The organism is Pseudoalteromonas sp. T1lg22 (assembly GCF_002964645.1).
In the GTDB taxonomy this organism is placed as follows: Bacteria; Pseudomonadota; Gammaproteobacteria; order Enterobacterales; family Alteromonadaceae; genus Pseudoalteromonas.
Genome location: NZ_PQBY01000023.1, coordinates 115,343 through 173,013, shown reverse-complemented (window position 1 = coordinate 173,013; position 57,671 = coordinate 115,343). Strand labels below are relative to the sequence as shown.

The following is a 57,671-nucleotide window of genomic DNA, read 5'->3' as shown; positions in this document are numbered from 1 at the left end:
CGACATTGATCACATCAAGACGCTGCTTTTCGACATCACGCAGACGCTGTGCTTCGTCTTCGGTAAGCACACCGGCTTTGAGGCCTTGCTCGGCAATTTTATCGAGCTGCATAAAGGCCAGTTTCTTACCTGTAGCGCGACATACCTTATCGAACAGTGGCTCGACGGCAAGAATATCACGTAAGGCTTTTTCTTGATTACCTAACAGGCTGTTAGGCCCTTCGCTCAAGAAAATATGCTGTGCTAAACGCGTACGGGTTTCGTTTGGCGTTTGCAGTAGCTGGGCAATAACATGCTCTTGCTTGTCGGTTGGCTTGCGCACCGGACGGCCCCATGGGAAGAGTACAACCTTAAGCAATCCGCGAAGTGGTGCCGATGGCATATTGTTGATCAGATCCGCTAAGGCACGTTGACAACGGTACAGATACTCTTGGCAGGCCCAACGCACCAGAGGTAAGTCTTCCTTACGGCGACCTTCATCGTTATAGCGTTTTAGCGTTGCCGATACCAGGTATAGGTAGCTGAGCATATCACCAAGGCGTGCAGAAATACGTTCCTTACGCTTTAATGAGCCGCCAAACACCGCCATACAGATATCAGACATGAGTGCCAGTGAGGCACTGAAGCGCGCCGCATCGCGATAAAACTGCGCAGTTTCATCTTTAAAGGGTACCGAAGTAAAGCGGGCACCGGTGAAGGCCAGCCACTTGGTACGTACCAGGTTAGAAATGGTGTAGCCGATATGACCCATTAGCGCGTTATCAAACACATCCAGGGCTTCTTTACGGTCTTCTATGGTGGTGGCGTTAAGCTCGGTCAACACGAAAGGATGACAACGAATCGCACCCTGACCATAGATGATCATATTACGGGTCAGTATGTTGGCGCCTTCTACCGTGATAGCAATAGGCGCGCCCTGGTAACCGCGGCCCAGGTAGTTGTTCGGACCCAGACAGATACCCTTACCGCCGTGTACATCCATGGCGTGCATGGTCGACTCGCGCATTTGCTCGGTCAGGTGATATTTAAGGATGGCGGAAACCACAGACGGTTTCTCACCCAAGTCCACGGCGCCGGTCGACATAGTCACTGCAGCGTCACAGGCATAGGCGTAACCGCCCAGTTTTGCCATGGCCTCTTCAACCCCTTCCATTTTACCTATGGGTAAGCGGAATTGGCGGCGAATACGGCTGTAGGAGCCGGTTGCCAGAGCCAACGACTTAATGCCGCCAGCCGAGTTAGAAGGCAGGGTGATAGCGCGGCCTACGGATAAGCATTCAACCAGCATGCGCCAGCCTTGACCGGCCATTTTCGGACCACCGATGATGTAATCTAGGGGTACGAATACGTCTTTACCTTGAGTTGGACCGTTTTGGAACGGTACATTCAGCGGGAAGTGACGACGGCCGATTTCCACGCCTTCCATATCGGTTGGGATCAGCGCACAGGTAATGCCCAGCTCTTTTGTATCGCCAAGCAGGCCATCTGGGTCTTGCATTTTAAAGGCCAGACCAAGGACGGTAGCAACCGGTGCCAAGGTGATATAGCGCTTATTCCAGGTCAGGCGAATACCCGTTACTTCTTCGCCATTAAATTCACCCTTACACACCACACCATAATCAGGAATGGCGCTGGCATCTGAGCCGGCTTCCGGTGAGGTTAATGCAAAGCAGGGGATCTCTTCACCGCGGGCTAGTCGCGGTAGATAATGATCTTTTTGCTCTTTGGTTCCATAGTGTTGCAATAACTCGCCCGGGCCTAATGAGTTAGGCACGCCAACTATGGAAGAGAGCAGGGTCGATTTACTGGTGAGTTTTTGCAGTACACATGATTGAGCATAAGCAGAAAATTCCAGGCCACCATATTCTTTTTTGATGATCATGGCGAAGAATTTGTTGTCTTTCAGGTATTGCCATACCTCGGGCGGCAGATCGGTCAATTCATGGGTTGCTTCCCAATCGTTGAACATGCCACATACCTCTTCCACAGGGCCGTTTAGGAAGGCCTGCTCTTCGGCACTGAGTTTGGGAGCTGGATATTGGTGTAGTTTTTTCCAGTTCGGATTACCGCAGAAAAGGTCTGCTTCCCACCAGGTGGTACCTGCGTCGATGGCCGACTTTTCGGTCTCTGACATGGTGGGGGTGACTTTTTTAAAGGCCTTAAACAGCGGCTGAGTTATATATTGTTGGCGAATTGTGGTAACCGATAGAGGCACCGCAATAACCAAGAATAATAGCCAGCTGATAAAACCAAAGGCGCCGGCAAAGGTGCCGATAAGCATGGTCGCAGCGGCCAAGCCCAGGCAGGTGTTGTAACTGGCTCTGTGGTAGCTGGCATAAGACAGCACCGCAATGAGCGCGAGTAAAAATAGGAGTGTCATAATCTTATTCCTTGTTAGAGGTCTGACCACTACCGAGTAGATTAGCGTTACTCTATGGGGGTTGCAAGTCCTGTGTTTAATTATAGGGCTGTGATATGAATTTTATTAGTACCAGACTCGCTAGCGGCGAGTACTTTCTTAATACCCTTAGTATTTCTTTTTTTTATTAGGAGCTTATGTGTGCGAATTGCTTGGCATGTCGGCCAACGTCCCCACCGATATTTGTTTTAGTTTTACCGGCTTATTAGAGCGCGGCGGTAACACCGGTCCACATACGGATGGCTGGGGCATTACCTTTTATGAGGGTAAGGGGTGTCGTTCATTTAAAGACCCTTTACCTAGCGCCGAGTCGGAAATTGCCAAGCTGGTGCGCGCCTATCCCATTAAAAGCAAATCGGTGATAAGCCATATTCGTCAAGCCAATCGCGGTCGAACCTGTTTGGAGAATACCCATCCTTTTACCCGTGAGCTGTGGGGTAAGGAAATAACCTATGCCCATAATGGCCAGTTATCCAATTACAATGACCTTAAGCCGAGCTATTATCAGCCGGTAGGCAGCACAGACAGTGAGTTGGCGTTTTGTTGGCTACTTGATCAAATTCGCGAAAAGTATCCAAAGCGCCCCTCGAATATGGCCCCCGTATTTCGCTACGCGGCTAAATTAGCGCATCACTTGCGTGAGAAAGGGGTGTTTAATATGTTGTTGACCGATGGCGTCTATGTGCTGGCGTATTGCACCAATAATTTGCACTGGATCACCCGTCGTGCTCCCTTTGGCAAGGCAACCTTGATCGACACCGAATTGGTGGTGAACTTTCAAGAAGAAACCACCCCCAACGATATAGTCACAGTGATAGCTACGCGGCCGCTCACCAATGACGAATGCTGGCATAAAATGGAGCCGGGTGAGTTCGCTTTATTTAAGCTTGGGGAAAAAATTTAGAGTGTATATCGCGGCGCTAAGGTTTAGGCTTTTGGCGCCGCAGTTTTATTGTCTTATTTAAGCTTCTAGGGCACGTAATTCAAGGTCACGTTTGACAATTTCCAAAGCGCTTAGGGCCAACTGCGGATCTATATTATGTTGCTCCAGCAGCATGATCAGATCGACTGCCAGTTTGACGTCATCCGGGGCCTTATCTAGGGGCTTGCCTGAATTCTCCATGGGTTCCTCGCTTTGCTATTAAACCGCGGGCTAACTTGATCGCAGCCTGTACCTGCAGCTGCATGTGGGCGGCTTCTTCTGCAGACAAATAAACCAACATATTGACATCGGAGCGGATATACCGCGACGGCAGCTGATTTAAAACGGTGCAACTGAGATCCGCAAGGGTATCTTCATCATAGTGCTGTTGCAACTGCTGCAGCGCCATTTCTTCGACTAGGAGTCTTTCATAGTAATTATGAACATCGTCATGTAACTTCATGAATTCTATGCCCAAATCTAATTGATATTCAATTAGCATAGCGCACCCAAAAGCTCTGTCCAGAAAATACCTTTTGCCTTGCTGGGTTTATTCCTTGTAGGTATGGTAGGCGCTTAGCAACAACTGCCAATGTACATCCACCACCCGTGTCAGGTTGCGCTGATAACCACCGCCGAGGGCACAGCACAAAGGAATGCTTCTTTGTTTCGCCATGTCCATAACCAGGCTGTCGCGCTGCCTAACGGCATCAAGTGATAGTGACAGGGTGCCAAGTTCATCCTCGCTAACTACATCGGCTCCGGCGTTATACAGAATTATGTCCGGTTGATGCAGGCGTAGTACCAGATTAAGCGCCGTTTCCAGGGTGTCCAGATAAAGGGCATCGTCGCAGCCCGTCGGCAGCGGGAAATCATAATCCGAGCTTTGTTTAAGACGGGGAAAGTTTTGCTCGCCATGCAAGGAGAGGGTGATGATATCCGCATCATCGCCGAGAATACTGGCGCTGCCATCGCCCTGATGGACATCCAAATCAAGCAGTAGCACGGTATCTGCACGCCCTTGCTGTATTAGCTCACGGGCGGCAATGGCGAGATCGTTAAAGATACAGTAGCCACTGCCATTGCCGGCAAAGGCATGATGATAACCACCGGCCAGGTTTACCGCTATGCCGTGTTCCAGCGCACAATAGGCGGCGCCCAGAGAGTTGCCAACAGACTGTAAGGTGCGTGCCACCAGGGCGTCGCTGTGGGGGAAACCTATGCGTTTTTGGGCGCTGGCGGGCAGGGTACCGCCGATAAAGTCATCTATATATTCTGGTGTGTGAACCCGAGCTAGTTGCTCTTTTGTTGCGGGCTCGGCGCAGTGTAAGTGCACAGCTTTGCCAAGCTCATGATCTGCGAGCAAGCGCTCGTATAGCAGCCGATATTTATGTATGGGAAAGCGATGGTGCGCCGGTAAGGGCAGTGCCGAATACAGGGGATGATAAAATACATTCATCGCGCTTGCTGTTTTTCCGCGTATTGAATGCGCTCTTCGCAGGCACCTATGGCTTTACGACAGCGTCCCAAACGTGCGTGCAATGCCAATATTTCTTTATTTAACTGGGTTGCTTGCTCGCCCTGAGCCTTGTGTAACAGCTGCCGACGTTCGCTTATCATCAGCTCTAAGCGGCGTTCAAACTCATGGTTTTTGGCCAGCTCCTGATAGAGCTCACTGGTGGGCTGAATGAGCTGCTGCACCGCCTTTTGGTATTTTCTCGCCCGGCTACTTGGGGTATTTTCCTTTTCCCAAACCGGCGTAGCTTTTAATACTTTGACTATGGCTTCTATTTGCTCGCTTAACTGGGTCAGGGCAAAAGTGTACTGGTGGCGCGCCGCTTGCAGTTCGCTGCGTCCGAGTCGCTCAAGCTGTTGCTCTACTTCATCCACATAGTCGAGTAACTGCATACTTCTGGTATTGAATACCGAACGCTCAAAGAGGGCGTGCTGGTTCTGCATATAGCGGTTTTTGGCAAACCACTTGGCCTTATCAAATTGCTCCGCATCGTGGCGCAAACGCTGCACTTGCTGCTTTAATCGAGTCAGGGCATCGGCACGCGCCATTAGAGATAGGCCTCATAAACAAGTTTTAGCGCCAGCAGGATCACCACAGTATTAAATACCGGGCGGATCACCTTAGAGCCAAAGCGAATGGCTGAGTGGGCACCCAGCCAGGCGCCGAACATTAAAAACATCCCCATGGTAATGCCGAGGATAAAATTCACGTGACCCAGGGCGACAAAGGTGATCAGGGATATAAAGTTGCTGACAAAGTTCATCGAGCGCGCCAGGCCGCAGTTCAGCAATAAGTTCATCTTGTATAAAACGCTGTTGGTGGCTGTCCAGAAGGTGCCTGTGCCCGGGCCGGCGATGCCGTCAAAAAAGCCCAGCGCTAACCCTTGCAACCATTGTTTAACACGCAGTAAGGGGGTGAGGACGGGCAGTTTATCGCTCTGCTCAGGGCTGAGCTTGCCAAACAAAGAATAAATGGCCACCAGGATGATCACCACGGGGATCAGTTTATTTAAAAATTCGATGCTGAGACGGTCAACGATCAAGGTGCCTATGGCCGCACCAATCGCGGTGGCGAGAATTGAGCCAGCCCAAAATGCCGGGTCGAATAAGCGCTTACGGTAATAGGTGACGCTGGCGGTCAGTGAGCCGAAACTGGCAGCCAACTTGTTGGTGCCTAAGGTTAAATGAGGCGGCAGTCCAGCGGTGAGTAAAGCGGGCACAGTGAGCATGCCACCACCGCCGGCAATGGCATCGATAAAACCGGCGGCCAGTGCCACGGCGCACAGTATTGCCCAAGTAGAGGGGTCGATCGCTAATTCAAACATGATCAGTCAATTTGTCTTTTAAATGGCGGCAAGGTATCAAGCATCGCCTTACCATATCTTTTGCTGACTAAGCGCCTGTCGTAGATAGTAATGCGACCGCTATCGCGTTCTTTGCGCAGCAGTCTACCACAGCTTTGCACTAATTTCTTAGCCGCATCGGGCACGGTAATGGATAAAAACGGGTTACCGCCTTTGCTTTGCACAAACTCGGCTTGAGCTTCTTCAATGGGCGAGGTAGGTACCGCAAAAGGGATCTTGGTGATCACCAGGTTAGTGAGGTAATCGCCAGGTAAATCAAGGCCTTCGGATAGGCTTTGGGTACCAAATAAAATGCTGCCTTGGCCATCGTCAATGCGTTTTTTATGACGGCGCACCAGGGCATCTCGGGATATTTCCCCCTGCATTAATATGTCCCAGCCTTGTTTGCGCAGACGCTCGGCAACATGCTGCATTTGCCAATAAGAGGCAAACAACACTAGATTGGCGCGATCCTTTTGTAAACTCTGGGGCAAGGCCTTGACCAGATAGTCGCTAAAGGCTTTATCTGTGGGCTCACATTCGGTTTTTGGAATATGTAACAGGGCTTGCTGCGGGTAATCAAAGGGTGAAGGCACCTTGATAAACTTAACACCGGGCTCGCCACGCAGGCCGCTTTCATGGGCAAAATGTTCAAACGAACCTAGAGCCGTGAGTGTGGCCGAACAGAGCACGGCACCGGCGCATTCTCGCCATAATTTGTCTTTAAGATAAAAACCCACTTCGATAGGGCAGTCGCTGAGCAGGTAATCATGGTGATTTTTGTACTCCATGCGCTTTATCCAGCGGGCATGGGGCACGCTTTCACTGTGTTTACTGTAGCTGGACCAAAGTTTATACAGGGTTTCTAAACGGGCGATGTATTGGCCACTTTCAGCCAACAAGGGCTCGGCGATAAAGCCCTTCACATCGCCGTCGTTAACGTCGCTGCTGAGCGCTTCATGCATTTTATTTAGGATGCGCAGCGCGGTTTTTGCTGCCTCGCCTATGTCCTGTGCCTGCTGTGTAAGCTGCTCAGGTAAGCGGCCATGGGCGAAGCGATAGGTATGATCTTCATTGTATTCATAGGCGGCGCTATCGAGCATGGTCAACACGGCTTTATGGCCACGACCGATATCATCGACGGCATCGTTTAGCTTAAATTGGCTGCCGGCAGCACTGGCGCTAAAAATGGCTTGTGCCATTTTGCCGCTGAACTTGAGCAGCTTCTCCAGCCAGTCCTGGGTACCCTTGATGGTCGCTGCGGCGGAGGAGAAGTCTCGGGTAATGTGAGCGAGGTGATGAGCCTCGTCTATCACATAAATACAGTTTTCCGGCTCGGGTAAAATAACCCCGCCGCCAAGCTCTAGGTCTGCTAGTAACAAACTATGGTTGGCAACCAGTACATCCATTTGCGCAATTTTATTGCGCGCCAGATGGAAGGGGCAGGTTTGGTGTGCCTTCATCTGCCGTTGGCAGGAATGCTTATCACCGCTGATCAACCCCCAGACTCTATCCGGTATTACATCGGCCCAGGAGTCTCTGTCGCCCTGCCACTTTTTATTGCTGTAGGCTTGATGCAATTGCTTCAGGCATTTTTGCTCCATCTCACTGAGCGGCGAGCTAAGTGTGGGCATTAGCGCCATTTGCTGTTCATCGCCGTTGACGGCATTTTCCAGCTTGTGGGCACAAATATAGCGGCCTCGTCCCTTCACCAGGTCATAACTAAAGGTCAGGCCACTGTGCTCGGCAAAAAATGGCAACTCTTTAAATAGTAGTTGCTCTTGCAGCGCCACAGTTGCGGTAGAAATAACTAACTTCTTATTTGCCTTGAGGGCGATGGGCAGGGCACCCAAACAATAGGCCAGGGATTTACCCGTACCCGTGCCCGCCTCGATGACGCAGATGCGTTGCTTTTTGTCATACTCACCGGCCAAAGTTTTGGCTATTTCCGCCACCAGGTAGTTTTGGCTTGGCCTGGGTCTATAATCCTCAAGGCTGGCAGCGATCCGCTGATGAGCGGTACGTATGGTCTTTTTAAGCGGATCGGAGAGCATGATTTAACTTATGTATATATTTACAGTGCTGATATTCTAGGGGGACTAGAAGAAAGACTCAAGGATTAGTCAACGACCAGTCTGCTACTTGGCATCTTTAGCTGCTGTAATTATGGCGCTGCTTGGTTACACTGGTGCCATATCTGATGTTTGAGTGAACCCGCCTTGTCTACGCCTAACCCCGCCACCGCCGGTTTTATCCTTTCCATGCAAACGCAACAGCGTCGCCATGGTATTTATTATGTTGCCTGGCTGGCTACCGAACGTGGTCCGGTTAAGGTCATATCGACGGCGCAAAAGGCGGTGTTTTTTATCGCGCAAAAAAATAGTGCGAGCGCCGAACGTATTTTAGCATCTCTGCAGAGTCGGTATCAGCAACGTGCTCTGACGCTTAAAACATTTGCGGGTGAGCCAGTCTGTGCGCTTTATTTTTCTTCCTTGCAAGATTATTACCAGGGCCGAGAGTTACTGCGTGAGCAGGGTATCGAACTCTATGAGGATGATATCCGCCCGCAAGAACAATTTTTAATGGAGCGCTTTATTCGCGGTGGTGTTTGGGTGCAAGGCGAAGCGTCCGGCGGTGATAACCGTCTAATTCGTAACGCGCGCTTTAAAGCTAATGATGGCTTTCGTCCCAAGCTCTCCATGTTATCGCTGGACTTGGAGTGCAGTCCCGAGGGCATTTTATATAGTGTGGCCTTGGTGAGTGAGCACAGCCGCCAGGTGATTATGATAGGCCCAAGTCCAATTGCAGGCCCGGAGCAACCTTGGCTTGATTACGTAGAAGACGAAGCTGCGCTTCTATATGCGCTTATTGAGCAAATTAAAAATTTAGATCCGGACTTAATTATCGGCTGGAATGTGGCCGACTTTGATATGCAGCTTTTGTGTTTTCGTGCCCAGCAATTGGGCATTGAGCTCACCCTGGGACGCGATGGTGAAGCTATGATCTGGCGCGGCGGTCAGTTAATAAGCTAATAGTACCGGGGCGGGTGGTACTCGATGGCATTGATATGTTAAAAAATGCCACTTATCACTTTAGCAGTTACAGCCTGGATAATGTCGCCGCCGAGGTGCTCGCAGAGCGTAAATTGCTAGAGCAGGGAGATAAACTTGGCGCCATACAGCATCTTTTCCATCACGATAAACTCAAGTTAGCCGAATACAACCTCAAAGACAGTGAGTTGGTGCTGGCGATATTCAATAAGCTGGAACTGTGCGAATTTGCCGTAGCCCGTGCTCAGCTAACCGGTTTGCCTCTGGAGCGCCTTGGAGGCTCGGTGGCGGCATTTAGCAATCTATATCTTCCCCATTTGCATCGCAGTGGCTATGTCGCCCCCAACTTGGGCGATCATGGCCTGAGCTTCGACAGTCCCGGGGGCTATGTGATGGACTCCACACCAGGACTTTACGATAACGTTGCCGTGCTCGATTTTAAAAGTCTGTATCCGAGCATTATTCGCACCTTTTGTATCGACCCCATGGCGCTTATCCTGGGTTTGCAGCAGCCGCAAGACAGTGTGCCGGGGTTTAACCATGCTTATTTCTCCCGCACCGAGCACCACCTGCCGCAACTAGTATCCAATTTAGCCGAGGCGCGTCAACGCGCTAAAAACCAGGGTGATCATCATTTGCAGCAGGCGATCAAGATTATTATGAATAGTCTCTACGGCGTGCTCGGTTCAAAGGGATGTCGCTTTTATGATCCCAGGTTATCAAGCTCCATCACCTTGCGCGGTCATGAAATTATGCAAACCACCAAAATGTGGCTTGAAGACTTGGGTGTTACCGTTATTTACGGCGACACGGATTCAACTTTTGTGGCCCTGCCCAAGGACCTGGATGAAGCGCAAAGTCATCGCGTTGCATCGGACTTGGTAGCAAAAATTAACCAAAAATGGCGTGATAGATTAAAAAACAACCTAAACTTAACCAGTTATCTCGAGTTAGAGTATGAGAGTTTGTATAGGCCATTTTTTATGCCAAAAGCTCGTCATAAAGATATTGGCAGCAAAAAACGTTATGCGGGCTTGTTAGCACAAGCGGATTATCGTCTGGTGTTTAAAGGAATGGAGTCGGTGCGTAGCGATTGGACGCAGTTCGCCCGGGATTTCCAACAAGATTTATTTAATGCCTTATTTACAGGTGGTGACCTGCAACAGGTGGTTGCAGAGTATCTGGATAAGTTGCACCACTGCGATGATGTGAAACTACTTACTTATAGTAAACGCTTGGGTAAAGACCCTGATCAGTATACAAAAGCTATCCCTCCTCATGTACGGGCGGCGCGAGGCTCTGTTAAGGGGTTAAGCAAGGGCGACTGGGTTCATTATGTGATCACCTTGTCAGGGCCTAAGCTGCTGCCGACCTCGCAACCGCTGGACTTAGAACATTATTTGGAAAAGCAATTAAGACCCATTATTGATGACCTTCAGGGCCTTGGAATTACCATTAATTACGGCCACTCGGGCAAACAATTCCCGCTTCTGTAACAAAATAATTTATAACGATTACACTTGTGTAATTGAATATTTAGATTGTTGTTTTTTAAGCTTATTTTAGAAACATAAAGCAATAGTTTGTTTATTTAACGTTGTTTTTTATGCTTTTGTTGTTAATTTGCTGTTGACCAGTATTTCTCAAATTGTTTAGTATCTCTTTAGGAAGTGTATTTTGTTACATTTCGCTAAGAGTTGTTCACAACAAAAAATAATTAGTCACACCAAAATGTGACCCAGGGAGAATCCAATGTTAAACAGCAAAATTGCAAAATCAGTGCGCTTAGCGCTAGTTTTTGGCGCTGCTTCAACTGCTGGTATTTCAGCTACGGCTATGGCCGCTGAAGAAAGTGCAGAAGAAGTAGAGCGTATTGAAGTAACCGGTTCACGTATCAAGCGTACTGATATGGCTGGTGACTTACCTATTACAGTTATCGACCGTGAAGCTATCGAGCTAAGCGGTGAAGCTTCAGCAGCTGACCTACTACGTAACACTACAGTTAACAGCTTAGGTTCATTCCGTCCTCAGTCAGGTAGTTCTGCTCAGGGTGTTTCATCAGTGAGCCTTCGCGGTCTTGGTTCAGACCGTACTCTTATCCTTGTAGATGGTCGTCGTCTACCTAAATCAACACTTACTGGTTCAAGCCAGGATTTGAACTCTATCCCTGTTGCAGCGATCGAGCGTGTTGAAATCCTAACTGACGGTGCTTCAGCACTATACGGTTCAGACGCTATCGGTGGTGTAATCAACGTTATTACACGTAAAGACTTCAACGGTGCTGAAATTCAACTTGGCGGCGCGCGTATCGAGCACGATGGCGGCGACCGTGAGAATGGTTCAGTAGTATTTGGTGCAGCGTCAGACAACGCATCAGTACTAGCGGGTGCTTCTTGGAGTGGTCGTGATATCGTTTATGCACGCGACTTCCCTTGGTACTCACCAGGTGGTTCAGTTTACTCAAACAACTTCACTACTTTCACTATGAATGAAGGTGAGAAGTCATCTAACTTCGATTTCTTCTCTCCAGAATCAACCTGTGAAGGCGTTGGCAACGAAGATTTCTATCGCATCGGCGCACGTTGTGGCTTTAACTTCGCATCTGTATCTGCTGATGAAGCTTCAATCAAAAACCGTTCTGCGTTCGTTAAAGCTCGTTTTGAAATCAACGATCAATGGTCTCTATATTCAAACGTGAACATCGCTCAAACTAAATCGTTTGGTCGTTACGCTCCGTCACTTGATACTACTGCTTTCGATTCAGGTTTCCAAATCGACGCAGACAGCCCGAACAACCCAACTAACCCAGACAGCCCTCTATACGATGCGAGCCTAGGTCTAGAGCAACAGCCTGTTGACTTCTGGCACCGTTTTGCTGCTCTAGGTAACCGTGATAACCACTTCACAAGTGAACTTAAAGATATCGTAGTTGGTGCAGAAGGTTACATCGGTGACGTATCTATTGACTTCGGTGCTCGTAAAACACTTAACGAAAGTAACAACATCGGTTCTGGTTACGTTCTACGTGGTGTAGCTCGTCAGTACATCAACGATGGTACTTATGACCTTTCAGACCCATACGGTGCTGATGAAAGCGTTCGTAAAGCGATGACAGTAACTACTTCTCGTGCTGGTAAGTTCAACCAAGAAGAAGTTTACGCTAACGCTGCATTTGACGTAATGGAAACTTCAGCTGGTATGATTCAAGGCTTCGTAGGTTTTGAATACCGTACTGAAGACTACGCAGATAGTTACGATTCACTATCTGAAGCTGGCCAAGTAGGTGGTTCATCTGGTAGCTCTGCTGCTGGTAACCGTTCAGTTCGCTCTGCGTTCTTCGAAGCCTTGGTACCACTTGCTGAAACGTTTGAGCTAAACATTGCTGGTCGTTACGATGACTACTCAGACTATGGTAGCGATTTCTCACCTAAAGTGTCAGTTCGTTTTGACGGCGTTGAAGACCTAGTACTTCGTGCATCTTGGGGTGAAGGTTTCCGTGCTCCATCACTACCTGACCTTACTCAGCAGCCAGCTGAATCTGCAGACTCAGTGAGTGATGACCTACACTGTGCTGCTATCGGTGAAGCCGCAGGCTGTAGCTCGCAAATTAACGCGATTGTTATTGCAAACCCTGATCTTCAGTCAGAAAAATCAGAGTCAATCTCACTTGGTGCTGTTTACACACTAAATGATAACTTCGATTTCGAAATTGACTACTATGATATTGAAGTAACTGACCGTATTCGTGCGTTTAGTTCTCAAACAATCATCGACTCAACTCTTGCTGGTGACCCGCTACCTCCTTCATTCACAGTTAAACGTGCTCCAAATGGCGCGATTTCAGAAGTGGTACGTGGTTTCGGTAACGATGGTACGCTTGAAACTAACGGTATTGACTTCAAAGCAAGTGCTCGTTTTGACTTCGGTGAAGCTGGTGCACTACGTTCGAACCTATCTTACAGCTGGATCAATGATTACAGCACAGATGGCGGCCGTAACTTCGTAGAAGATCCAGGTGTGCCTGAGTACCGTGCTACTCTAGCAACTTCATACTCTATCGCTGATTTCGACATCGCTTGGAACATGAACGTAATCGGTTCTCAGTACGAAGAAATCGTTGACGGTGAAGGTGAAGGCCATGTTCCTACATGGGTTACTCACGATTTACAAGTTGGCTACAACGCTCCATGGAACGGTAAGTTCACTCTTGGTGCACAAAACGCCTTCGCTAAAGAGCCACCTCTTATTGGCTACGACGGTCGTGACTACAACTTCAACCTATACAATGGCTTCGGTCGTATTGTATACCTTAACTACAAGCAAACTTTCTAAGTTAGCTTAACAAGTTAATCTAAGCGGCCATTGGCCGCTTTTTTTATGGGGATATTTTATGAAGCAATGGGAAGACTTTTGGCACCAAACATCCATGGTTTCAAGTTTTGGTCTTAGTGGTCAGCAATACGGTTATCCTAAGGCAATTGAAGAGTTTTGGTGCGCCAAGGCGGCAACCTATGATGATGGTGACACCCTTCTAGATTTAGCCTGTGGGCGAGGTGCTCTCGCTTTACTTTTGGCTGACAATGCACAACAGAGCCACAAACCACTAGATATTCATGCTACCGATGCCGTGGCCATAGATATGACCAGCGTTGCTGCCGAATATGAAGCATATAAACGAATTACCTGGAATTTAGGCTGTGATATTGCCAACCTGGCGTATGCTCAAGGTTCATTTAATCGTTTGGTCAGTCAATTTGGCGTTGAATACGCAACATTGAATAAACCGCTACTTGATTCCCTAATAGGCTTATTGGCGCCTGCGGGAAGTGCTGATTTCATCATACACTCGGCAAGTTCAGCCATCTCGGCGGACTCGATACAGGGTATCAAGGCGATTGAACGGGTTTTTCATTCGGGGATTTTTTTGAAGGTTTATCAAGAGCTAACATCTTCTGGAGCGCGACAGTCGCTGGCCGAGGAGGTTCAGAACCTATTTAATAATTTAGCTAAGGACAGTCTGATGAAGTCTTGGCTAGATGACATATGTGCAAGCTTTTTACGTATTATTGATGCTCCCGCTGAGCGCACCATAGTCTTGCTCGATAGATTAGCGACCAACCTTGAGCAGACAGTTACACGATTACAGCAGCAGCTTTCAGTAGCGCATAGCGTGGAAAAGCTTGAGGCCTTGTTACAACCTTACTCCGGTGTGGTCGAATATACGATAGAAAGGGTTGTGGTCGATGGCAGTGAGTTTGGACTGCATTTACATCTGGGCAAAAAGCCTTAATATTTGAAGGCTGCTACCCTAGCGCCCGAAGTTTGATGTCCAGTAGGGTCAACTTGGGGCTAAAAATAATGATTTCTCAAAGTACTAGCATAATCGAAATGACAGGGGAGTATGTTGGCGAGGCCAATCTTGCCTTACCTCTGTCATTCGTCTTCACCAGGTATCTCAGGGTGACAATGCGAGGTTACGCCTGGTTATTACACCAGCCTCTGCGTTGAAGGGGGAAATTACCACCCGGCTCATATAAGCAGGCCTTAGTTCCACAGCTCCCCAAGTGCTGAAGCTAGCCCCGCACAGTCAGCACCGCGAAATTTCCCAACCACAACACTGCAACTCAAAGACTGATGGCAGTAGCTTGCGCTGCCAGACTATAACCTACAATAATAAATTTGTAGTTTCTGCCAACGGATGTTGGCTTTCAAAGCCATTAGGTTGATTACTATTTTCGTCAGCGTATCTAGCATATTTATGCTTAGTACAAAGCATACATGCTTTATTTTTAGCTATGGACTAACCTTAATTTGCAGCGGCGCAAAGACTTGCTAAAAAGTGGTTAAAGAGCAAGGTTAATATTGAAAACTGCCACTGCGTAGGGGGGCTATTTGCTCGTAAAAAGGGGGATTTTTGCTGTCACAGGACAATTAATAATTTAAATTTTATGTCAATTGTTAGGGTTTTTATATTAACTTTTTATTTCCAAAGTGCAGAAGGGGCTAGGCATTTTGGGCTATATAGATAAGTTGTGTGTTAATTTTATGTTTCATATGAAGAAATAAGACGAATGCAAGGAAAATTGCGATGAACATCAAGTTGACAGCACCGGAAGCTTTTAGCATTATTGGCTAGTTGGTATCACTATAAAGATACCTAGGTTGGCTCACTTTAGGTGGGCCGATAAAAATTCAAAAAGTAACATTACTTAATTGGTTGGGAACTATGTCTGTTAAAATCAGAAAGAGTCTTGTAGCTTCTGCGTTGGTTGGCGCAGCTGCACTTGCAAGCAACAATGTGATGGCAGATCCGTTGAATGACTTGCACAAAGCTGGTGCAACTATTCAAACGGCTGCTGTTAAGTCTCAAACTAAAATCGACAACATCTATGGTCAAACACAAGAGCTAATCGCTGATTACCGCTCTACTGTAGATGAAACAGAAATCATGAAGGTCTATAACGACCACGTTCAGCGTCTTGTTGATGACCAAAACTCACAAATCGAGTCTTTGGAGCGTCAGATCGCTGGTATCGACAAAACAAAACAAAACGTTGTGCCTTTGATGTATCGCATGATCGATACGCTTGAGCAATTCATCAAAGCGGACGTTCCGTTTGACACTGAAGAGCGTATGGAGCGTGTTGAGAAGCTTCGCGACATCATGACTAGCGCTTCTGTGACGACTTCTGAGAAGTTCCGTCAGGTTCTTGAAGCCTACATGGTAGAGAAAGACTACAGCACGACTATGGTTGCTAACCAAGGTAGCCTGAACATCGACGGTCGTGATATCTCTGTAGACTTCGCGCGTCTGGGTCGTATCGCTTATGTAGCACAATCTTTCGACCAGAAGAACGCTTGGGTGTGGAACAACACTACTAAGCAATGGGAAGAGTTAGGCGACGAATTCTTGAAGCCTATCAAAGAGACAATCCGTATGGCCCGTAAGCAAGCGGCTCCGGATCTTGTTAAACTACCAATCTTCGGCGCGGAGTAATAGATAATGAAGAAACTATTTAAAGGTTTTGCTGTTGCAGCAGTACTTTCTGTTTCTGCCGGTGCTGCGCTTAATGCCCACGCAAACACGCAAGTACTTGACCAAATCCTTGAGCAAGTAAAGAAAGAGCGTATCTCTGAAGGCAAGCTAAACAAGCAACGTGAGCAAGAGTTCCTAGCGGCTCGTGCTGACCAGCAAGCGCTTCTTAACACTGCAAAGCGTGAACTAGCTGCTGAAAAAGCACGTGGTGAGCGTCTGCAAAAAGAATACGCACAAAACGAAATCACTCTAGCGGAAAAAGAAACTGCACTTGAAAATGCAAAAGGTACCCTAGGTGAAATGTTCGGTGTTGTACGTCGTGCGGCACAAGAAACTATCGGTTCAATCGAAGCATCACTAGTAAGTGCTGAAAAGCCTGGACGTGCTGAGATCCTTCGTTCACTAGCGGCGGCTAAAGAGCTACCAACTACTCGTGAACTAGAAGAGCTTTGGATTGCCCTACAAACTGAAATGACCGAGTCTGCGAAAGTATCTTCTTTCGAAGCTGAAGTTTCTGAGCTTGATGGTTCAATCTCAACTAAGCAAGTAACTCGTATCGGTAACTTCAACCTGATCACAGACGAAGGTTACCTGATCTACTCAGGCGACACTCAGTCGATTCAACCACTAGGTCGTCAACCAGACGGTTACGTACTTGACACTGCTAAGTCACTTATCGGTACTTCAGCAGACGCGTACACTGGTTTCTACGTTGACCCAACTCGTGGTTCAATCTTGCGTCTAAACACGCAAAAAGCAACTCCTGAAGAGCGTTTCCACCAAGGTGGTGAAGTAGGTTACATCATCGCTATTCTACTAGTGATTGGTTTCCTAATCGCGATTGTTCGTCTAGTAGACCTAACAATCACTTCAGGTAAGATCAAGAGTCAACTTAAGAACACCAGCGCTCCTTCTGAAGGTAACCCGCTTGGTCGTATCCTTAAAGTTTACCAAGACAACAAAAACCAAGACGTTGAAAACCTTGAGCTTAAGCTTGATGAAGCGATTCTACGTGAAACGCCTCGCATCGAAATGGGTATCAACATCATCAAGATCTTGGCTGCTATCGCACCACTACTAGGTCTACTTGGTACCGTTGTTGGTATGATCAATACCTTCCAGCAGATCACTCTATTCGGTACAGGCGATCCGAAGATCATGGCTGGTTCAATCTCAATGGCTCTAGTAACTACAGCCCTAGGTCTAATCGCGGCACTTCCGCTAATCCTAGTACACGCTGTTGTTGCCGGTCGTAGTAAATCAATCATCCACATTCTTGATGAGCAAAGCGCTGGTATTATCGCTGCTCACGCGGAGAAGGAGAAAGCCTAATGCTAGTCCTGATGGAGATTTGGGAATCTATCAGGGATTTTGTTGGCACAGGCGGCCAGGTTTTATACGTGGTCGCGATAGCACTCTTCCTCATGTGGGTTTTAATGATTGAGCGCTATTGGTTCCTACTTGCTGAGTTTCCGAAAATGAAAAAAGGAATCGTAGCCAAGTGGGACGCCCGCCAAGACACTACGTCTTGGTACGCACACAGAATCCGCGATGCATGGATTTCTGAAGCGTCTGAAAAATTAGATGAGCGCATGTTGTTGATTAAGACATTGGTAGCTGTATGTCCGTTAATCGGTCTACTGGGTACAGTAACGGGGATGATCGCGGTTTTCGAAACCATGGCAACCCAAGGTACTGGTAACCCTCGACTAATGGCATCAGGTATTTCAATGGCAACAATCCCAACAATGGCTGGAATGGTTGCGGCACTATCGGGTGTATTCTTTAGTACACGTCTTGAAGCACGTGCAAAAATGGCTAAAGAAAAGCTGATCGATAGCTTGCCTCATCACTAGAGAGAGATTTGAATATGGCACGTAAACAACGTTTTCGTGAAGAAGAAGAAGCAGCGGTCGATATGACGCCGATGCTAGACATCGTATTCATCATGCTTATCTTCTTTATCGTAACTACTTCGTTCGTTAAAGAAGCTGGTATTGATGTAAATAAACCTGAAGCAGCGCAAGCGACTCAGAAGAAAAATGCAAATATCTTCATCGCTATCCGCTCTAATGGTGAAATTTGGATGGATAAGCGTCAGGTAGATGCCGAGCGTGTAGCTGCAAATATCGAACGTCTATTAGCAGAGCAACCAACCGAAATCGTAATTATCCAAGCGGATAAAGAAGCGAAGCACGGTGTTGTTGTGAAGGTAATGGACCAAATTAAAGCTGCAGGTATCGATAAGATATCCATCGCTGGAGAAAAGTAATGATTCGTTTTCTGTTTTCACTGATTGCAGGTGGGGCAGTTACTTTCGGCTTATTCTTTTTCATGGCGTATCTGATCTCCGGAGGAGACGGACGCGCCGCTAACGAGAAAGAGAAGATCGTTGTCGAAATTATGACGAATCCACCTGAATCCAAGGTTCAGGAGCGCAAACGTGTACCGCCACCGCCGCCTCCTCCGCCTAAGCAGCCGCCTAAGCCGCAGCCGCCACAGCCAGACAACAGCAACCCTGATGCTGGCGCACTAGGCTTTAATATGCCAAGTGTTAACGTGGGTGGTTCTGCCGGTGGACTAAGTGGCCCAGGTGCGTTTGGCCGAGATGGTGATGCTACACCGCTTGTGCGAATTGAACCTAAATACCCTGTGCAAGCCGCACGTGATGGTAAAGAAGGTTGGGTACAACTTTCATTCACCATTAACGAGCTAGGTGGTGTAGAAGACGTAGAGGTTATCGATGCAGAGCCTAAACGTATCTTTGACCGCGAAGCTGTGCGCGCATTGCGTAAATGGAAGTACAAGCCAAAAGTTGTTGATGGCAAGCCAATGAAGCAGCCTGGCATCACAGTACAGCTTGACTTTAAACTGAACCAAGACCAGTAAGGAGAGTGTAGAGATGAAAAATCTATCGAAAGTTACTGCACTCGCTCTGCTAATTTCCGTATCGGGCGGCGTAGTCAGCACTTCAGCGTTGGCTGCACCGAACTATGCGGAGATCGAAAAGCGCAAAAACGCTAAGACCAAGGTCATGGGTGAGCGCGTCGGTAAAAAAGTGGTTAAAGCCTTTGAGCTTTATGAAGCGGAAGATATCGACGGTGCCATTGCTGTTTTGAAAGAGCTAGACCCTTCTGATAAGTTCGATAAAGCTACGGTAGACCGTTATTTAGGTCAGCTGTACGCGCAAAAAGACAACTTTCAGTTAGCGATCAAGCACATTCGCGATGCGGTTAAGCCTGACGTGCTTAACTTCAACGACCAAGAGCAGTCAATGAAGCTGATTGGTGACTTATTGGCTAACACCAAAAAGTACAAAGAAGCGAAGCAAGCCTATATAGAGTGGATGGACTTTACCGGTCAAGAAGATGCCACTGTATACACGCGTATTGCACAGGCTAACTATGAGCTTGGTCAGTTTAAAGACGTAGTACAACCAGCTGAACGCGCCATTGAGCTAGATGCGAACAATGAGCCTAAAAAGGCTCCATTCTCGCTGCTTATGGGGGCATACTACGAGACGAAAGATTTCAAGAACGTAGTAAAAGTTGGTGAGCGTATGGTTAAAAGTTGGCCCGAAGACAAAAAGTCTTGGACTAACTTAGGTCGTTTCTATATGCAGGTAGAAGACTATGAAAAAGGTCTTAATATCATGGATATAGCTTACGACAACGGCTATTTAGAGTCAGAAGTCGACTATAAAGTATTGGCCCAGCTATACTCTTTCGTTGGTATACCTTACAAAGCCGGTTTCCATATGGAAAAAGCGGTAAATGAGGGTAAGGTTGAGCGTACTAAGCACAATGTAACGGCAATTGCCAGCTACTATCATAATGCGAAAAACGTTAAGACAGCTGCTAAGTATTACGAAGAAGCAGCAAAGTTTGATAACGATGCTGAGCTTTTCCGTAAGGCGGGTTCATTGCGTTTACAAGCTCAGCAGTTTGATTCGGCGGTAGCCTTATTAAACAAGGCGCTTGACTTAGGTTCGGAGAAAAAGGGTGCTATCTACTCTGATTTGGCCGAAGCCTACTTACAGCAAGAGAAATACAAGCTAGCGTATGCAGCGATCTCCAAAGCAGCGGAAGATCCAAGCACACGTAAGTTTGCTCGCAGCTGGAAGACCTTCATTAAGGATAAGGCGCAGCGCAACGGCGTAAGTCTTTAATCACAGCATGTGATCATAAAAAGCCCCATTTGGGGCTTTTTTTATATTTATAACAGCATTGAGCGGATTATGATCAAGCGAATTTTATCGGTAGGTTTATTGTTATTGGCAGGGTGCTCGGATGCGCCTGACTTAAATTCACAACAGGCTATTGCAGCCTTGCAGCAGCTCAATGCCAGACTCAGTGGCGAATCAAGCGATACCAGCCAGCCCTGGCCCTATACCGAGCAGTATCTAAAGCAACGTCATGATATCTACAATGCCATAGCCCGCTCACAGTTAACCCCAGCGCAAGCGCAAACCTTGGACTATTTAATCACCGAAGAACGCTTTGTCCGCCGTTATCAACCCTGGCCTATGGCGGCAAAAATAGATGTCGATGCCACTGCCTTCCAAAACCCTCAGTGGCAGCACGGCTTGGCCGGGTGGTTGACTTATGTTGAGCACACCCTGGAGCTGGCGAAAGAGAGTAAAATCTTCCTTAATGCCGTTGAAGTAGCGCATATGCAGGCGCAGTTAGGGCATTTTAAAGACAAGGGTACAGAGCGTGCGCTCAACAAGGCCATTACCAGCCTGGAGGCCTATTTAGACAAGTATACGCCTCGCAATCAACTGGGTTTGTCCCAGTTGCCCAATGGTGCCCAGTGGTATCAGGCAAAAATTAATTATTATAGCGGCCAGGTGCGCTCTCCAATCCAGTGGTTTACTCATATTCAAGGCAAGCAAAAGAGCCTAAAAGAGACGGATGTGCAGCCTTTGCCAAGCAGAGACAGCGCCCAGCTGCTCCCAGACCTTGATTGGCGGCAAAACTATGGCGACCTAAGGGGGTGGGCTAAAGAGCAGTCTCTGAGCCCGTCACAGCGCCGCATGGCGTTAATATGGATGGAAGTTGACTTAGGCGTACATGCTCATATGTGGAACGAGTACTTTGTCTATACCGCCTTGGCCAAGAAGGGTATAGATGCCGGGGTGGCAACGCGCATCTTGATGCAGGTTTTAACCCACCCAGGGCAAAGCTTTATTTATGCAGGCGTGCTTAACGAGCTTTAAGATGTGCCTCGCACTGCTCGCAGCGTTGGGTGGTCACGTCTTCTAAAAGGCGGGCCGCCTCAATGGGCTCTTCGCAATCGCTGCAAAAGCCGAATAGCCCGAGATCGAATTGACACTGGGTTGCCTCTAACCGCTCCAGTCTATCCACAAGATCTTTATAGGTGGGTCCGGATTTATCGCGAAGATGCGCTACCCAATCCCATTCTGGGTGCGCTGCCAAGGTTTGATATATCTCGTTCTCATGGCTGAGGGTGGAATAGCGCAAGCGATTTAAAAGTTCTTCACGCACTTGCGCGAGTAACACCTCTACTTTCGATTCAAAGTCGAGCGTCTCGATAGTCATGGCACAATCCACTGTTTTACTTAGGTAGCTTTTATTGTGGCCAGTAAATGGCTGTGTCGATATGACCGTGATCAACTAAAGGCGAAAAAGAGTGAGTTATACCAATTCACTTAAGTAGCTAATCATTCTAGCGGGCTAAATATCATGCTAACTGTGTTGGAATTTTTCTATGTAGAGTAACTACATAAGGAAAATTCCGCCTTGTTATCACATCATTTACCCAGCGCTATCTCTGATCACATACTTAACAGAATTGGTATTACGCTTGCTCACTATGGTGTTTTAACACCGCCAATACTTCATCTTTATCATGCAGGCGACGGATATCTTCGAACAAGGCATCGGCCTGGCTATAGGTGCGTTTTAAGTATCCTAACCATTGCTTGGTGCGATTGGCGAAGTAGCGTTTTGACATCAGCTCATCGTCATGCATAGACGAGTGCACTATATGATAGATAACATCATGCCAGCTCAAGCGGCGGTGGGGTTGCCCTAAATCTTCTGCTTTTATCCAGGCCGCCAGGTCGGGCATGGCCAAGGCTCCGCGGCCCAGCATCAGGTGTTGACACTGGCTTTGGATGCGGGCGTTATGGGCATCTTTAAGATCCCAAATCTCGCCGTTGGCCACCACTTCCATATTGGTATTTCTGGCCAACAGAGGTGCTATCTTGTCCCAGTAGGCCGGTGGGCGATAGCCGTCCCGTTTGGTACGCGCATGTATGGCGATACCATCGGCCTTGGCCTGGGCTACGGCATCGAAAATCTCACTGCTTAGGGAATCATCGTCAAAGCCAAGTCGAACCTTGGCGGTAACAATATGCTCATTATCCACCGCATCACGCACTGCCTTAACGATTTGATAGACCTGCTCAGGCTCTTTCAAAAGCACGGCACCGCCCTTGCTTTTATTAACCGTCTTGGCCGGACAACCAAAGTTCAAATCTATGCCGTGGGAGCCCAAAGCGACCGCTTTAACGGCATTTTCAGCTAAATAATATGGGTCTTGCCCAAGCAGTTGGATGCGCACTGGTGTGCCGGCGCGGGTATAGCCGCCATTGTGTAACTCTGGGCAATAACGCATAAACACGCGTCGTGGTAGGCGCTGGTTAACAACACGAACAAACTCGGTCACACACAGGTCAAAGCCACCAATGTCGGTCAGCAGCTGGCGCATTTTAAAATCTACAACGCCTTCCATGGGTGCGAGGATAAGTTTCATGTTTGACCTTATAGGAAATTTCGGCCGCGTATTCTAACCTGAACCAGGCTATTGATAAAATAGCATTATCAGTTCATATTTAAGTCTGTGATCTGATTACAAAATTAATCTAATCTTAGTGAAAGCATCCGCCATTAAGTCGGGTCTACTTATTTTGACAGCTACTAACACAGAGAGAGCAAGAGCATGAACACATTAAAGAAAAATTCAATTGCATTGACCTTAGGCGCAGTTGTTGCCGGTGGTGCTGCAATGACAGCAACCGATGCCCAGGCAAATCCATTCGAAATGCAAGAAATGGTAGCTGGTTATCAGTTAGATGCCGGTGAAGGCAAGTGCGGTGAAGGTAAGACTGAAAAAGAAGGTCGCTGCGGTGAAGCCAAGAAAGCCGAAAAAGAAGGCAAGTGTGGCGAAGGTAAATGCGGCGAAGGCAAAGCCAAAAAAGAAGGTAAGTGCGGCGAAGGCAAATGCGGTGAAGGCAAGGCCAAAAAAGAAGGCAAGTGCGGCGAAGGTAAATGCGGCGAAGGCAAGGCCAAAAAAGAAGGTAAGTGTGGCGAAGGTAAATGCGGTGAAGGCAAGGCCAAAAAAGGCGAGAAAGAAGGCAAGTGCGGTGAAGGCAAAGCCGAGAAAGAAGGTAAATGTGGCGGCCATAGCGCATAAGCACTGAGGTAAAGTCAGACCTATGCAAGCCGCTGTCACACGCGGCTTGTGTTTTTAGGAACCCCCTAGGAGTACGAGATGAAATCCCATGCCACAGACATAGGTAAGGTTGGCCTTGGGCTGCGTCGCGAGATGGTAGAGGAGATGCTCACCCATATTCCCGAGCAAATTGGTTTTATGGAAGTCGCGCCCGAGAACTGGTTGCCCTTTGGCGGCAAGCTGGGTAAGCAATTTAAAGCCTTGACCGAGCGTCACCCCTTTATTTGCCATGGCCTTTCCTTATCGATAGGCTCGCCGGACCCCCTGGATATTAGTTTTCTCAAGGCCCTGAAACGCTTCTTTGATGAGCACAATATTCGTATGTATAGCGAGCATTTAAGTTATTGCTCCGCCGGTGGCCATATGTATGATCTTATGCCCATTCCCTTTACCTGTGAGTCGGTAGACTATGTTGCGGCGCGCATTCGTCAAGTGCAGGATATTTTAGAGCGACCGCTGATAATGGAAAATGTTTCTTATTACGGTGCGCCCGGGCAAGAAATGACGGAATTGGAATTTACTAACCAAGTGTTGGCGGCGGCCGATTGTCAGCTCCTGCTGGATGTAAATAACATCTATGTGAACTCGGTAAATCACGGCTATGACGCCACAGCCTTTCTGCAAGGTTTGCCCAGTGAGCGCATCGCCTATATCCATGTGGCAGGTCACTATAATGAGGCCGAAGATTTAATTGTCGATACCCATGGTGCCGATGTCATAGATCCGGTGTGGCGTCTGCTACAGCAGGCTTATGAATGTCATGGTGTGCACCCAACCCTGCTTGAGCGTGACTTTAATATTCCGCCCTTGCCACAGTTAATAACCGAGCTCGATACCATAGCCGAGCTGCAAAAGCCTTTTTTAGTTAATCAGCAGCGAGCCTAAAGATGCAGTTTAAACAGGTGCAAAAGCAATTCAGTGACTATATTCGCGATCCACAGGCCAACCCCAAGCCTGATGATATCGAAGAGCGGCGCATGAAAATCTACCGTGAGCAGTTTTTTAATAACGTCAACGGCTTTTTAGAAAGTGGCTTCCCTGTCTTGCATAGCCTTTATAAACCGCAGCAATGGCAGCAGCTGGTGCGCGCCTTTTTTGCTCAACATCAGGCGCAATCCCCATACTTTCTTGATATCTCAAAAGAGTTTGTGGATTTTTTGGCGCAAGAATATACGCCTCAGGCCAGCGATCCCGCGTTTTTACTTGAGCTGGCTCATTATGAATGGGTCGAGCTTGCGGTGGCTACTGCTAAGGTGCAGGGCCAATATCGTGCCATCGCCGCCGTAAAGGATGAGCCCTTATATTTAAGTGAATGTGCGCAGGTGGTCTGTTATCACTATCCGGTGCAAACCATTTCGGTTGATAACCAACCGACTGCCCCAGGTCAGGTGCCAAGCTATATTTGTGTTTATCGTGATAGGGATGATGAGGTGCAATTTTTGGCCCTCAATGCCATGACCGCGCTGTTACTCGATACTCTCGATAAGCATCCCGGTATTTGCCTTAGCGCTTTGTGTTCCCTGCTCAAACAGCAGGCACCGAGCTTCAGCGAAGCCCAACTGCAAGCTGGGGCGCAGCAGATTCTGGCAGACTTAGCACAAAGAAGCATAGTGCTAACGCTGGATTGATAGCCGATATTAGATTACTATATGCGCCGTTTTTTGTCGTGTTTAAGAGGTAATTACTATGGCGCATAAAGGTGATTTTAAAGACCCTTTCAACTTCAAATATTTCGCTGCATTTCTTGCGGTATTCGTAGGCATTGGTTGTCTTAATGCAATTCTAGGTTGGGTAACCGCCATTTCAGCCTAAGAAAATATTTGCACAAGGCCCCGTTAGGGGCTTTTTTGTGCCTGAAAAGCCCCTAGCTAAACACCGACTCGGCCAGGGTGATGGAGCCGGCATCGGCATCGAGTGTAACCCGAGCGCCCACGGGTAAGATAAACTGTTGCTTCACATGACCTATCATGGCCCCGCGATAGGCCGGTATGTCCAGCGGCTTAATATAATCTGCGAAAATCTCATCCAGGCTCAGCGACCCGTAACCAGAATTAGGTTTACACAGGTTGCAATCGCCAAACACAAAGCCACTGAGCTTATCCAACGCGCCCATCAGCTTTAAGGTGCTCATCATTCTGTCGATACGATAGGGGGCTTCCTCGGTGTCTTCCAAAAATAAAATGGCGCCATCGAAGCTAGGTAAATAGGGAGAGCCTGCCAAGGCCGTGAGCACGGTTAAATTGCCGCCAATTAAGCGGCCACTGCTGCGCCCCGGATTAATGGTTTGCGTTAGATAGCGGCTGTTCACCAGCTCGTCCTCACCGCAGGGTAAATTCATATAGTGCATGCGCTGGCGCTGTTCAAACAGACGTTGGAACTGCTGCACATTAAATGGATTCCAATCGCTGCTTGCATTGGGGCCGTGAAAACTTATCAGGCCCGTTTGGGAGAGCAGGGCGTTATGCAACGCGGTAATATCTGAGTAACCCAATAAGGGTTTGGGGTTGGCAGCGATACTTGGGTAGTCGAGTAAGGGGAGAATACGGGCCGCACCTGAGCCACCGCGCAGACAAAAGAGCGCATCGACTTCGGGGTCGGCGAACTGGGCATTGATATCCGCCGCACGCTGGGCATCGGTTCCCGCCAAATGGCCACGGCGAGCAAGTACATGCTCGGCCAGCTTAACCTTATATCCCAGGGCCTCTACCAGCTGACGCGCCAGAATCAGCTCTTTGAGCTCTATGGTCGCCGCAGAAGGGCTGACAATGGCGATTGTGCCGCCTTTTTTTAACGCCTTGGGTTTGATAACGGCCTGAGCGCCCAATTTAGGTATACCAATAGCCTGTGCCCCGGTACTGGCCAGCAAGCCAGCTCCAAGGAGGGAGCAGGTTTTTAAAAAGGTACGTTTGTTCATTTATCTACCTCACAGGATGCGTACTGTAGCCAAGAGCTGCAGACTCTATGATTACCGCAGTGAAGTATATATTTCAAATTTTATAGGTTGGATGGAATAAATTAATAGAAGTGGTAAAGCCTCCACGGGTTGTGGAGGCTTTTGAAGAGCTTATTCTACTCCACGTAGTAGGGCGTTAACGCCAACTTTTTCGCGAGTCTGTTGGTCGACCTTCTTCACGATAATAGCGGCATACAGGCTGTGGCTGCCATCTTTACTTGGGATAGAGCCAGGAACCACAACGGCACCGGCAGGCACGCGACCATAGTGGATTTGACCTGTTTCTCTATCAAAGATGCGGGTGCTTTGCGAGATATACACGCCCATGGAAATTACCGCACCTTCTTCGACGATGACGCCTTCAACGATTTCCGAGCGTGCGCCGATAAAGCAGTTGTCTTCGATAATGGTTGGGTTGGCCTGCAGTGGCTCAAGCACGCCGCCGATACCCACGCCGCCAGACAGGTGCACGTTTTTACCGATTTGCGCACATGAACCTACGGTAGCCCAGGTATCAACCATGGTGCCGTCATCGACATAGGCGCCGATATTAGTGTAAGAAGGCATTAATACTACGTTCTTGCCGATATAGCTGCCTTTACGGGCGACAGCATTAGGCACTACGCGCATGCCTTCTTGCTGGAACTGCTCTGGCGTGTAATCGGCAAACTTAAGCGGTACCTTGTCGTAATACTGATTGGCACCGTCGGCAAGCACCTGGTTGTCGCGAATACGAAACGATAGCAATACTGCTTTTTTCAGCCACTGATGCACCACCCATTCGCCGGAGATCTTCTCGGCAACGCGGGCTTCACCCTTATCCAGGCGTTCAAGCACGGCGATAATGGCGTTTTTGACTTCACTTGATACGGTATTTGGGCTAATGGCATCGCGGTTGTCCCACGCCTGCTCAATGATGGTTTTTAAATCTGCCATGTTATCCTCTTTGTTTCGTTAACTAAGCCGTTGTGGCTTCGTTATCGGCGTTTAGTTTCTTCCTCAGCGCTTGATGAATTTTAACCTGTTCTTCATCCGTCAAGGCCTTGTAGTCGTTGTTAGACACGACGAAAAAGTCTTCTGCGCGCTCGCCCACCGTGGTGATGCGCGCGGCATGAATATGCAGTTGGTGACGTTGGAATACCTGGGCTATTTTGGTCAATAAGCCGGGAATATCCACCGCCTGAATTTCAATTAAGCTGCGATCCGCATGGGCATGCGGGCGTAATATCACCTTGGGCTTAATATTAAAGTCTTTAAAGCGTTGTGAGCGATTCTTTTTAATGCGGATCTTCTTCTTGGGATCGAGCATAAACAGCTCCAGAGCGCGTTTAATGCCGTTGCCTCGGCCTTTGGTTAATGGTTCGCCATTGACCTCTAAAATCACAAAACTAAAAATCACATAACCGTCTTTTGTGGTCATCACCTGGGCATGTTGGATTTGCGCTTTTTTAGAGCCGATGACACTGACCAGACGCGCAAAGAGACTGGCGCTATAGGGGCTATAAGCAAAGACCTGAGTACCGCCGTGCATGGGCTCTGGCGACACGGTAACGCTTGGTTGAGACAAGTCCTCGGCGCTTAGCAAGTGCTCACAATGCCAGGAAATTTGTTGTTCGCTAAAGGCGGTAAAATAATTCGCTTTAAAGCGACTCCACAGCAGGTCGATCTGTCCCTCATCATAACCAAGATTGATTAACCTTTGCTTAGCCTGATGTTTTTTATCGCGAATTTGGTCGCGCATATCCATTGGGTTTTCCAGTCCCAAACGCAGAGCTCGCTGGGTATGCAGATAGAGCTCGCGCAGCAGGGTGTTTTTCCAGTCGTTCCACAGGTTGTCGTTGGTGGCGCGAATATCCGCCACGGTTAAACAATAGAGGTAGTCGAGCTGGCGCTCATTTTTAACCTTGCCGGCAAATTCGTTAATCACGTCCGGATCATTAATGTCTTTACGCTGCGCCGTGACCGACATCAACAGGTGGTTTTCGACCAGCCAGGCGATCAGCTTGCCATCGGAAGTGGGCAACTGATGCAAGCGCGCAAAGGCGAGGGCGTCCACGGCACCAAGCTCTGAGTGGTCGCCACCGCGGCCCTTGGCGATATCATGGAAAATGGCCGCTAAATATAAGAGCTCGGGCTTGTCCATGCGGGTAACGATTTCACTGCAGATGGGGAAGTCGCTGACCCGGGTTTTATCACCATACTGGTAGATGTTGTTGATTAATCTATGAGTGTGCTCATCCACGGTATAGGCGTGGAATAGATCAAACTGCATCTGCCCGAAAATATTGCGCCACTGCGGCAAGTAGGCCGCCAAAATGCCGTGCTTATGCATCAGGGTAAAGGCGCGGCCCATGCCGTTAGGGTGCTTCACCAAGCGCATAAAGGCGTCGCGACAACCGGCGTAGTCTTGCAAATCGCCCAGCAAACGACGGCGCACCTGGCGCATGGTGCGTATGGTGCTGGGATAGATATGGGTGATCTCCGGGTGATCGGCGATATGCTCGAACAAGGCCAGCAATTGGTCTCGACGGAAAAACACCGAGGGGTTCTTTACCCGAATTTGATGACCGATGCGCTCAAAGTTGCGATCGATTTCGACGACCGGCAGTTGGCGCTGGTCCGGCAAAATACTTTGCTCAAAATAGGCCAGCAGCATTTGGTTGAGTTCGCGTACTCGGCTCATAATGCGAAACAAGCGCTTCATCATGCGCTCGACCGAAGCCTTACCATCACTACCAAAACCTAAAATTGCTGCGGCATGGGGCTGATGGTCGAACAGCAGGCGGTTTTCGTTACGCCCGGCAGCTAAATGCAGGGCAAAGCGAATATTCCAGAGGTTCTCCAAACACTCCAACAGCTCCTGATATTCTTCGTGGGTGAGGTAACCGTGGTTGATCAGTTCCTCAAGGGCTTCGGCCTGGAAGTGTTTTTTCGCTACCCAGATAATGGTTTGCAGGTCTCGCAGACCGCCTGGGTTTTCCTTGATATTGGGTTCCAGGTTGTAGGCCGTGCCATGACACTTGCGGTGACGCAGGTCTTGCTCTTGGCGTTTGGCGATAAAAAAGTCGTCGGAGCCCCACACCGGCGTTTGCAAAATATGCTCTTTGAGTTTTTCAAACTCGATGTGGTTACCAAAGATTAAGCGGCTTTCCAGCAAACTGGTGGCGAAGCTGACGTCCTCGCGCTTTTGCTCTATGACCTGCTCGCGGGTACGCACGCTGTGACCAATTTCGAGATTGAGATCCCATAACAGGGTGACGAATTGGCCAATTTTTTCACACAGCTCTGGGGCCGGCTCGCTGCTGACTAACAGTAAAAAGTCGATATCGGAATAGGGGTGTAACTCGCCGCGTCCATAACCGCCTACGGCGACCAAGGCCAGCTCGGTTTCATGCGCCAGATTGCAGCTGTGAAACAGCTTGATCAGCAGGCGGTCTATGTATTCGGCGCGGGCGCGGATAAGCGAGCCTACCGGTTGTTTATCAAATTGGTTGCCCAGCCATTTGTAAAAGTATTGGCTACAGGCCTTGTATTCATCCAATTTGCTCGCCTGCTCTAGCAGGTCTTTTAGTTTATTCGGTAGGGCCACTTAGTTATCCTTGCTAATTAACTATGCTCAATCACTCGCGGCAGGTCTTCGTCGCTACGCAGCGTCAAGACTTCAACACCGTTGTCGGTCACTAGCAGGGTGTGTTCCCACTGCGCCGACAGGCTACGGTCTTTGGTGATCACTGTCCATTCGTCTTTCAGCAATTTACACTGACGCTTACCGGCGTTCACCATGGGCTCAATCGTTAAGCACATGCCCGCCTTTAATGTTTCGCCTGTACCCGGGCGGCCATAGTGCATGACTTGTGGCTCTTCGTGGAATTCCTTGCCGATGCCGTGGCCACAGTACTCGCGTACAATCGAATAACTAAAGCCTTCGGCAAACTTTTGGATAGCGGCGCCGATATCCCCCAAACGCACGCCCGGTTTGACCATTTTAATGGCCAGGTAAAGGCTTTCTTGAGTCACTTCACACAGACGCTTGCCTTGAATTGTCGGTTGACCAACATGGAACATCTTTGAGGTGTCGCCGTGGTAACCGTCTTTGATCACGGTGACATCGATATTGATGATATCACCTTCTTTTAACGGTTTGTCGTTTGGAATACCGTGACAAATAACATGGTTAACCGAGGTACAAATGGACTTAGGGAAGCCGTGGTAGTTCAGCGGCGCCGGGATCGCATCCTGCTCATTAACTATGTAGTCGTGACAAATGGTGTTGAGTTCATCAGTGGTCACCCCAGGTTTTACATAAGGGCCGATCATTTCCAGCACCTCGGCGGCCAAACGGCCTGCAACGCGCATTTTTTCGATTTCTTCCGGGGTTTTGATCACTGCAGTCATTGATGCTCCAATTCGGTTTTTTAAGATGTTTGCTGCGCACAAATAGTGCACAAAAATTTGAGTCTTGGTCGCTAATATGGTATAAAGCGCGCCGTCTTTTTACAAATAAAATCACCGCCGGTAAAAATCATCTTACTGCGAGTGGCTTGTCTGTAACGAAGACATAACCATTTAATATTAACACACACACATATCGACACATACACTTGGGTGCACTTAGGAATAATTCCACGGTGTTGGTGCTATGGGATATGTGGAGGCTTAACCCTAAATTATATAGAGGAAAATACAATGGCAAACGTTTCAATGCGCGACATGCTTAAGGCGGGTGTACACTTCGGTCACCAAGCTCGTTACTGGAACCCTAAGATGAAGCCGTTCATCTTCGGTGCGCGTAACAAGGTTCATATCATCAACCTTGAGCAAACTGTACCTATGTTCAACGATGCACTTAACTTCTTACAGAATGCTGCATCTAACAAAGGTAAAGTACTTTTCGTTGGTACTAAGCGCGCTGCAAGCGAAGCAGTAAAAGAAGCGGCAGTTAAATGTGACCAGTTCTACGTAAACCACCGTTGGTTAGGTGGTATGCTTACTAACTGGAAAACTGTTCGCCAGTCAATCAAGCGTCTTAAAGATCTTGAAACTCAAAGCCAAGACGGTACGTTTGAGAAGCTAACTAAGAAAGAAGCGCTAATGCTTACTCGTGAAATGGCTAAGCTTGAAAAGAGCCTTGGCGGTATCAAGGATATGGGCGGTCTTCCTGACGCACTATTCGTTATCGATGCTGATCACGAGCACATTGCTATCAAAGAAGCGAACAACCTGGGCATTCCAGTAGTATCTATCGTTGATACTAACTCTAACCCAGATGGCGTTGACTACATCGTTCCTGGTAACGACGACGCGATCCGTGCAATCCAGCTTTACACTAACGCAGTTGCTACTGCTGTTATTGAAGGCCGTGAAAGCAACATCGCCGTTCAAGCTGAAAAAGACGATTTCGTAGCCGCTGAGTAATCGCGACTCGCTTGTCATCAAGTCTTCATCCTAAAGTGGTGAAGACTTGATATTCTTAATTCAAAGTGACGTATCGTCACTTGCTCTAAACATTGATTTGAGGAAACTCCCATGGCTGTAACTGCTGCCCTAGTTAAAGAATTACGCGAGCGCACTGGCGCTGGCATGATGGATTGTAAAAAAGCACTAACTGAAACTAACGGTGACATCGATCTAGCGATCGAGAACATGCGTAAGAGCGGTGCTGCTAAAGCTGCTAAAAAAGCGGGTAACATCGCTGCCGAAGGTACAATCCTTATCAAAGAAGGCAACGGCTTCGCTGCGCTTCTTGAAGTTAACTGTCAAACTGACTTCGTTGCTAAAGATGCAAACTTCCTTGGCTTCGCTAACCAGGTACTTGACGCTGCTGTTGAATCAAAAGCAGACATCGCCACTCTTCAAGCTCAGTTCGAAGAAACGCGTGTTGCTCTAGTTGCTAAAATCGGTGAAAACATCAACGTACGTCGCGTTGAGTACATCGATGGTGCTAAGCTAGCTTCTTACCGTCACGGCGACCGTATCGGTGTTGTTGTTGTTGGTGAAGCTGACGAAGAAACTCTTAAGCACGTTGCCATGCACGTTGCTGCGTCTAAGCCTGAGTTCGTAAACCCAGAAGACGTACCTGCAGACGTAGTTGAAAAAGAAAAAGCAGTTCAAGTAGAAATCGCAATGAACGAAGGCAAGCCAGCCGAAATCGCTGAGAAGATGGTTGTTGGCCGCATGAAGAAGTTCACTGGCGAGATCTCTCTAACTGGTCAAGCTTTCATCATGGAACCTAAGCAAACTGTTGGCGAAATGCTTAAAGAGCGTGGCGCATCAGTATCTGCTTTCGTTCGCCTAGAAGTAGGTGAAGGTATCGAGAAGAAAGAAGAAGACTTCGCTGCTGAAGTAGCTGCGCAAATCGCTGCTGCTAAAGGCGAGTAATTTCTTTAAGCTTGTATAAGCATGCTGTGGCGAACCTTTTATCAGTGCCGTGTCTCTTTACATTTAGTAGAGGAAACGGCGGCCATAAGTGAGCAAAAGCCATGATTTGCTTTTGCGTCGCCCAGCAAAATTAATTAGAATAACCGCGCTCTTATGTACCCACATAGGCGCGGTTATTTTTTATCTCAATTCGTTATTGGCCAGGAAAATATGAATACTAATCGCAAACCTATTTTTAGACGTGTTCTACTCAAACTAAGTGGTGAAGCCTTAATGGGCGAAGAGGGCTTCGGCATCGACCCTAAAGTGCTTGACCGCATGGCACAAGAAATTAAAGAGTTGGTAGAGCTCGACGTAGAAGTGGGTTTGGTTATCGGTGGCGGTAACTTCCTGCGTGGCGGTTCGTTGGCGGAAGCGGGTATGAACCGTGTTGTTGGCGACCACATGGGTATGCTGGCTACGGTTATGAATGGCCTGGCAATGCGTGATGCCTTGCACCGCGCCTTTGTAAATGCGCGCTTAATGTCTGCCATTCCTCTAAATGGCGTATGTGATGCTTACAACTGGGCTGAGGCGATCAGCTTGTTGAAGTCGGGCCGTGTAGTGATCTTCTCTGCCGGTACAGGTAACCCATTCTTTACCACAGATTCCGCGGCCTGTTTACGCGGTATCGAAATCGAAGCCGACACCGTAATTAAAGCCACTAAGGTAGACGGTGTGTTCAGTGATGATCCGGTGAAAAACCCAGAAGCCACTCTTTATCGTCATCTTGCCTATAATGAAGTAATTGAAAAAGAACTGAAAGTGATGGACTTGGCCGCCTTTACCCTGGCGCGCGACCACAATATGCCAATCAGTGTCTTTAATATGAATAAACCTGGTGCGCTTAAGCGCGTGATCATGGGTGAAGAAGAGGGAACCTTGATTTCTTCTGAAGCCTCTAGTGAGACAAAATAAGTAGGATACTAGCGTGATAAACGACATTCAAAAAAGTGCGCAAGAGCGCATGCAAAAAAGTGTAGCCGCACTTGGCAGCCAACTATCTAAAATCCGTACCGGCCGTGCTCACCCGGCATTGCTAGACGGTATCACCGTTTCTTATTACGGTGCTGATACGCCGCTAAACCAAGTTGCTAACGTAACTATCGAAGACGCGCGTACGCTGGCGATCAGCGTATTCGACCGCTCTTTAGCGCAAGCGGTTGAAAAGGCCATTATGACTTCTGATCTGGGTCTAAACCCATCGTCAGCGGGCACGGTAATCCGCGTTCCTCTTCCTCCACTAACGGAAGAACGTCGTAAAGACCTTATCAAGATCGTACGTGGTGAAGTTGAAAGCGGTCGTGTAGCGGTGCGTAACATCCGTCGTGATGCTAACGGTGATATCAAAACACTATTAAAAGATAAAGATATCTCTGAAGACGAAGCACGCCAAGGCGAAGATGCTATCCAAAAGCTAACAGACAAGTACATCAAGGAAATGGACGCACAGCTGAGCGCCAAAGAAGAAGAATTGATGGAATTCTAAATGTGCTAAATATGAGCAATTTGCTCATAAATTGCCATTAGGTTTGTAACGCCGTCTAGGGTATACTAGGCGGCGTTTTTTTGTGGATAATTTGAGTTACATGGCTTTAGACGCAGAACAAATTTCGCAGCAATTATTGCCCAAACATGTGGCAATTATCATGGATGGCAATGGTCGTTGGGCGCAAGCTCAGGGTCACCCGCGGGTGTACGGCCATAAAAAAGGGGTTGATGCGGTTAGAGAAGCAGTGAAATTTTGCTCCAAATTGGGCATAGAGTCGCTCACCTTATTTGCCTTTAGCAGTGAGAACTGGCGACGTCCGGAAGAAGAGGTCACCACGCTGATGGAACTGTTTTTAATGGTTCTTGGCCGCGAGGTGAAAAAACTGCATAAAAATAACGTTAAATTATCCATTATCGGCGACCTAGGTCGCTTTTCCACAAAGCTACAAGAGAAGATAGCTGCAGCTGAAGCGTTAACCGCCAATAACAGCGGTTTACGGCTAAATATTGCCGCAAACTATGGTGGTCGTTGGGATATCGCCCAAGCCGCTAAACAGTTGGCGCTTAAGGTATCGGCAGGTGAAATAACAGCGGATGACGTTGACGAGCACTCGCTGGCAAAGCATATTAGTCTTAATGAACAAAGTGAACTGGATTTATTGATACGTACCGGCGGTGACCTGCGCATCAGTAACTTCCTGCTTTGGCAGGCGGCATATGCTGAGCTTTATTTTACGCCTACGCTATGGCCCGACTTTAATGAGTCGGTGTTTGCAGAGGCCATTGCCTGCTATGTATCGAGAGAACGTCGGTTCGGATGTACCGGCGAACAAATAAAACAATTACTCTCACACGCTCAGCCCTAAGTTGAAGGTATAAGACTTGCTTAAACAACGAATTATCACGTCATTGGTGCTGGCGCCACTGGCCCTTGCATTAGTGTTTTTAGCCCCTCTGGATTGGTTTAGTTACTGTGCCGGCGGCATCGTATTATTAGGCGCCTACGAATGGTCGGCGTTAATGGGAATTTGTAATCGCGGCAAAAGGCTTATCTATGTGGCCTTGGTCGGTGTGCTGGTGGCTCTGATGCAATGGCATTGGCCGATCACCGCACTGTGGCAGCAAGGGCAAATGCTGCCGGATATCAATTATGTTTTCACCCTGGCGCTGGCTTGGTGGATTGTCGCCACCATTTTGGTGGTACGTTACCCTAAATTCAGTGATGCCTGGTCGCAGGGTTATTTAATGCGTGGCATTTCCGGAATATTAACCCTGGCACCTTTGTGGCTGGCGTTATGTGTGCTGCGCAGCGCCAACTATGACGAGTCGAGCCAGTTTGGTTCCTACTTGATCCTGGCGGTATTAGGTATTGTCTGGTGTGCCGACATCGGCGCCTATTTCTGTGGTAAAAACTTTGGCAAACACAAATTGATGCCCAAGGTGAGCCCAAATAAAACCATCGAAGGCTTTGTCGGCGGCCTGCTAAGCGCTGCCATCTTCGTCTTGGTATTTTGTTATTTTAAAGATATCGAGCCTGGTATGTGGGCGCCTTATGCACTGATGGCAGTGATTGTTGCTGCCTTTTCTGCGGTGGGCGATCTGCTGGAAAGCATGTTTAAGCGTCAGGCAGGCATGAAGGACAGTGGTAAGTGCTTACCCGGCCATGGCGGTATTCTTGACAGAATCGACAGCCTGACCGCAGCGGCACCTATTTTTGTGGTGTTTTACGCCTGGACCATGACTCTATGAGCAGCAAAAGCGTCACCATTTTAGGCTCTACCGGCTCTATCGGCCAAAGTACCCTGGATGTGATTGCCCGCAATCAAGAGCACTATTCGGTCTTTGCCCTGGTCGCTGGACGTAACCTTGAGCAAATGGTGAGCGACTGTGTTGTGCATAAGCCGCAATTTGCGACCCTTTCCTGCGCTGATGCAAACAAGCAGCTGGCCGAGCGCCTAAATGCGCTTGGAAGTGCCACCCAGGTCGTGGACTATGAGCAGGATATGACCATGCTCTGTCAACACAGCGACGTTGATATGGTGATGTCCGCCATAGTAGGCGCCGCCGGGCTTATTCCAACCTTATACGCCATTGAAGCGGCCAAGGTAGTGATGTTGGCAAATAAAGAATCTCTGGTCATGTCGGGGCAATTATTTATGGATAAGGTACGCCACCACGGCGCCACCTTATTGCCTATCGACAGCGAACATAACGCCATCTTTCAATGTATGCCCGAGGCCATTCAAGGCCACCATGACGCCACCTTGACGGCCCATGGGGTGACTAAAATTTTATTAACCGGCTCGGGTGGCCCGTTTCGTGAACGCGCCCTGGACACCTTTGCCGATATTTCCGTTGCCGAAGCGGTCGCACACCCAAATTGGTCCATGGGCCAGAAAATCTCAGTCGATTCTGCGACCATGATGAACAAGGGTTTGGAATTTATCGAAGCCAAGTGGCTCTTTAATGCCAGCGCCGACGATATCGAAGTGGTGATCCACCCGCAGAGTATGATCCATTCCATGGTGCAGTACAGCGATGGTTCTGTGCTCGCGCAAATGGGGCAACCGGATATGCGCACGCCCATAGCCCACGCCTTGGCTTACCCGCAGCGTATTAATGCCGGTGTGGCGCCCCTGGACTTTAGCACCATGAAAGACTTCAGCTTCCATGCCCCGGATTTTAATCGCTACCCGAACCTGCGCCTTGCCATAGAGGCTTGTAAAGCGGGGCAAAGTGCGACCACCATAATTAACGCCGCAAACGAAGAAGCTGTGGCGGCATTTTTAGCCGGGCATATTCGCTTTACCGATATTTATGCGGTCAATGCCGATACCCTGGCGGCCATGTCGACCCAATATGATGAATGTTTACAGGGAATTTTGCAGTGCGATGGCGACGCAAGACGCGTGGCACAGCAGCAAATTAAGAGTAGGGCAAACTAATGTTTGAATTTTTGTGGCACCTGGGCTCCTTTATCCTTGCCTTGGGTATCCTAGTCACAGTGCACGAATACGGCCACTTCTGGGTGGCTCGCAAGGCCGGCGTTAAGGTGCTGCGCTTTTCCATCGGCTTTGGTAAGCCACTGCTGCGTTGGTACGATAAATTAGGCACCGAATATGTGGTGGCCATGATCCCTCTTGGTGGCTATGTAAAAATGCTCGACGAGCGCGTCGATAAGGTCGCCGAGCATGAGCGTCACCTGTCATTTAATGCCAAATCCGTTTATGCCCGCATTGCCATCGTCAGTGCCGGGCCTTTGGCCAATTTCTTATTCGCTATTTTCGCCCTGAGTCTGATGTATGTCATAGGCGTGCAATCAGTGAAGCCTATTATTGGCGATGTCGGCTCACAAAGCCGTGCTCAGGTTGCGGGTTTAAAAGAAGGCGACCAGCTTATTGAGGTGGGTAGCCAGCAAACTCAGGATTGGCAGGAAGTAACTCTGGCATTAATGCAGCACCTGGGTGATGAAAGCGTTAATGTGAAAATACAAGCGCCATCGGGTATGCAAAGCATTAAGGTGCTGGATCTTGAGGGCTGGAGCCTGCAACAGCGCGACCAGTCGCCGCTGGCATCTATTGGTATAGTGCCGTTTCGTCCCGATGCAACCTTAACCTTGGCCATGGTGGCTCCGGATTCTCCGGCGCAAAGAGCCGGTTTACAAGAAGGGGATCTCTTGGTCAGTGTTGAGGACAAGCTGATTAAGTCCTGGCCGGCCTTGGTAAAACAAATCGAGCGCTCTGCGGAGCAGCCGCTGAAGTTTCATATCATTCGCGACAAAAGCGGCATGGATGTGACAGTGACCCCAGCGAATAAGCCTATGGAAGATGGTTTGAGTCGCGGTTATCTTGGCGTGGTGCCTGTGGTAGAACCTTGGCCTGAAGATGCAATTGTGACCCGCAGTTACAATCCGATTACGGCCATTGGTCTTGGGGTGACTAAAACCTGGCAAATGGTCAGCCTGAGCTTTGAAATGATTGCCAACCTGATCACAGGTCAGGTATCGATTAAAAATATCAGTGGCCCCGTAGGCATTGCGGTTGGGGCAGGAACTAGCGTAAGCTACGGTTTCGTCGCGTTTTTAAGTTTCTTAGCGCTGATCAGTGTGAGCCTAGGGGTATTTAATTTATTGCCTCTGCCGGTGCTCGACGGTGGTCATCTAATGTATTACATAATTGAACTTATTCGTAAAAAGCCAGTCTCTGAAAAGACACAAGAAATTGGTTTTCGCATTGGTGCAACCTTATTATTGGCGCTTACTGCGTTTGCTTTGTTAAACGATATTGCGCGCTTGTAACTTGAGGTTACTGCCGGCTTGGTTGTTTTATGGGTAAAAACTGAGCCGGATGCATAAAGAAACTGCTGTGTAAGCCAAACAGCAATGATAAGATGGCTGTATTAAACGCAGCCGATGGCCCAAACCAAAACAGCCGTGCGCAAAACGAACTCTAATAGTGCGTTTGGGTGAAGACACTGTAGTAAAGGACAAAGATAATAAAATGGCTATAAAAAAACATTTGGCAGTAACGAGTTTATTAGGGGCCAGTTTCGCCGCCCTGGGCCAAGAATCCTTTATCGTAGAAGATTTAAAAGTTGAAGGTCTGCAGCGAGTAGCTTTAGGCGCCGCGCTGACCCATATCCCCATTAACGTGGGTGACCAAATTGATACCTATACGGTATCGAAAACCATTAAATCCCTGTATAAATCTGGCCATTTCGATGATATCGAAGTGTACCGCGATGGCGATCAAATCATCTTTAAGGTGACCGAACGTCCTACCATCAGTGCTATTGAGTTTGATGGCAACAAGGATATTAAAGACGAGCAGCTGACCGAGAGCCTAGATCAGCAAGATATCCGTACCGGTGAGCCTTTAGATAGAACGGTTTTGGATAATGTGGAAAAGGGTTTGATCGAGTTCTTCCACAGTATCGGTAAATACAACGCCAAGATTGACGTTGAGGTCATTCGTCTGCCGCGCAACCGAGTGCGCCTTAAACTCAAGTTTGATGAAGGTGAAGCTGCCTCAATTCGCCAAATTAATATCGTTGGTAACGAGTTGTTCCCGGATGAAGAGCTGCTGGGCCTGGTGGAGTCAAAACAGGACTTACCTTGGTGGCGCTTTATGTCATCGGACCGTTACCAGAAGCAGACTATTGAGGGCGATTTAGAGAAAATTCGCAGCTACTACCTCGACCGTGGTTATCTGCGCTTTAATATCGACTCAACACAAGTTTCGGTAAGTCCTGAGCGTGAGTCCGTGTATGTGACCGCTAACCTCACCGAAGGCGAGCAGTACATGGTTAAGGGCTTTGACTTTATTGGTGACCTGCTTGGCCGAGAAGAGCTGATCCGCAGCGTGCTCCCACTTAAGGCTGGTGAGCTTTACAATGGCTCTGTGGTGACTTCGTCGGAAGAATTTATTAAGAGTTATTTGGCCCGCTTTGGTTATGCCAATGCCGTGGTACGTACTATTCCGGAAATCGACGACGAAACCAAAGAAGTACAACTGGTGTTGTCCGTTGACCCGGGCAAACGTGTTTATGTACGTCGTATCGATATCTCAGGTAACCAAAGTACCGCCGATGAGGTTGTTCGTCGTGAGATGACTCAGCTTGAAGGTGCTTGGCTGTCAAACCAAAACCTTGAGCGCTCAAAATTACAAATTCAACGTTTGCCCTATATGGAAAGCGTGGAGTTCGATGTTAAACCTGTACCCGGTGCAGATGACGAGGTTGATGTTGGCTTTACCGTGAAAGAGCAATCTGCCGGTAGCTTTACCGCTGGCTTGGCTTACGGTTCCTACTACGGCCTGCAGTTTAACATAGGTGTGAGTGAGTCCAACTTCCTTGGCTCTGGTAACCAAGTGGCCTTTAATATCAATACCTCACGTGGTTCAGAAAGCGTCAGCCTGTCTTATACCGACCCTTATTTTACGCCGGATGGCGTCTCTCAGGGTTCGAGCATCTTCTATCGTAACTATGATGCCGGCGAATTTAGCCTGATCGACTATAAATCGAAGAGCTATGGTCTGGGTACCAATATTGGTTTCCCTATTAACGCGGTTAATCGTTTGAACTTTGGTGTGCGTTGGATAGAAGAAGAACTGTCTGATTTGGCCGAATACGAGCAAACGCGCGTACTGCGTGAAACCTTCCTGGACCCGGAAAATCCGGATGCTGGTTTTGAGTTCACCAAGTATGAGCTAAGCGCCGGTTGGTCTCGTGTGACAGTTAACCGTGGTATGTTCCCAACGGCCGGTTCTCGCCAGTCGTTAAACCTGTCGGCAACCACACCGAACTCAGATCTGACTTATTTTAAGATCAACTATAACTCGCGTTATTACTGGCCGGTGAGCGATGACCATCGCTGGGTATTCTCAGCCCGTGCGGCGCTGGGATATGGTAATGGTTATGGCGAAACCAATGGCTATGAGCAGGTTCTTCCTGTGCAGGAGTTCTTCCGCATTACCGAGCAGGAATTACGCGGCTTTGACCGTAATACCATCTTGCCACGTGCGGTAATTCGTTCACCGCAAAATATCCCAGGCACAACCTTGCCTGATGGTACGCCTACCGGCAATATCGGTGGTGCCGAGGAGTTTGATACTCTGCAACTTGCCGGTCGTATCGGTGGTAATGCCAAGGCGGTGGCAGGTATTGAAATGATAGTACCAACACCGTTTTTAGACGACGAGAACAGCAGTTCCGTTCGAACCAGTTTCTTTGTCGATGCGGCTAACGTATGGGATACAGAGTTTAACGTTGACCGTTATCAAAACCTTCAGCCCGATGAGCGTGCGCGCTTGGATGATTATTCCGATCCAGGTCGCTTCAGGGTCTCAACTGGTCTTTCAATCCAGTGGATCTCGCCTATGGGGCCAATGCTAATTAGTTTTGCTTATCCGTTGCAAGAAGAAGAAGATGATGATACCAAAACTGTTAGCTTTAACATTAGTAACACTTTCTAAGGAGTTTTCTGTGAACAAACTATTTAAAAACACAGCACTAGTAGTATTAGCGGCACTAACCATGGGTACTTCGGTACAGGCTTTGGCGCATAAGGTTGGTATTGTTGATATGCAAACCATCTACTCTCAGGTGCCACAAACTGCGGCTATCGACAATACATTGAAAAGTGAATTCTCTGAGCGTCGTCAAGAACTTGAAAAGCTGCAGGGCGATATCCGTTTTGAAATGGAAAAGTTTCAGCGTGAAGCGCCAACCATGAGCGAAGACCAGAAAAAAGCGCTTGGTGACAAGATCAACAGCATGCAAAAGCAGTTTAACGAAAAAGGTCGTCCGCTAGAGCAAGAAATCAAGCAACGTCAAAACCAAGAGTTGGCCAAGCTCAGAAAACCATCATCACCGCCATTGAAGAAATTGCCAAAGACGGTGATTTCGACGAAGTGAAGGTTAAAGACGGTACTATCTACTTCAATCCTAAAGAAGTGACTGACCTGTCAGAAAAAGTGGTTGAGCGCGTAAGTAAGAAGTAATGATGGCAAAAAGCTTAGCTGACATCGCCCAACACTTAGGTGCCGAGCTTATTGGAGACGGCACCCTTGAAGTCGTTGGCATACAGACGCTTGGAAAAGCAACTGCGGCGCATATTAGTTTTTTAGCGAATAAAAAGTATCGTAGCCAGTTGGCCGATACGAAAGCCGGTGCTGTGATCCTCAGTGCCGCCGATGCCGAGCACTTCGCCGGCAATAAACTGATTTGCCAGGACCCTTATGTGGCCTATGCTAAGTTGGCGCAGTTGCTCGACAGCACGCCGGCTGCGGCTCAGGGTATTCATCCCAGTGCAGTAATTAGCCCGGATGCCAAGGTCAGCGCCAGCGCCAATATCGGCCCATTAGTGGTGATTGAAGCCGGTGCAGTGATTGGCGAGCATGCGCAAATTGGTTCCCATTGTTTTATCGGCAAAGATGCGCAAATCGGTGCCCATACCAAGCTATGGAATAACGTCACTGTTTACCATCAGGTGCAGTTGGGCGAACACTGCTTAGTGCAAGCCAATACTGTGATTGGTGCCGATGGCTTTGGTTATGCCAATGAGCGTGGCCAATGGGTGAAGATCCCTCAGGTCGGATCTGTTATAATCGGCGACCGCGTTGAGATTGGCGCCAGTACCACCATAGATCGGGGCGCTATCGACGACACTATTATCCACGATAACGTGATTATCGATAACCAGTGTCAAATTGCCCACAATGTGGAAATTTGCGAAGGCACCGCTATTGCCGGCTGTACCGTGGTGGCGGGGAGTACCAAAATAGGTCGTTATTGCCAGATAGGTGGTCTCAGTGCCATCACAGGTCATGTAGAGATCTGCGATAAGGTGGTGCTAACCGGTATGAATATGGTTACCAGTGGCATCAACGAGCCGGGTATTTACTCCTCGGGCTTGCCGCACAGCAAGAATAAAGAGTGGCGTCGTACCATAGCGCACCTGCGCAATATTGGTGACATGAATAAGCGTATAAAGGCCATTGAGGCCGAGCTTAAGTCACAAGAATAACTTTGTTTTAAGGAAAAGAAGTTGGCTAATCAGTTAAATAGCTTAGATATTCAAGAGATAATGAGTTTACTACCGCACCGTTATCCGATGCTGTTGGTGGACAAGGTGTTAGATTACACCCCGGGTGAAAGCCTGCATGCAATCAAAAATGTGACCATCAATGAGCCGATCTTTACCGGTCACTTTCCTGAGCAGCCAATTTTCCCAGGCGTGATGATCCTTGAAGCCATGGCCCAGGCGACAGGTCTATTGGGTTTTAAAACCACAGAAAATCGTGGTGAGAACGAGCTATACTTGTTTGCAGCCATCGACAATGCGCGCTTTAAGCAGCCGGTACTACCTGGCGATACCATGCACTTGCATGTGAAGTTCTTAAAAGAGCGCCGCAATATGTGGAAATTCTACGGCGAAGCACGCGTTGACGATAAAGTCGTGTGCAGCGCCGAACTAATGTGTGCAAGAAGAGAGTTTTAATCGTGATCCATCCGACCGCAATTATCGAACCCGGTGCAAAACTTGCTGATGATGTTCAAGTTGGCGCTTATAGCTATATAGGCAATGACGTTGAAATCGGTGCAGGTACTATTATTGAATCTCATGTGGTAGTAAAAGGGCCGTCTAAAATCGGCAAAAACAACCACATCTTTCAATTCGCATCGGTAGGCGAGGCGTGCCAGGATAAAAAATACAAGGATGAACCAACGCAGCTTATCATAGGTGATAACAATATTATTCGCGAATGCGCCACCATTCACCGTGGCACCATTCAGGATCAGGGTATCACCAAGATCGGCAGCAATAACCTGTTTATGGCCTATACCCATGTTGCGCATGACGCAGTGATTGGCGACAACGTTATTTTTGCCAATAACGCCAGTGTCGCGGGCCACGTGCACATAGGTGACTGGGTGATCTTAGCGGGTAACTCAGGCGTGCATCAGTTCTGTAAAGTGGGTGCTCATGCCTTTATCGGCATGTACTCGGGTGTAAACCAGGATGTGCCACCGTATGTGACTACAATCGGCATGCCTGCGCGCCCGGTTGCTATCAATACCGAAGGCTTGAAGCGTCGCGGTTTTGAATCTGACGAAATCATGGCCCTGCGCCGTGCTTATAAGACCTTGTTCCGTAAGGGATTGAAGGCCGATGAAGCACTGGCACAGCTGCAAGAGGAAGTGGCTAACTTCCCAGCCATTCAGCCTATGATCGACTTGGTTAACAGCTCTACGCGCGGCATTATTCGTTAGTATAAGAGCTGCAAACTAGCAGAGCAGAAATATATGAAAAAGCGCTAACTCGGTTGGTATACCCGGTTAGCGCTTTTTTTATGCCTGTGTAAATGTGATTGCGGCTGTTTCGCTAGTTAAGCAACTGGCTGATGGCACGATACTCCTCATACTGCTGATATAGCTCCTTGTGGCTAGCCACAGCTTTTATCTGGCCTTCGTCCATCCACAGCACCTTATCCATATGACTCAGCAGTGAAGTTTCATGAGTGCTTATGACCAGGGTTTTGTTTTGTGTCAGGGTTAAGACCGCATCAAAGACCTTGCTTTGATTATCACCGTCCAGGCCGCGGGTGGGTTCATCCAATATCAGCACTTGTGGGTCGCGCAAAAATAGTTGCGCCAGGTGCAAACGTCTGGCTTCGCCAGCGGATAGCTGGCGTCCGGTGGCCCCTACTTGGGTGTCCAGGCGCTTAGTCATTTGCTTTACCGTGGCCGCTAGTTGCGCCTGTTCGAGCGCCGACCAGATTTCATAATCAGTGGCATCCTCCTTGGCAAGAAGCAGGTTTTCTTTAAGGGTGGCGCTAAAGGTGTGGCTGAATTGATTAAGCACGCCCAACTCTTGATTAAGCCAAGCGGGGTCGAGCATCTCTACTTGAGTATCAAACGCCAAAAACGTTCCCTGTTGTGTCTGGAGCTGCGCCGTTAGCAGACCAAGCAAGGTGGACTTGCCGGCGCCGCTTCTGCCTACTATGGCCAGCTTCTCACCTCGCTTTATGTCCAGGGACAAGGATTGAAAAACAGGGGGCTGATTTGGGTAGGCAAAGCAAACTCGGTCGAGGGAAAAGGTAAGCTCGGCGTGCGCCTGTCCTTGTTGCACCTGTGTTGGCGTTTTATCCACTTCGTCTAGTTGGGCGCGAATGCGCCCGGCGCTGGCCAAGGTGAGCTCCAGTTTTAGCATGGCATCGGGCAGCATTAACACGGACTCAAAGGCACCTAATACTAAGAGCACCAGCATGGCCAGCTCAACCTGTGCCAACTGACCGCTATTGACCAGTGGGATCAAGGCCACAAGTGCCATAACTATCGTCAGCTGGCTGATAAGCTGTGACAGCCCCTGATGGGTGGCAAACCAGCGATGTGCCTTTTGTTGCTCTTTGGCCAGCGCTTGCTGCGCCTTATCCAGATCTTGCCAATACTGTTGTGCGGCGCCTGCTAAATGCAGCTCTTTTAAGCCGCGCGCGCCCTCTACCAGGCGTTCACTTAACTTGCTTTGCGCATCCTGTGTGCGTTTGCCGACTCCTTTTAGATTACGACTAAGCCAGGCGGGCAAGATGACTCCGGTAATGAGCAAGGCCGCAAGGGTCACCAGCATCAGCACAGGGCTGTAGCTGCCGAGTACCCAGGCAATTAAGGGTAAGGCCATGATAGCCAATAACAGGGGTACCAGAACGCCGATATAGAATTCATCGAGTTGCTCAACGTCTTCCTGCAACTGTGACAGGCGTTGCCCGACACTGGTAAAGCTCTGCAAGGAAGCCTGGGTGAGGGCAGCGAAAATGCTCACCCGCAGGGTTTTAAGTATTAAAAAGGTGGTGTTGTGATTGACTAGGCGCTGGGCGTAGCCGCTGGCGGTACGGACAATGGCCAGGAAGCGAATAATGCCCGCCGGGGTGAAGTAGTTCATGGTCACCCCTTGTAAACCTGCGGCGGCCATGGCCGCCAAAAACCAGGCGGAAACGGCCAGCAGGGTAATATTGGCGGCCAGGGCAAGAAAAGCCAAAAATAGACCTAACAGCGCCCAGCCAAGGTGGGGGCGAATGAGGGAAATAAGAAAGCGCCAATTAGCCATAAACCACCTCCGGCGCCTTAAGCATGCAGCTAAGCTGAGAATGAGTATTGGCGGCAAGCTCGCTATAGCTGCCTTGTTCTATCAGCTCACCCTGTTTAAGTACCAGGACCTGATTGGCTTGGCTCAAGGTATTGAGTCTATGGGCAATGATCACCACCTGAGTATGTTGGCTGATGCGCTCAAGACAGGCCTGCACCTTTTGTTCGCTAAGCTTATCGAGCGCAGCCGTGGGCTCGTCTAAAAAGATCATATCCGGTCGGCGCAATAAGGCTCTGGCCAGGGCTAAACGCTGTATCTGACCGCCGGATAGACCCTGGCCCAATTCGCCGATTTTTGTATCGTACTGATGGGGCAGAGCCATGATAAAGGCGTCCAAACCCAGCTCTTTGCAAAGCGCGCGTATAGCCTCAAGGTTGATAGACTCGCTGCCAAGGGCGATATTCTCGGCCAGGCTGCCACTGAATAAGATCGGTGTTTGTGCGACCCAGGCAATGCGCTGTTGATAGCTGGCAATATCGATATCCGTTAACGGTATGCCATTGATGCGTATGGCCGAGTTTGCTTGCGGATATAAGCCCATCAAGCAGTCCATCAGGGTGGATTTGCCGGCGCCGCTTTGGCCTACCAGGGCGAGTATGCCGTTAGCTTCGGTGCTAAAGCTGATATTTTTTAGCACCGCATTGGCGCCCTCATCGAGGCGCAGAGATAAATCCTGCACTTCTAACTTGGTGATAGATTCTAGCTTTGCCTTATTCCGCGTATTTTTTGGCAGGGGAGCTTGCTGCAGCTCTTGTGTGGTCAAAAGCGCCAGCATGGAGTCGGCGCTGGCCAGACCCTTGAGCTTGGCATGGTAATGCTGCCCCAATTGACGCAGTGGCAGATAAAACTCAGGTGCCAACAAGAGCACCACAAAACCCGTGGCAAAATCCAGGGTGCCGAAATACAAACGAAAGCCGATGATCACGGCCACCAGGGCGATGCTGATGGTGGCTAAAAATTCCAGCGCCAGGGTGGAAATAAAGGCGATACGTAATACCGACAGAGTCGATATACGAAACTGATCCGCCATCTGCTCAACGCGTTTAACCTGGCTCTGGGCGCTGTTAAATAGTTTTAATTGAGTCAGGCCGTTTAGGCGGTCAAAAAAGAACTGCCCCATATACTGTAGGCGTTGCCAATTTCGCTCATTCAGCGCTTGCGCCTTATAGCCAATGAGGATCATAAAAAATGGAATAAGCGGCGCGGTAATAAGAAAAATAAGCCCGGACTTCCAGTCGATGGGAAATACCACGGCGATAATGGCAAAGGGAATAAGCCCAGCATAGGCTACCGCCGGCAGGTATTTGGCGAAGTAATCGTGCAGAGCTTCAACACCCTGGTTGAGGGTGAGTACCCACTCCGATGCCGGGCGGTTCGCTGAGCCGTTTTCTTGCTGTTTGACCAAGGCTTTCCACAGGGCTTCACGCATCGCCAGCTTGATATTGAGTGCACTGCGCTCAGCCATGGCGCGACTGGCTCCTATCAAGAGCGCCCGCAGTAGACCCAATCCCGCCAGCAAGTACAGGGCTTGTGTCTGCTCGGCTAAGTCTTGCCCGGCAAACATCACCTTATGGCACAACTGCGCCAGCACATAGCAACTGATGATCATCAACACGCCACTGCTAAAGCCCAAAAATATGCTTAGCAGCAAAGGGCGGTTATGGGGGCGGGTAAATTCCTTTAAAAAGGCGCGCAGCTGGAGTTGCTGCGCGCGATTTGGTTGGGGGTTCATGAGCTTAGAAGTGCTCCTGCTCGTCGTCTGCAATACTGTCGGTGTGCTGTTGCATTTCATACCACATCACATTAATTACGCCGAAAGCAACGGCAAAGAGTACCCCTAATATCCAAGCGAAATACCACATAATGCCTCCTTAATAACTGCCGTGAGAGTTGTTTTCGATTTCTTCATGACTGACTCGACGCCACATCTTCACATAACACCAAGTGGTGTAACTCAGGACTATGGGCAGCAGCAGTGCCACCACGATAAACATGATGTTAAGGGTCATATGGCTGGAAACCGCATCCCAAATGGTCAGACTCATATTGGCATCATGGCTTGAAGGCATGATGAAGGGGAAGAGGCTGGCGCCAAAAGTCATAATAATGCCAACCAGCATTAAGCTGGTGAGGATAAAGCCCAGTCCCGCCTTGTTACGCCAAGAGCAAAGCAGAGCCAATACGCCAGCCACATAAGCCAGTACCGGGAAGGCCATACTCCACGGCCGCTGCTGGTAGCCATCGAGCCATAATCCGGTGCCTGTTTTCACAGTTTTGGCTAAGGGATCGGCATGACTACCGGGCTCGGCCATGGTGATAATTTGCATGCCCTCGATTTGCGTTAACCAGACTCCGGCAATGGCAAAGCCCACCAGAGCTAAGATCAATGCCAGGCGACCCAATTTAGCGGCGCGTGAGGCGACCGGATCTACGGTGCGCAGTTGCAACCAAAGACCGCCATGGGCGACCAACATGGTGACGCTAATAAGGCCACAAAGCAGGGCGAAGGGGTTGAGAAGAGCAAAGAAAGAGCCCAAATAGCTGACCCGCATAAGATTATCTATATGCAAGGGCACCCCTTGGATCAGGTTGCCAAAGGCGACACCAAAAATGAGTGCCGGAATAAAGCTGCCGGCAAAGAGTGCCCAGTCCCAACGGTTGCGCCAAGTCGGGTTATCCAGCTTGGAGCGATAGTCAAAGGCCAAGGGGCGGAAAAACAGCGCAAACAGCACCAGCATCATGGCGAAGTAAAAGCCGGAAAAAGCCGCTGCATACACCATTGGCCAGGCTGCAAATAAGGCGCCACCGGCGGTGATCAGCCAGACTTGGTTGCCGTCCCAGTGTGCGCCGACGGTGTTAATTACCACACGGCGCTCGACATCTTTTTTGGCGACAAAGGGCAGCAAGACGGCGGCGCCCATGTCCATACCATCGGTGATGGCAAAGCCGATAAGCAGGGCACCAATTAACAGCCACCAGATCAGTTTTAGGGTTTCGTAATCGAAAATCATACCTGAGTCTCCTTAAGGGCGGCCTGGCGTTCAAAATAATACTTGCCGGTGTGCAGCGAGCTGGGACCCTGTTTAATAAAGTGCAGCATCAACCACACCTCGATAATGGCGAGTATGGTGTAGAAGATAATAAAGCCGGTCAGGGAGATCAGCACATCATTAAAGGTCAGGCTGGAGGTGGCCATAAAGGTGGGCAGCACTTCGGAAATTGCCCAGGGTTGGCGACCGAACTCGGCCACAAACCAACCTGTTTCTATGGCTATCCAGGGCAGGGGAATGGCAAATAAGGCGGCCTTAAGCAGCCAGCGTTTTTTCTCAATCACCCGCTTGGCGTTGTAATAGAAAGAGGCGGCGAAGATAAACAGCATGATCATCCCACAGGCCACCATAACGCGGAAGGTCCAGAACAGCGGACCGACGGCAGGGATCGAGTCCTTCACCGCCATAGCGATTTCTTCTTCACTGGCGTTATAGACATCATCGCGATAGCGCTTAAGCAACAAGCCATAGCCGAGATCGGCCTTGTACTTGTCAAATTCGGCAATGATCTCGGGGCGGGTATCACCATTGCGCAACTTTTCCAGATAGCGATAGGCAATCATGCCGCTGCGGATCCGCACCTCGTGCTGCTGCTGTAACTCCTTGATACCAGTGACCTCTTCATCAAGGGAGCGGGTGGCGATAATGCCCATCACATAGGGGATTTTAACCGCGGCATGGGTTTCCTGTGCTTCTGAGTCGGGAATGCCGAACAGGGTAAAGGCGGCGGGGGCGGGCTCGGTTTCCCATTCCGCTTCAATGGCGGCGAGTTTAACCTTTTGCACCTCGCCAACCTCATAACCGGACTCATCGCCGAGCAAGATGACACAGAGCACCGAGGCTAAACCAAAGCTACAGGCCACCGAAAACGAGCGTTTGGCAAAGGCCACGTCGCGCCCTTTAAGCAGGTAATAGGCGCTGATCCCAAGCACAAACATGGACGCGGCGACATAACCGGCGGACACGGTATGAATAAACTTCACCTGGGCAACCGGGTTGAAGACCAGCTCGGCAAAGCTTTGCATTTCCATGCGCATGGTTTGGTAATTAAATTCTGAGCCCACTGGGTTTTGCATCCAGCCGTTGGCGATAAGGATCCACAGCGCCGAGAGGTTGGTGCCTATGGCCATGAGAAAGGTAACACCCAGGTGTTGCACCTTGGTCAGACGGTCCCAGCCGAGGAAGAACATGCCGACGAAGGTGGACTCAAGGAAGAAAGCCATCAGGCCTTCGATAGCGAGCGGCGCGCCGAAGATGTCGCCGACATAATGCGAATAGTAGGACCAGTTGGTACCGAACTCGAACTCCATGGTCAGTCCGGTGGCGACTCCAAGCGCAAAGTTAATACCGAATAACTTGCCCCAAAACTTGGTCATATCACGATATATTTCTCGCCCTGTCATCACATAGACGGATTCCATTATCACCAAAATCCATGTCATCCCTAACGTCAGTGGCACGAATAAAAAGTGATAGAAGGCCGTTATTGCAAATTGCAGACGGGATATGTCTACAAAGGATTCATCTATCATGGTTTACCCCTAATGTAAGCTGTTTGAACTTTCAGTAATAACTGAAAGTTTGCATAGTATCCGTACTTATTGGTTAACAGTCAACCACACATTAGCAGTTGCTAATTTATAAAAAAATTCATTGCGATGAAAAAACAGCCGGCTTGCGCTCTGTGCCAAGGGATGAAAAAATCGGCTATTTTTCAGCGCCGTGGATTTGTGCTCCGCTAAGGTTTTAAGCACACCCTAAACAGGGTAGACTAGGCTGTTAATAATAACAGTGGTATATGGGAAACCCCCTTTAGATGAGCGCAGCAGCTAAACCTCTACGTATCGGTATTGTTGCCGGAGAAATGTCAGGCGACATTCTCGGCGAAGGCCTGATGAAAGCGATCTTGAAATCTCACCCGGATGCAGAGTTTGTCGGCATCGGTGGCCCGCGTATGCAGGCGCTAGGCTGTGACAGCCTGTTTGATATGGAAGAGTTGTCTGTGATGGGCTTGGTTGAGGTGCTCTCGCGTTTGCCTCGCCTGCTGCGTATTCGCAAAGAACTGGTGCAGCATTTTATCGCTAACCCGCCGGATGTGTTTGTCGGTATCGATGCGCCGGATTTTAATCTGCGTGTTGAACTGCCGCTTAAAGAAGCGGGCATCACGACTGTGCATTATGTCAGCCCTTCGGTGTGGGCATGGCGACAAAAACGTATTCATAAAATCGCCAAAGCCACTAACCTGGTGTTGTCCCTGTTACCCTTTGAAAAAGCATTTTACGATGAGCATCAGGTGCCCTGCACCTTTGTCGGTCACACCCTGGCCGATGATATTGCCGTTGAACAGGATAATACCCAGGCGCGGGAGCAATTAGGTTTATCCCCTGAGGATAAGGTGCTTGCTTTGCTACCCGGCAGCCGAGGCTCCGAGGTTGGCTTGCTAACCCCTACCTATGCGCAAACCGCTGAGCGTTTGCAACAGCAAAATCCGGACTTAAAGGTGGTGGTGCCTTTGGTTAATGAAGCGCGTAAGGAGCAGTTTTTAGCACTGCAACAGGAGCATGCGCCAAAGCTTAAGGCCATCCTGCTTGACGGTCAGTCCAGCTTAGCCATGCAGGCCAGCGACGCCATTTTGCTGGCCTCCGGGACCGCCTCATTGGAAGGCATGTTGTATAAAAAGCCCATGGTGGTGGGGTACAAGCTTAAACCCATGACCTACTGGATGGTGCAAAACGTCTTTACCTTTACCATCAAGTATTTCTCGCTGCCGAATCTATTGGCCGATGAAGAATTGGTGCCCGAGTATTTGCAGCATGAATGCAATGTCGACGCCCTGTGCGAGGCGCTGGAGCCGCGCCTGTACGGTGACAACAGTGCGCTAATTGCCCGTTTTACAGAAATCCATCAGAATATTCGTTGTGATGCCAGCCGTCAGGCGGCCAAAGCCGTATTGGAGCTTATCGATGCAAATTAATCGCCCAGACGTACAATATATTGCCGGTGTCGATGAAGTAGGGCGCGGACCCTTAGTGGGCGATGTGGTCACCGCCGCGGTGATCCTCGACCCCAATAAGCCTATTGCCGGTCTGACCGACTCGAAAAAGCTAAGCGATAAAAAGCGCCAGGCACTGAGCGAAGAAATCAAAGAAAAAGCCCTGAGTTACTGTATTGCCCGCGCCACGGTGGACGAGATTGACGAGCTCAATATTCTCCACGCCACCATGCTGGCCATGAGCCGCGCCGTAGCCGGTTTGGATATTACCCCAGATTTTGTGTTTGTCGATGGCAACCGTTTGCCAGCGCTCGATATGGCGGCGCAGGCCGTGGTGAAAGGGGATGCGCTGGTGGCAGAGATCAGTGCCGCATCCATTTTGGCCAAGGTGGCGCGCGATCAGGAAATGATCGAGCTTGATGCCCAGTATCCTCAATATGGTTTTGCCGGGCATAAAGGTTATCCAACCAAGGCGCATTTTGAAGCCTTGGCCGAGCATGGTGCCCTTGAGCAGCACAGAAAAAGTTTTAAGCCCGTACAAAGGGTACTGGCCGAGCGAGGACAATAAGCAATGGCAGCACCTCAGTTCGTTCATTTACGGGTTCACAGTGACTTTTCCATGGTCGATGGCCTAGCTAAAACCAAGCCCATAGTCGCTAAGGCGCAGGAGTTGCAACTCAGTGCCCTGGCTATTACCGATCAAATGAACCTCTGCGGCCTGGTGCGTTTTTATGGTGCTGCCCATGGCGCCGGCATTAAGCCCATAGTAGGTGCCGATATCTGGCTCAACACCCCTGAATTTCCCGACGAGCCTTGTCGTTTATTACTGCTGGCGAAAAACAATCAGGGTTATAAAAATCTCACCTTGCTAATTTCCAAGGCCTATTTGCGTGGTCATGTGATGCACCGTGCCATGGTCGACAGAGACTGGCTGGCGGAGCATGGCGAAGGCCTGATCATTATCAGCGGTGGTAAAGACGGTGACTTGGGTAAGGCACTGCTTAAGGGCAACGCCGGTATTATCGAAGAGATCAGCCAGTTTTATCGCACCCATTTTCCCGGTGATTATTATTTAGAGCTGATCCGCACCTCCCGCGCCGACGAAGAAACCTATTTACACCTGGCGGTTGAGCACGCCTATGCGCATCAGTTGCCGGTGGTGGCCACCAACGAAGTGGTCTTCTTAAAACCGGATGACTTTGAGCCCCATGAAATTCGTGTGGCTATCCATGATGGTTACACCCTAGAAGATAAGCGCAGACCTAAGCGCTTCTCGCAGGAGCAATATCTAAAAACGCCCGAACAAATGACCGAGCTGTTTAGCGATATTCCCGAGGCGCTGCAAAACACGGTGGAAATTGCCAAGCGCTGTAACGTCACCGTGCAACTGGGCACCTATTTCTTGCCGGATTACCCCACGGGTTCGCTGAAAATTGAGGACTTCCTGGTTAAGGTATCCCGCGATGGCCTTGAAGAGCGTTTACAGTTTTTATTCCCTGACGAGCAGGTGCGTGCCGAGCGCCGCGGTGAATACGACGAGCGTTTGCAAATCGAGCTCGATGTAATCAACCAAATGGGATTCCCGGGTTACTTCTTGATCGTAATGGAGTTCATCCAGTGGTCCAAGGATAACAATATTCCTGTGGGCCCGGGGCGGGGCTCGGGTGCAGGTTCACTTGTGGCCTATGCCCTGAAGATCACCGACCTGGATCCGTTGCAGTTTGACCTGCTATTCGAGCGATTTCTAAACCCAGAGCGGGTCTCCATGCCCGACTTCGACGTCGACTTCTGTATGGACCGCCGCGATGAGGTAATAGACCACGTAGCCAAGTTGTATGGCCGCGATGCGGTATCCCAGATTATCACCTTTGGTACCATGGCGGCCAAGGCGGTTATTCGTGACGTGGGCCGGGTGCTGGGTCACCCTTATGGTTTCGTCGACCGAATTTCCAAGCTGATCCCAGGCGATCCGGGAATGACCCTGGCCAAAGCATTTGAAATCGAACCGCGTTTACCCGAAGCCTATGATGGTGACGAAGAAGTACGCGACCTGATAGACATGTGCCGTATTCTCGAGGGCTGTACTCGTAATGCCGGTAAACACGCCGGTGGGGTTGTAATCTCACCGACTACCATCACAGATTTTGCCGCCCTGTACTGCGATGAAGAGGGCAAGTTCCCGGTTACCCAGTTCGATAAGAACGATGTAGAAACCGCCGGTCTGGTTAAATTCGACTTCCTGGGTCTGCGTACACTGACTATTTTGCAGTGGGCCCTGGATATGACCAACGAGCGCCTTGCCCGCGAAGGCAAAGCGCCGGTGGATATCAATGCCATTCCGCTGGATGACAGACCCAGTATCGAGCTCTTGCTGCGCGCCGAGACCACGGCGGTGTTCCAGCTCGAATCCCGCGGTATGAAAGACCTGATTCGCCGTCTTAAGCCGGACTGCTTCGAAGATATGATAGCCCTAGTGGCCCTGTTCCGTCCGGGGCCACTGCAATCGGGCATGGTAGATAACTTTATCGACCGTAAGCATGGTAACGAGGAAATCTCTTACCCGGATGCCCAGTACCAGCACACCAGCTTGCAACCCATTTTGGAGCCGACCTATGGCGTAATCCTGTATCAGGAGCAGGTTATGCAAATCGCCCAGGTTCTCGCCGGGTACTCGCTCGGTGGCGCCGACTTATTACGTCGAGCCATGGGTAAGAAGAAGCCGGAAGAAATGGCCAAGCAGCGCTCGACCTTCGAAGAAGGGGCGATACAAAATGGCGTTGACGGCGAACTGGCGATGAAAATCTTCGACTTGGTAGAGAAATTCGCCGGTTATGGTTTTAACAAATCACACTCCGCCGCGTATGCCCTGGTGTCGTATCAGACCCTGTGGATGAAAACCCATTATCCGTCCGAATTTATGGCTGCGGTAATGTCGGCGGATATGGATAACACGGATAAAATCGTTACCCTGGTGGACGAATGTGAAAACATGAAGCTCACCTTGTTGCCACCGGATGTGAACGCCGGCCTGTATAAGTTTACCGTGAACAAGCAAGGCGAGATTGTCTACGGCATAGGTGCCATCAAAGGTGTGGGTGAAGGCCCGGTAGAAGCGATTTTGAGCGCCCGTGAGCAGGAAGGGCCGTTTAAGGATCTGTTCGACTTCTGTGCCCGAGTTGATTTAAAGCGCCTTAATAAGCGGGTTATCGAAAAGCTGATTATGGCCGGTGCCATGGATAAGCTGGGACCGGATCCTGTGCAGGGTGGTCGCGCCATCTTGATGGCTTCATTGCCCGAGGCGATTAAATCCGCCGAGCAGCACAATAAGGCTGAGCAGCTCGGTCAGGGCGACCTCTTTGGCCTGCTTGCCACTGAGCCGGAAGAGGTTGAACAAGCCTTTAAACGAGTGCCATACTTTACCGATAATCAATGGCTTGACGGTGAGCGTGAAACACTGGGATTATTCTTAACCGGGCACCCAATAAATCAGTATCGTGGCGAACTTAAGCACTATACTAGCGGTAAACTCGTCGATCTGACGCCGACCGAGCGAGATGTGCAAACCACGGCGGCGGGCTTGGTGATCAGCGCCCGAACTTTGATAAATAAGAAGAATAAACGCTGGGGATTAATCACCTTAGATGACAAGAGTGCCCGTCTTGATGTACGCTTATTCCCAGAACAGTTTGAAATGTTCCAAGAATTGCTGCAAATCAACAATATCTTGGTGATAACTGGACAGGTCAGCTTTGATAACTTCTCTGGCGGCATTACAATGACCGCCCGAGACGTCTGTACCCTCGCCGAGGCCCGTGAAAAACGCATTAAAGCGATGAAAATGACGGTGGATATGGCACAAGTTGACGACAACTTCTTCGAAAAGTTGGAAAAAGTGCTGGAACCGTATAAGTTTGGCACCTGTCCGGTAAAAATACTGTACCGGCGACCAGATGCCTTGGCTGAGCTGGAACTAGGAACACAATGGTGTGTGACGCCTGCGGATGACTTAATTCATAAGTTATCCCTGATGGCGGCACAAAATATAGAATTAGAATTTAATTAAATGGGTTAATGAGCGCATGAGTCTCAATTATTTGGATTTCGAACTGCCAATTGCCGAATTGGAAGCGAAGATTGAAGAGCTACGTCACGTCAGTCGAGCGGGCGAGCTGGATTTAGGGCTGGAAGAAGAAGTCGGTCGCCTAAAAGAGAAAAGTGTTGAACTAACTAATAAAATCTTTTCTGAACTAGGTGCCTGGCAGGTCTCGCAACTGGCTCGTCACCCCCTGCGTCCTTACACACGTGATTACATCGAGCGTATTTTTACCGAGTTCGACGAACTCGCGGGCGATCGTGCATTTGCAAACGATCCGGCCATTCTTGGTGGTGTAGCGCGTTTAGATGGTGAGCCGGTTATGGTTATCGGTCAGCAAAAAGGCCGTGACACAGCTGAAAAGATCAAACGTAACTTTGGTATGCCAAAGCCGGAAGGTTACCGTAAGGCCTTGCGCCTGATGGAAATGGCCGAGCGTTTTAAAATGCCAATTTTCACCTTTATCGACACTCCGGGTGCCTACCCAGGTGTAGGCGCGGAAGAGCGTGGCCAAAGTGAAGCCATCGCCCGTAACCTAAAAGTAATGGCAGCGTTGAAAGTACCAACCATCTGTACCGTGATCGGTGAAGGTGGTTCAGGTGGTGCCCTTGCCATTGGTGTGGGTGACCGCGTTAACATGCTGCAATACAGCACTTATTCGGTTATTTCTCCTGAAGGTTGTGCATCAATCCTATGGAAGAGTGCTGAGAAAGCACCATTGGCTGCTGAAGCCATGGGTGTAACCGCGCAGCGCGTTAAAGAGTTGGATTTGATCAACAACATTATCGAAGAGCCGTTAGGCGGCGCGCACCGCAACTACGATGCCATGGCCAAGAGCCTGAAGGCACAGCTTAAGCGTGACCTGGCCGACCTGCGTCAAAACAGCGTTGAAGAAATGCTGGACTTGCGCTACAAACGCTTAATGAGCTTCGGTTACTGTTAAGCAAAAAAAGGCCGCTCAGTCGGCCTTTTTTAATGCCAGTCTAATACCGCCTAATGGCCAGCCTTATGTATACACGCTTTGCCACACAATTAGCACACCTCCTTAATGAGCTGCCCGACTGCCAAGGCTTGGCGGTTGCTCTGAGCGGCGGCCTCGACTCCATGGTGTTGCTTGAGCTTGCCCAGCGTTATGCCAAGGACAAGGGCATGCCCTTGTGTGCCATTCATATCCATCATGGTTTAAGTGCTAACGCCGATCATTGGCTGGCCTTTAGTGCCGAGCAATGTCGGATGCGTGGTATTGGCTTTTATAACGAGCGGGTTACCC

Annotated in this window: 50 protein-coding genes and 1 pseudogene (2 of these 51 running past the window's edge); 33 read left to right on the top strand and 18 right to left on the bottom strand. The window is 49.2% G+C overall.

The genetic code is table 11. From position 1 onward, the window contains the following. Nucleotides 1–2,380, bottom strand: partial view of an acyl-CoA dehydrogenase FadE gene (gene fadE, locus C2M24_RS13765; RefSeq protein WP_105215588.1) — the 5' portion only. It extends 77 nt beyond the left edge of the window; only the first 2,380 of its 2,457 coding nucleotides appear in the window; it begins with the start codon at nucleotides 2,378–2,380; its stop codon lies beyond the left edge, outside the window. Between the two features lie 178 nt (nucleotides 2,381–2,558). Between fadE and C2M24_RS13760 the strand changes: the two genes are divergently transcribed. Beyond that, nucleotides 2,559–3,323, top strand: a complete 765-nt coding sequence (locus C2M24_RS13760) for a class II glutamine amidotransferase (RefSeq protein WP_105200557.1) — start codon at nucleotides 2,559–2,561, stop codon at nucleotides 3,321–3,323. Between the two features lie 57 nt (nucleotides 3,324–3,380). On the opposite strand, the gene rsmS is transcribed toward C2M24_RS13760, so the two are convergent. The 6 genes from rsmS to dinG form a co-directional block, all read right to left on the bottom strand. Next, the gene (gene rsmS / locus C2M24_RS13755; RefSeq protein WP_105200556.1) at nucleotides 3,381–3,542 is read right to left on the bottom strand and encodes a pleiotropic regulatory protein RsmS; all 162 of its coding nucleotides are present in this window, start codon (nucleotides 3,540–3,542) and stop codon (nucleotides 3,381–3,383) included. Then, entirely contained in the window at nucleotides 3,514–3,804 is a 291-nt protein-coding gene (locus tag C2M24_RS13750) for a late competence development ComFB family protein (RefSeq protein WP_105200848.1), read from the bottom strand. The genes rsmS and C2M24_RS13750 overlap by 29 nt, the downstream gene beginning before the upstream one ends. A gap of 87 nt (nucleotides 3,805–3,891) precedes the next feature. Then, the gene (locus tag C2M24_RS13745; RefSeq protein WP_105215586.1) at nucleotides 3,892–4,800 is read right to left on the bottom strand and encodes a histone deacetylase family protein; all 909 of its coding nucleotides are present in this window, start codon (nucleotides 4,798–4,800) and stop codon (nucleotides 3,892–3,894) included. After that, nucleotides 4,797–5,405, bottom strand: coding sequence for a primosomal replication protein (locus C2M24_RS13740; protein ID WP_105200554.1), 609 nt, complete (start codon nucleotides 5,403–5,405; stop codon nucleotides 4,797–4,799). Before C2M24_RS13740 ends, C2M24_RS13745 begins: the two co-directional genes overlap by 4 nt. Then, a complete protein-coding gene (locus tag C2M24_RS13735; protein ID WP_105215584.1) occupies nucleotides 5,405–6,181 on the bottom strand; it encodes a TSUP family transporter in 777 nt (258 codons plus the stop codon). Before C2M24_RS13735 ends, C2M24_RS13740 begins: the two co-directional genes overlap by 1 nt. Before the next feature lie 2 nt (nucleotides 6,182–6,183). Continuing rightward, the gene (gene dinG, locus C2M24_RS13730) at nucleotides 6,184–8,253 is read right to left on the bottom strand and encodes an ATP-dependent DNA helicase DinG (RefSeq protein ID WP_105215582.1); all 2,070 of its coding nucleotides are present in this window, start codon (nucleotides 8,251–8,253) and stop codon (nucleotides 6,184–6,186) included. Nucleotides 8,254–8,418: 165 nt separating this feature from the next. Here dinG and C2M24_RS13725 point away from each other — a divergent pair, with 165 nt between their 5' ends. The 11 genes from C2M24_RS13725 to C2M24_RS13675 all read left to right on the top strand — a co-directional run bounded on the left by C2M24_RS13725 (nucleotide 8,419) and on the right by C2M24_RS13675 (nucleotide 21,503). Next, a complete protein-coding gene (locus C2M24_RS13725) occupies nucleotides 8,419–9,231 on the top strand; it encodes a 3'-5' exonuclease (protein ID WP_158683770.1) in 813 nt (270 codons plus the stop codon). A 35-nt stretch (nucleotides 9,232–9,266) separates the two neighbouring features. After that, nucleotides 9,267–10,745 (top strand): DNA polymerase II, encoded by a 1,479-nt coding sequence (locus C2M24_RS13720; protein ID WP_105215578.1) that lies wholly within the window; start codon nucleotides 9,267–9,269, stop codon nucleotides 10,743–10,745. 256 nt (nucleotides 10,746–11,001) lie between these two features. After that, complete coding sequence (locus C2M24_RS13715; RefSeq protein WP_105215576.1) at nucleotides 11,002–13,581, top strand: TonB-dependent receptor; 2,580 nt, start codon at nucleotides 11,002–11,004, stop codon at nucleotides 13,579–13,581. A 58-nt stretch (nucleotides 13,582–13,639) separates the two neighbouring features. Then, the gene (locus C2M24_RS13710) at nucleotides 13,640–14,539 is read left to right on the top strand and encodes a class I SAM-dependent methyltransferase (RefSeq protein ID WP_105215574.1); all 900 of its coding nucleotides are present in this window, start codon (nucleotides 13,640–13,642) and stop codon (nucleotides 14,537–14,539) included. 936 nt (nucleotides 14,540–15,475) lie between these two features. After that, nucleotides 15,476–16,246, top strand: coding sequence for a DUF3450 domain-containing protein (locus tag C2M24_RS13705; RefSeq protein ID WP_105200549.1), 771 nt, complete (start codon nucleotides 15,476–15,478; stop codon nucleotides 16,244–16,246). 6 nt (nucleotides 16,247–16,252) lie between these two features. Next, nucleotides 16,253–17,617 carry a MotA/TolQ/ExbB proton channel family protein gene (locus C2M24_RS13700; RefSeq protein WP_105200548.1) on the top strand — a complete coding sequence of 455 codons (1,365 nt, stop codon included), beginning with the start codon at nucleotides 16,253–16,255 and terminating at the stop codon, nucleotides 17,615–17,617. After that, a complete protein-coding gene (locus C2M24_RS13695) occupies nucleotides 17,617–18,141 on the top strand; it encodes a MotA/TolQ/ExbB proton channel family protein (RefSeq protein ID WP_105190820.1) in 525 nt (174 codons plus the stop codon). Before C2M24_RS13700 ends, C2M24_RS13695 begins: the two co-directional genes overlap by 1 nt. Before the next feature lie 14 nt (nucleotides 18,142–18,155). After that, on the top strand, nucleotides 18,156–18,557 hold the full coding sequence (locus tag C2M24_RS13690; RefSeq protein ID WP_105200547.1) for an ExbD/TolR family protein: 402 nt from the start codon (nucleotides 18,156–18,158) through the stop codon (nucleotides 18,555–18,557). Further along, entirely contained in the window at nucleotides 18,557–19,174 is a 618-nt protein-coding gene (locus C2M24_RS13685) for an energy transducer TonB (RefSeq protein ID WP_105200546.1), read from the top strand. The genes C2M24_RS13690 and C2M24_RS13685 overlap by 1 nt, the downstream gene beginning before the upstream one ends. A gap of 13 nt (nucleotides 19,175–19,187) precedes the next feature. Next, nucleotides 19,188–20,453 carry a tetratricopeptide repeat protein gene (locus tag C2M24_RS13680; RefSeq protein WP_105215572.1) on the top strand — a complete coding sequence of 422 codons (1,266 nt, stop codon included), beginning with the start codon at nucleotides 19,188–19,190 and terminating at the stop codon, nucleotides 20,451–20,453. Between the two features lie 69 nt (nucleotides 20,454–20,522). Then, nucleotides 20,523–21,503, top strand: a complete 981-nt coding sequence (locus C2M24_RS13675; protein WP_158683768.1) for a hypothetical protein — start codon at nucleotides 20,523–20,525, stop codon at nucleotides 21,501–21,503. On the opposite strand, the gene C2M24_RS13670 is transcribed toward C2M24_RS13675, so the two are convergent. Both C2M24_RS13670 and C2M24_RS13665 read right to left on the bottom strand, forming a co-directional pair. After that, nucleotides 21,490–21,846 (bottom strand): TraR/DksA C4-type zinc finger protein, encoded by a 357-nt coding sequence (locus C2M24_RS13670; protein WP_105200543.1) that lies wholly within the window; start codon nucleotides 21,844–21,846, stop codon nucleotides 21,490–21,492. The genes C2M24_RS13675 and C2M24_RS13670 overlap by 14 nt on opposite strands. Nucleotides 21,847–22,105: 259 nt before the next feature. Further along, entirely contained in the window at nucleotides 22,106–23,065 is a 960-nt protein-coding gene (locus tag C2M24_RS13665) for a tRNA-dihydrouridine synthase (protein ID WP_105215568.1), read from the bottom strand. A 186-nt stretch (nucleotides 23,066–23,251) separates the two neighbouring features. On the opposite strand from C2M24_RS13665, the gene C2M24_RS13660 reads away from it, so the two are divergent. The 3 genes from C2M24_RS13660 (at nucleotide 23,252) to C2M24_RS13650 (ending at nucleotide 25,392) form a co-directional block, all read left to right on the top strand. Beyond that, nucleotides 23,252–23,725: an HvfA family oxazolone/thioamide-modified RiPP metallophore gene (locus tag C2M24_RS13660; protein ID WP_105215566.1), complete on the top strand. Its 474-nt coding sequence runs from the start codon at nucleotides 23,252–23,254 to the stop codon at nucleotides 23,723–23,725. A gap of 78 nt (nucleotides 23,726–23,803) precedes the next feature. After that, complete coding sequence (locus tag C2M24_RS13655) at nucleotides 23,804–24,649, top strand: HvfB family MNIO-type RiPP peptide maturase (RefSeq protein ID WP_105200540.1); 846 nt, start codon at nucleotides 23,804–23,806, stop codon at nucleotides 24,647–24,649. 2 nt (nucleotides 24,650–24,651) lie between these two features. After that, nucleotides 24,652–25,392 (top strand): HvfC family RiPP maturation protein, encoded by a 741-nt coding sequence (locus C2M24_RS13650; RefSeq protein WP_105215564.1) that lies wholly within the window; start codon nucleotides 24,652–24,654, stop codon nucleotides 25,390–25,392. A 236-nt stretch (nucleotides 25,393–25,628) separates the two neighbouring features. Here C2M24_RS13650 and C2M24_RS13645 read toward each other — a convergent pair whose 3' ends face one another. The 4 genes from C2M24_RS13645 to map form a co-directional block, all read right to left on the bottom strand. Beyond that, the gene (locus C2M24_RS13645; protein WP_105215562.1) at nucleotides 25,629–26,678 is read right to left on the bottom strand and encodes a S66 peptidase family protein; all 1,050 of its coding nucleotides are present in this window, start codon (nucleotides 26,676–26,678) and stop codon (nucleotides 25,629–25,631) included. A 150-nt stretch (nucleotides 26,679–26,828) separates the two neighbouring features. After that, on the bottom strand, nucleotides 26,829–27,653 hold the full coding sequence (gene dapD / locus C2M24_RS13640; protein WP_105215559.1) for a 2,3,4,5-tetrahydropyridine-2,6-dicarboxylate N-succinyltransferase: 825 nt from the start codon (nucleotides 27,651–27,653) through the stop codon (nucleotides 26,829–26,831). A 22-nt stretch (nucleotides 27,654–27,675) separates the two neighbouring features. Next, nucleotides 27,676–30,306 carry a [protein-PII] uridylyltransferase gene (gene glnD, locus C2M24_RS13635; protein ID WP_105190808.1) on the bottom strand — a complete coding sequence of 877 codons (2,631 nt, stop codon included), beginning with the start codon at nucleotides 30,304–30,306 and terminating at the stop codon, nucleotides 27,676–27,678. A 17-nt stretch (nucleotides 30,307–30,323) separates the two neighbouring features. Continuing rightward, nucleotides 30,324–31,124: a type I methionyl aminopeptidase gene (gene map / locus C2M24_RS13630; protein WP_267894164.1), complete on the bottom strand. Its 801-nt coding sequence runs from the start codon at nucleotides 31,122–31,124 to the stop codon at nucleotides 30,324–30,326. Between the two features lie 279 nt (nucleotides 31,125–31,403). Here map and rpsB point away from each other — a divergent pair, with 279 nt between their 5' ends. The 13 genes and pseudogenes from rpsB to lpxA all read left to right on the top strand — a co-directional run bounded on the left by rpsB (nucleotide 31,404) and on the right by lpxA (nucleotide 44,396). After that, complete coding sequence (rpsB, locus tag C2M24_RS13625) at nucleotides 31,404–32,132, top strand: 30S ribosomal protein S2 (protein WP_105215547.1); 729 nt, start codon at nucleotides 31,404–31,406, stop codon at nucleotides 32,130–32,132. A gap of 111 nt (nucleotides 32,133–32,243) precedes the next feature. Continuing rightward, nucleotides 32,244–33,095: a translation elongation factor Ts gene (tsf, locus tag C2M24_RS13620; RefSeq protein ID WP_105215545.1), complete on the top strand. Its 852-nt coding sequence runs from the start codon at nucleotides 32,244–32,246 to the stop codon at nucleotides 33,093–33,095. A 210-nt stretch (nucleotides 33,096–33,305) separates the two neighbouring features. Continuing rightward, nucleotides 33,306–34,052 carry a UMP kinase gene (gene pyrH, locus C2M24_RS13615; RefSeq protein WP_105200845.1) on the top strand — a complete coding sequence of 249 codons (747 nt, stop codon included), beginning with the start codon at nucleotides 33,306–33,308 and terminating at the stop codon, nucleotides 34,050–34,052. Nucleotides 34,053–34,065: 13 nt separating this feature from the next. Continuing rightward, nucleotides 34,066–34,623, top strand: a complete 558-nt coding sequence (frr, locus tag C2M24_RS13610) for a ribosome recycling factor (RefSeq protein WP_105200533.1) — start codon at nucleotides 34,066–34,068, stop codon at nucleotides 34,621–34,623. 100 nt (nucleotides 34,624–34,723) lie between these two features. Continuing rightward, nucleotides 34,724–35,491, top strand: a complete 768-nt coding sequence (uppS, locus tag C2M24_RS13605; protein WP_442792518.1) for a polyprenyl diphosphate synthase — start codon at nucleotides 34,724–34,726, stop codon at nucleotides 35,489–35,491. Nucleotides 35,492–35,507: 16 nt separating this feature from the next. Next, the gene (locus C2M24_RS13600; RefSeq protein ID WP_105200531.1) at nucleotides 35,508–36,374 is read left to right on the top strand and encodes a phosphatidate cytidylyltransferase; all 867 of its coding nucleotides are present in this window, start codon (nucleotides 35,508–35,510) and stop codon (nucleotides 36,372–36,374) included. Beyond that, a complete protein-coding gene (gene ispC, locus C2M24_RS13595) occupies nucleotides 36,371–37,570 on the top strand; it encodes a 1-deoxy-D-xylulose-5-phosphate reductoisomerase (RefSeq protein WP_105215543.1) in 1,200 nt (399 codons plus the stop codon). Before C2M24_RS13600 ends, ispC begins: the two co-directional genes overlap by 4 nt. Then, nucleotides 37,570–38,922 (top strand): sigma E protease regulator RseP, encoded by a 1,353-nt coding sequence (gene rseP, locus C2M24_RS13590; RefSeq protein WP_105215541.1) that lies wholly within the window; start codon nucleotides 37,570–37,572, stop codon nucleotides 38,920–38,922. The genes ispC and rseP overlap by 1 nt, the downstream gene beginning before the upstream one ends. A 202-nt stretch (nucleotides 38,923–39,124) precedes the next feature. Continuing rightward, nucleotides 39,125–41,596 carry an outer membrane protein assembly factor BamA gene (gene bamA / locus C2M24_RS13585; protein WP_105215791.1) on the top strand — a complete coding sequence of 824 codons (2,472 nt, stop codon included), beginning with the start codon at nucleotides 39,125–39,127 and terminating at the stop codon, nucleotides 41,594–41,596. Between the two features lie 10 nt (nucleotides 41,597–41,606). Further along, nucleotides 41,607–42,124, top strand: a pseudogene (locus C2M24_RS13580) (OmpH family outer membrane protein). After that, nucleotides 42,124–43,149 (top strand): UDP-3-O-(3-hydroxymyristoyl)glucosamine N-acyltransferase, encoded by a 1,026-nt coding sequence (gene lpxD / locus C2M24_RS13575; protein ID WP_105215539.1) that lies wholly within the window; start codon nucleotides 42,124–42,126, stop codon nucleotides 43,147–43,149. Before C2M24_RS13580 ends, lpxD begins: the two are co-directional and overlap by 1 nt. A gap of 21 nt (nucleotides 43,150–43,170) precedes the next feature. Then, nucleotides 43,171–43,623, top strand: coding sequence for a 3-hydroxyacyl-ACP dehydratase FabZ (fabZ, locus tag C2M24_RS13570; RefSeq protein WP_105200527.1), 453 nt, complete (start codon nucleotides 43,171–43,173; stop codon nucleotides 43,621–43,623). A gap of 2 nt (nucleotides 43,624–43,625) precedes the next feature. Next, on the top strand, nucleotides 43,626–44,396 hold the full coding sequence (gene lpxA, locus C2M24_RS13565) for an acyl-ACP--UDP-N-acetylglucosamine O-acyltransferase (protein ID WP_105215537.1): 771 nt from the start codon (nucleotides 43,626–43,628) through the stop codon (nucleotides 44,394–44,396). A gap of 112 nt (nucleotides 44,397–44,508) precedes the next feature. On the opposite strand, the gene cydC is transcribed toward lpxA, so the two are convergent. Genes cydC through C2M24_RS13540 form a run of 5 tightly spaced genes read right to left on the bottom strand, consistent with a single transcriptional unit; the run spans nucleotide 44,509 to nucleotide 50,848 of the window. Further along, nucleotides 44,509–46,227, bottom strand: coding sequence for a thiol reductant ABC exporter subunit CydC (gene cydC, locus C2M24_RS13560; RefSeq protein WP_105215535.1), 1,719 nt, complete (start codon nucleotides 46,225–46,227; stop codon nucleotides 44,509–44,511). Further along, nucleotides 46,220–47,998: a thiol reductant ABC exporter subunit CydD gene (gene cydD / locus C2M24_RS13555; protein ID WP_105215533.1), complete on the bottom strand. Its 1,779-nt coding sequence runs from the start codon at nucleotides 47,996–47,998 to the stop codon at nucleotides 46,220–46,222. The genes cydC and cydD overlap by 8 nt, the downstream gene beginning before the upstream one ends. A 4-nt stretch (nucleotides 47,999–48,002) precedes the next feature. Beyond that, nucleotides 48,003–48,128, bottom strand: coding sequence for a cytochrome bd-I oxidase subunit CydX (cydX, locus tag C2M24_RS13550; RefSeq protein WP_105190793.1), 126 nt, complete (start codon nucleotides 48,126–48,128; stop codon nucleotides 48,003–48,005). A 9-nt stretch (nucleotides 48,129–48,137) separates the two neighbouring features. Next, the gene (cydB, locus tag C2M24_RS13545; RefSeq protein ID WP_105215531.1) at nucleotides 48,138–49,277 is read right to left on the bottom strand and encodes a cytochrome d ubiquinol oxidase subunit II; all 1,140 of its coding nucleotides are present in this window, start codon (nucleotides 49,275–49,277) and stop codon (nucleotides 48,138–48,140) included. Continuing rightward, entirely contained in the window at nucleotides 49,274–50,848 is a 1,575-nt protein-coding gene (locus C2M24_RS13540) for a cytochrome ubiquinol oxidase subunit I (protein ID WP_105215529.1), read from the bottom strand. The genes cydB and C2M24_RS13540 overlap by 4 nt, the downstream gene beginning before the upstream one ends. Before the next feature lie 284 nt (nucleotides 50,849–51,132). Here C2M24_RS13540 and lpxB point away from each other — a divergent pair, with 284 nt between their 5' ends. The 5 genes from lpxB to tilS all read left to right on the top strand — a co-directional run. Continuing rightward, entirely contained in the window at nucleotides 51,133–52,290 is a 1,158-nt protein-coding gene (gene lpxB / locus C2M24_RS13535; RefSeq protein ID WP_105200521.1) for a lipid-A-disaccharide synthase, read from the top strand. Then, nucleotides 52,280–52,876, top strand: a complete 597-nt coding sequence (rnhB, locus tag C2M24_RS13530; RefSeq protein WP_105215527.1) for a ribonuclease HII — start codon at nucleotides 52,280–52,282, stop codon at nucleotides 52,874–52,876. The genes lpxB and rnhB overlap by 11 nt, the downstream gene beginning before the upstream one ends. A gap of 3 nt (nucleotides 52,877–52,879) precedes the next feature. Further along, the gene (gene dnaE, locus C2M24_RS13525; protein ID WP_105215525.1) at nucleotides 52,880–56,371 is read left to right on the top strand and encodes a DNA polymerase III subunit alpha; all 3,492 of its coding nucleotides are present in this window, start codon (nucleotides 52,880–52,882) and stop codon (nucleotides 56,369–56,371) included. A 16-nt stretch (nucleotides 56,372–56,387) separates the two neighbouring features. After that, complete coding sequence (gene accA / locus C2M24_RS13520) at nucleotides 56,388–57,344, top strand: acetyl-CoA carboxylase carboxyl transferase subunit alpha (RefSeq protein WP_105200518.1); 957 nt, start codon at nucleotides 56,388–56,390, stop codon at nucleotides 57,342–57,344. Nucleotides 57,345–57,409: 65 nt separating this feature from the next. Beyond that, nucleotides 57,410–57,671, top strand: partial view of a tRNA lysidine(34) synthetase TilS gene (tilS, locus tag C2M24_RS13515; protein WP_158683767.1) — the 5' end (the start) only. 1,073 nt of this gene lie beyond the right edge of the window; only the first 262 of its 1,335 coding nucleotides appear in the window; it begins with the start codon at nucleotides 57,410–57,412; the stop codon falls past the right edge of the window.

Coding starts and splice junctions, on each gene's coding strand:
- lpxD (WP_105215539.1), top strand. CDS start 42,124: ATGATGGCAAAAAGCTTAGCTGACATCGCCCAACACTTAGGTGCCGAG.
- C2M24_RS13690 (WP_105200547.1), top strand. CDS start 18,156: ATGGCACGTAAACAACGTTTTCGTGAAGAAGAAGAAGCAGCGGTCGAT.
- C2M24_RS13750 (WP_105200848.1), bottom strand. CDS start 3,804: ATGAAGTTACATGACGATGTTCATAATTACTATGAAAGACTCCTAGTC.
- C2M24_RS13540 (WP_105215529.1), bottom strand. CDS start 50,848: ATGATAGATGAATCCTTTGTAGACATATCCCGTCTGCAATTTGCAATA.
- C2M24_RS13685 (WP_105200546.1), top strand. CDS start 18,557: ATGATTCGTTTTCTGTTTTCACTGATTGCAGGTGGGGCAGTTACTTTC.
- C2M24_RS13740 (WP_105200554.1), bottom strand. CDS start 5,405: ATGGCGCGTGCCGATGCCCTGACTCGATTAAAGCAGCAAGTGCAGCGT.
- pyrH (WP_105200845.1), top strand. CDS start 33,306: ATGAATACTAATCGCAAACCTATTTTTAGACGTGTTCTACTCAAACTA.
- cydX (WP_105190793.1), bottom strand. CDS start 48,128: ATGTGGTATTTCGCTTGGATATTAGGGGTACTCTTTGCCGTTGCTTTC.
- ispC (WP_105215543.1), top strand. CDS start 36,371: ATGAGCAGCAAAAGCGTCACCATTTTAGGCTCTACCGGCTCTATCGGC.
- C2M24_RS13735 (WP_105215584.1), bottom strand. CDS start 6,181: ATGTTTGAATTAGCGATCGACCCCTCTACTTGGGCAATACTGTGCGCC.
- dapD (WP_105215559.1), bottom strand. CDS start 27,653: ATGGCAGATTTAAAAACCATCATTGAGCAGGCGTGGGACAACCGCGAT.
- C2M24_RS13655 (WP_105200540.1), top strand. CDS start 23,804: ATGAAATCCCATGCCACAGACATAGGTAAGGTTGGCCTTGGGCTGCGT.
- rpsB (WP_105215547.1), top strand. CDS start 31,404: ATGGCAAACGTTTCAATGCGCGACATGCTTAAGGCGGGTGTACACTTC.
- tsf (WP_105215545.1), top strand. CDS start 32,244: ATGGCTGTAACTGCTGCCCTAGTTAAAGAATTACGCGAGCGCACTGGC.
- C2M24_RS13705 (WP_105200549.1), top strand. CDS start 15,476: ATGTCTGTTAAAATCAGAAAGAGTCTTGTAGCTTCTGCGTTGGTTGGC.
- C2M24_RS13675 (WP_158683768.1), top strand. CDS start 20,523: ATGATCAAGCGAATTTTATCGGTAGGTTTATTGTTATTGGCAGGGTGC.
- rsmS (WP_105200556.1), bottom strand. CDS start 3,542: ATGGAGAATTCAGGCAAGCCCCTAGATAAGGCCCCGGATGACGTCAAA.
- C2M24_RS13680 (WP_105215572.1), top strand. CDS start 19,188: ATGAAAAATCTATCGAAAGTTACTGCACTCGCTCTGCTAATTTCCGTA.
- C2M24_RS13715 (WP_105215576.1), top strand. CDS start 11,002: ATGTTAAACAGCAAAATTGCAAAATCAGTGCGCTTAGCGCTAGTTTTT.
- bamA (WP_105215791.1), top strand. CDS start 39,125: ATGGCTATAAAAAAACATTTGGCAGTAACGAGTTTATTAGGGGCCAGT.
- uppS (WP_442792518.1), top strand. CDS start 34,724: ATGGCTTTAGACGCAGAACAAATTTCGCAGCAATTATTGCCCAAACAT.
- lpxB (WP_105200521.1), top strand. CDS start 51,133: ATGAGCGCAGCAGCTAAACCTCTACGTATCGGTATTGTTGCCGGAGAA.
- C2M24_RS13660 (WP_105215566.1), top strand. CDS start 23,252: ATGAACACATTAAAGAAAAATTCAATTGCATTGACCTTAGGCGCAGTT.
- C2M24_RS13670 (WP_105200543.1), bottom strand. CDS start 21,846: ATGACTATCGAGACGCTCGACTTTGAATCGAAAGTAGAGGTGTTACTC.
- C2M24_RS13665 (WP_105215568.1), bottom strand. CDS start 23,065: ATGAAACTTATCCTCGCACCCATGGAAGGCGTTGTAGATTTTAAAATG.
- dinG (WP_105215582.1), bottom strand. CDS start 8,253: ATGCTCTCCGATCCGCTTAAAAAGACCATACGTACCGCTCATCAGCGG.
- dnaE (WP_105215525.1), top strand. CDS start 52,880: ATGGCAGCACCTCAGTTCGTTCATTTACGGGTTCACAGTGACTTTTCC.
- C2M24_RS13645 (WP_105215562.1), bottom strand. CDS start 26,678: ATGAACAAACGTACCTTTTTAAAAACCTGCTCCCTCCTTGGAGCTGGC.
- rnhB (WP_105215527.1), top strand. CDS start 52,280: ATGCAAATTAATCGCCCAGACGTACAATATATTGCCGGTGTCGATGAA.
- C2M24_RS13695 (WP_105190820.1), top strand. CDS start 17,617: ATGCTAGTCCTGATGGAGATTTGGGAATCTATCAGGGATTTTGTTGGC.
- C2M24_RS13745 (WP_105215586.1), bottom strand. CDS start 4,800: ATGAATGTATTTTATCATCCCCTGTATTCGGCACTGCCCTTACCGGCG.
- C2M24_RS13650 (WP_105215564.1), top strand. CDS start 24,652: ATGCAGTTTAAACAGGTGCAAAAGCAATTCAGTGACTATATTCGCGAT.
- cydB (WP_105215531.1), bottom strand. CDS start 49,277: ATGATTTTCGATTACGAAACCCTAAAACTGATCTGGTGGCTGTTAATT.
- cydD (WP_105215533.1), bottom strand. CDS start 47,998: ATGAACCCCCAACCAAATCGCGCGCAGCAACTCCAGCTGCGCGCCTTT.
- cydC (WP_105215535.1), bottom strand. CDS start 46,227: ATGGCTAATTGGCGCTTTCTTATTTCCCTCATTCGCCCCCACCTTGGC.
- C2M24_RS13700 (WP_105200548.1), top strand. CDS start 16,253: ATGAAGAAACTATTTAAAGGTTTTGCTGTTGCAGCAGTACTTTCTGTT.
- C2M24_RS13720 (WP_105215578.1), top strand. CDS start 9,267: ATGTTAAAAAATGCCACTTATCACTTTAGCAGTTACAGCCTGGATAAT.
- accA (WP_105200518.1), top strand. CDS start 56,388: ATGAGTCTCAATTATTTGGATTTCGAACTGCCAATTGCCGAATTGGAA.
- rseP (WP_105215541.1), top strand. CDS start 37,570: ATGTTTGAATTTTTGTGGCACCTGGGCTCCTTTATCCTTGCCTTGGGT.
- C2M24_RS13710 (WP_105215574.1), top strand. CDS start 13,640: ATGAAGCAATGGGAAGACTTTTGGCACCAAACATCCATGGTTTCAAGT.